We start from the raw sequence: 42,802 nt of genomic DNA, 5'->3' as shown, positions 1-42,802 counted from the left end.
AAGCATTTTTAACAGATGGGGCTTTTTAACAAGAGTGACCCCATCTTTTTTTACCGCAACTTGGCTTCAGGAGCGCTTGCACTAGGCTTTTGACGGGGTTGTCACCCCGTGAGATCTATGAGCCTGATGGCTCTCAATTATTCCTTAACTGAACTAAATAGAAGAAGTTATTTGTGACTATGGCAACGCGATCGCACGACCCCCAAAAAGCTCCACAAAATTCTACTTTCGTACCCGTCAACAACCAGTTTCAGCCGCGCCCTTTCCCAGTTCAGGAGCCACCCCAAACTCACGAAACACCAAACCTACAAGCACAACTGGAAAGTGCCCAGCGCTTTAGTCACAATTTCGCCAATATTTCAATCCAGAGTCCTGACATCCCAATCCCAACACCGCCACCGATTCAACCGAAACTCACGATTGGAGAGCCAGGAGATAAATACGAACAGGAAGCAGACAAGACAGCAGCAGAAGTGGTGCAACGGCTTCATGCACCCATGCCGAGTTATGGAAGGGATCTTAGCCAGCCCGAAAGTAAGTTGGCTCAAACCATAAAAGCTGGCATGGTGCAAAGCTCTAACTCGATGCATCAACAGGGAATCCCGAATCATCAAAACAAATTGATGAGAATGTTGGATGTACCCATCCTGCAACGCGAGGTGATGCCAGAAGAGGAAGAAGAAAAAGAACTCCAGATGAAGCCGATGATACAGTGTCAGTCTAGTGAGGATGGGAAACCCGCCTCACCGGATCTCGAAGCAACCATCCAACAGGCACGAGGAAGCGGACAGCCACTGGCGCAGAGTATTCGCGAACCGATGGAGCAGGCGTTTGGGGCTGATTTCAGCGGGGTAAAGATTCATACGGATGCTCAATCTAATCAGTTGAATCGCTCAATCCAGGCGAAGGCATTTACGACAGGGCAGGATATTTTCTTCCGGGAGGGAGCGTATGAGCCGGGAAGCCGGGGTGGGCAGGAGTTGATTGCCCATGAACTGACTCATGTTGTTCAGCAGAATGATAGTCAAGATGGCTGTTACCAGATAAACCGAACTGTTTATATTGGGAGTAGGGCAAAGTCAGTTCGCGATCAGGATATAAATGCCGAGGTTCAACAGCGCGGTCAAACATATGGTTGGAGCAAGGAAGAAACAAAGAAAGTAGCATCCGCATTAAAGTCGGAAAATGGAAACAAACAAAAAGTATATCAGTACGACACATGGCTCGATGCCATAGAAGACAAACAATGGAAAGGAGATAAGAACGCAGAAGGCAGCGAAATGCGTGAGCATACATTCCATTTTGGAAATACTTTGAAGAATGTTTTAAAAAGAATAAAGGATATTGTAGAGAACGGTTTTAATTCAGCATTTGCAGCTATGGAAGGTGGTTTCCTAACGTCTGCATGGAATACCTTGAGTGGAATAGGGGAGAACCTATCAGAAATTGCTCTGGGTCTTGCTCCAGGAGTGTACAGCATCCTTGCAGGACTAAAGAAGTTATTTGACTTAAAGAAAATTGGAAGGCTTTATAACGCATTAAAGGTTGCAGGCGCGCAAGAATTAGCAGGAAAGGTAGATCAAAAGGTAAATCGACGTTGGTGGGATACTCTGGTAGCTGGTATTCAAAAGATTACTAAGGGTGCGCTCAAAATAGCAGCATTGTTTACTGGCCCGCTTGCAGGTGGATTTATTGCCGCAGCAGATATTGGCGATGCCATCATGCAAATTGGGAAATACTTATACAGAGGAGGCAAGGCGATATATAAGAAGCTAAAAGGCACAAAGGGACAAAACCGAACTTTCAATGCACGCCGGTTACTCTTGCAGGGGTTAGCTGGAAAAGCCTGGACTCTCGATGTTTTGATTGCAATGGATTGGAGAGGCAGCGGAGTGGTTGGGCGATTATCTGGATGGTATGAGAAACTTAATCCACTAACATCCAAAAATATGGCTAAAAATCCAGAATTACTAGCGTTCAATAACGCAATGAAATCTGCGGCTGAAAATGCGACAAGTAGTGCAAACAATCCAGAAGCGTTTAACTCGGCACGAATCGACTTTCAGTTAAGGCTAGATCAGTTATATGGAAAATCTGACGATAGTAATTTTAGAGCCGCAATTATAGAAAATGTTGCTTATCAACTTCGTTCATTTGCATAGCGCGATCGCCCATTTCAGTAAATTGGTTTAATAGTGTAGCAAGCTCAGTTTGGTTGAAAGCGATCAGGCATGAAAACAGGAGATAGTGCCGTTTAGGAAAAGGCGTAGAAAAAAGAGGGAGAGACAATAGAGAAGTAGATGTGCTTGACTCGATTTCACTAATAGAGTTCTTGCGGAAAAGAGGAAAGTGTTTTAAATAAAACAGGAGAAGCTAATATTATGAACATTTTAAATGTTGTACAAAAAAGCAATAGAGCTTTCTCGCTCTCACTCCAAACGGCTATACAGGTATCAAACCCGATACATTCTGGAAAATCGTAGAAGTGGTGCGAAACGCTAAGGATGGAAGCCGTGGAAGCCGTGCTACGTTATCAATACCCGGCAAAATTCTGGTGACTTTACAGGATTGGCGAGAGTACAGAACGTATTTTTACATAGCTATTGATGGGATAATTCATGAAGCGACAGCCTATCGGACAGTGAAGCGAATTGAAGATATTTTAAGCAAAGCGGAAGAATTTCATTTACCTGGCTCTTCGCCAGTTGCAACAATCATCTTCAGAAATTGAAGTAATTATTGTGGATGTAACGGAAACAGAAGTTGAACAACCCCAAAAAACCAGAAAAGCTACTATAGCGGGAAACAAAAGTGCCATACATTGAAAACGCAATTAATAATTAATCAAACCAATAAATCCGTGATTTGTACGAAGTTTGCCAAAGGAAGTCAGCATGATTTCAGAATATTTAATAACAGTAGAGTCACGGTAATCGAAAGAATACAGGTTTTAGGCGACAAGGGATATCAGGGTATTGGGCTTTACCATACCAATAGCTATATTCCCCATAAAAAGTCGAAAAATAGTCAATTAACGAAGCAACAAAAGCACCAAAATAAAGAACAATATCGGCTAAGAGTTCGAGTGAAAAATGTGATTCTGCATCTCAAGGTTTTCCGAATTTTATCAAGTCGGTACCGGGACAGAAGAAAGCGGTTTGGCTTACGAGTCAACCTAATAGCTGGTCTCTATAATTATGAGTTGAAATTCGCTGCATCATCCTAATTCCGCAAGAGGTCTATTAGCCCTGAGTTATTCGCCCTGAGTCCATCTATGGCTCTTGACACATAACTCTTAACCGAATAAAAAAAAGGCGATCGCGCTTCACGCGATCGCCTTTTTTTTATCCCTTGCTTACTAAACTTTCCCTGACTATAGAAAAAGCCTCTAGCGTCCAATCAAACGTGTACAGCCATAATCGAGAGTTGCAGGGTTACTTCCTGTTCGGATGATACTCAAACTCCAATGAGAACTAATCAATAATTTGTGGACTGGGAGTTTGGGCGTTGACATCGGCCTGAGACAAGTTAGGAATCGTCCAATTTGTGTCACCTGCTTTGAACACATGAGCAGGAACCACATTCAATTCAATTGCACCCGTTGCACGATTTGTTCTCACAATTGATTGAGTTCCGTCCACAAACTTGGCTGCAACGGGTTCGGTTAATGCTTGTGCTTGAGCATTGGGACCGAGAACCACCTGAGTTCCCGCAGGTAGAAAATATCCATCGCAATCCCAATCATCATCCGTTTCCTCACCCGCAGCTAGGTAATAGAGTTGTGTCGGAGACTTCTTCGGCTTGTTGGCATAGACAGCCACTGTGCCAGGGGTTTCGTTATGGCACTGTGCCCGCTTTCGAGCCGTTTCCATCACGTACTTCTGCTGTTGCAACTGGCTGAGCGTTTGCTGATAGGTTTCGGGCGTGTAACCCGCTTGATCTGGATTATCCTTGGCTTGTAGTAATTGATTGATGGCTTGCGTTACTTCCGCGTAATCCGTTCCTTTCGTGAAGTCTTTACCTGCCCATGAGGGAGGAGCAATCATGAGGTTGACCAGAAGCACGAGCGCGACGAGAGCAATTTTGATAAATTTCATGGAATTCTCCTTACTTTGAGATAACTGAACATTCCAACTAAAAATGTGATTCAAAAGTTGGAAACTATCTTAAGCCAGGTGTGCAAGAAAGAAATATCAGTTTAAAACCGCACACCGTTTGTCTACTTCAGAACTTTCAAAACTGGTGCTTGGGCTTGTAGCGTTTGATTAATTGTGGTTCCTAGTTTTAACAGGTAAAGACCACTTATTACGAGCGTCAGTACTGCCAATCCTGGATTTTCTAAAGTGCCGCTATCAAATAGAATTAACACCCCTAAGCTAATCAGGACAAAAGGGACTAGATGGTTGCCGTAACGAGTCAGATTATCTGCGATCGCCGGAATTTGGGTTAACTTGTAAGCGGCAAGACACCACACACCCACCAGCGAGAAAAATACTCCTAGAATGATGACTAGATTTTCCCAGGTGCAGCTTGCAAACAGCGGCATATAGATTCCAATGTTATCGCCGCCATTCGCAAAAGTTACCGCTGCTACGCTATACGCCTGGGGTGAGATGAAACTGCTAAACCAGGCTGGTTGAGCTGGCGTTTCGTCTGAGTCAGCATCATCTTCTGTATTAGAATTCACTAAGCGGCTGATGCCGATCGCAATCGGAACCAATCCTAACATTCCAATACAGGGACGCGGCAACAACAAACTGCCAAAGAAACTGGGAAGGCTGGCGAGAACGAGGGCGGCAAAGCCAAGATACTGTCCGGCAACAATGTGGCGTTTGCGAAAGAGGGTATTAACCTGGGAAAAGAACAGCATCAGAATCAAAATGTCATCCAGGTTAGTTGCTGTGAAGGCGGTAAAGCCGGTTGAAATTGCCGCGAAAAGTCCGTTCATGTTCAGTTCATGCTCCAAATTCTGTTGTGTCTATCCGAACTTTTGGCGCGACGCTGTAGCAATCCTGTTGGGATTGTGAGAGATGTTTTGAAGAGAATACGTCTCACAACGAAGCTCAAAACCTACGAATGACGAAAGGATTAATAAATAAGCCACGAGAATCGTAAAGGCATCATTTTTAGCATTTCTAGCTAGTCGTTGACCGTTAGTTCAAGCTAAATTATTGAAAATGTTTAGGAAGCCTGTTTTCTGGAGTGGCTATTGAGAACAGCCACCGTTGCAATCTTGTTGGAGTGATGCTCCAACTCATTCAAGTCTTGAGCCGGTACGAACACAACCTTGACTTCGCTCGCTGCTTGGTGTTGTTGCTTGATTAATACAGTTAGCTCGTCTAGTTTCTTGGCATAGTCAGCATCCAGCTTTTCGTGGATCAGTTCGAGGTTTTGAGCGGCTTGTAACGTGATCTGGTAGTTGTGATTCGCACTTTCCCGATCTTCTTCTGATTGGCGGTTCTGGCTCATCAAGACGACGGGAGCGGTATAAGCAGAGGCAAAGGAGAATACCAGGTTCAACATCATGAAGGGAGACTCATCCCAGTGAGGCAGTCCCGGTATCAGGTTGCAACCTACCCATCCAGCAAGAACGGTTGATTGTCCAATCAGAAACGCCCAGGAACCCACTTTAGTTGCCATTTTGTCTGCCACCTTTTGCCCAAACGTTAAGGGCTTCTTCTCAGGTGGTTTAATTTTTGAAAATTGTGGTTGTGTCAGAACGACAGGGGCTTGTTGCGATTCGTTGATACCGGGTTGACTGGATTGAGTGGAGTTCATGCTGTTACCTCTTGCAACTTCAAATTCGTTTAATGCTTTGATGAGTGCGCTTAGGGGTTTTTTGTATTTGTGCTGCACTTGCTATAGTTTCACTGTATGGCGCTTAAAGTATAAGAGCAAATACTCTTTCTTGTTGAATTAATAAATTGAAGTGATTGACTTAGGCTAAGCGTTATGAATTCGACTTTTCCAACCCTGGTTGTTACCCAGAACAGCGTTGGTGCAAATTGCTGGTAATTTCAGTAATGCCAGTTCCTCAATCAATTGAGTTTATCGATTCAACAAAAAAGAGTGTTTGCTTTTATAAATTGTGATTACGTAGGATGAATTTATGCTTCTGCAATAGATTCTTGCCAAACTGGATCGCCAGTCTGGATAGCCAGTCTGGACAAAAGACACAAGAACATTGAGAAAGCCTTTCTGGTTGTCACAAGAGAAAAACATGAAGAATCTTTTCAAAATTGCGCTCGCCCTAGTGATATTTGTGGTGAACCTAGCGATCGCCCAACCCTCTCTGGCAGATCGACCCAAAGTATCCAAAAATCCTGACTATATTCAGGTGACAAAAACGCTGAACGGTTTATCAGCACTCCAGGAAAGCCAGGATATCCCTCCAGAAGTGCAACAGCGAATTGACGAGTTGACCTTGCAAAAAGCCGCAATCGAGTCGGGTGTCACCTGGGGACAATGCAGGAACGAAACCGGGAACACCATCGGCATCTTTGGTCCCGCCTCTGAGGAATCGAAGACTGGCGATAACAATCTCTACTTTCTAGCAGACGGTGAGACAACTCCTGAAGGCTGGGATTGCCAGGGAATTTATTTACCGAGTGGTATTAACGTTGCAGGCATTGAGTCAACACCTGCCACTTATACAATTCTGGATGGTACCCGTTTAATCGCCCGCCGAAATCCTGATACCTCTGCGCTTGAGTTTAACGTTCCACCACTCAAGTCTTCCCAAGAGAATAAGCTGGCAGTTCCTAACGTATCGCAGGAATTTATTGAATCTCGCATTCCTAGTACGTTCACAGCCGTAGAAATTGACGATTAATGGGATGCGTACAAGTGGGTTGACGCAATGATTTAACAAATTGGCTTGCAAGCTCATTGAGTCAACTCACCGTACAAAAGAATGGAAAGTTATTGTTACTCACTCATTAGCATTTTGGATTATGGATTCTTTAATTGGGTCAGTAGATTCGCAGATTGTATTAGTAGTTGCAGCGATCGCCGTGTCCCTCTTGCTGGTTACGCTGCTGATTAGAATCTTAAAAGCTGGTTTCGGGTTGATTTTGACGATTTTGGTGCTGGTGGCGGGATTGCAGTACGTTTTTGGCATTACCCCCGGACAGTTGTGGGGTGAGATCGGGAATTTGCCCCAAGATGCGATCCAACTGGTGAAAAACCTCGATTGGAATTCTCTGATATCAAGCTTTAATAGCTGAAGGCAGCATTCAATCACTTCTAATTATTCATCTGACAAGAAAGTTTATTTGTTTTTATGAGGCAATCCTCATAAAGTGAAATTAACTTATTCGCCGTAAATCCCCCACGAAGTTGGAAGCGCCACCATACCGCTTGCGGTTGGTGGTGGGTAGTTCACGCATCAAAGGCTCGTGATATTGACGAAGATACCTATGAACCGTCCGATCGCTGGGTAATGCTCTTCAGTTTGGCTGTCTTACTCTTGGGGACAGGTATCATCTACTACGTTTTTACGGATCCTGTGCAACTGATAGCCGGTGCTATGTTTGAGTAATGTTTTACTACGGCAATGATTTGCCAAGCGGATAGGAGAGGATGTCCTTTTCGAGTGTCTCTTCAGATTACTAAGCTGTCGTGCATTCAGACTGCGAGCAGAGCCTCCGGGACGCAGTCCCCTGAGAGCGAGAAAGCGTCGCCAATCGAGTTTATCCGCTCATGCAGCAACCTGATTGTGTACTACGTCAACAGATTAGCAACGTTTGTTCAATGGGATCTTACACGGCTTAACGCGAGTGCCATTTAAGCTAGGGATGATAGTTAGCGATTGCGCTTAACTAAGTATCATTCACCATTGACTAATGACTAATAACTGGCTGCTACTTTTAGTGTGGATAGGAGTTGGGACTGGCTTGCGCTTGCTGAATTTGGCTGGCAAGTCGCCTTGGACGGATGAATTTTCGACGCTGGTTTTCAGCCTGGGCAATAGTTTTCGCGGCGTTCCCCTAGATCGAGCGATCGCACTCGATACTCTTCTGCAACCCCTGCAACCAAACTCAGCAGCAGGAATCAACGATGTCATTCATCACTTAGTCACTGAGAGCAACCATCCCCCGCTCTACTTTGTGCTAACTCACCTGTGGCTGAAACTATTTCCGCTAGATGGGGGATTGGTTTCGCTATGGGGGGCGCGATCGCTTGCTGCCCTTTTCGGCGTCGCCTCTATCCCTGCAATGTACGCATTCGGCTGGTTTGCGTTTCGTTCTCGGTTGGTAGGGCACTTGGCAGCAGCAATGATGGCGGTTTCGCCCTACGGCATCTTTCTAGCGCAGGAAGCCCGTCATTACACTTTGGCAATTTTGTGGGCGATCGCTTCCCTTACCTGTCTGGTGGTTGCCGCACGACACCTGCAACGTCAGGCACCTCTGCCCGTTTGGCTGGTACTACTCTGGGTAGGGATTAATACATTAGGAATTTCCAGTCATTATTTTTTCGTTCTAACTTTAGGTGCCCAAGCGCTGGCGTTGATTGTCCTTCTATGGCAACAAAGACGGACTCAGAAGAATTTTAAATTTCCCAGTGTCAAGTCCTCGATCCCATTGCTGGCGGTTGCGGCTGGGACGCTGGCGGGGGGATTAGTGTGGGTGCCAGTATTCTTGCAGAACAGTTATGGGGGCAAGCTAACCGAATGGATTCAAGGCGATCGCGTCGGTTTGGCATGGCTTAGCCCAATCTTTCAAGCGATCGCGGCTTGGATTACGATGATCGCCCTACTGCCGGTAGAGTCACCCGATTTAGTCGTGGTGATTCTTTCTGGGGCTGTGATGATTGTTTTCTTTCTTTGGGCGCTACCCATCCTCTATCGAAGCTTGAAATTTCAGCGGCAAGAGGCGGGTTTGACAACCCAACTATTTGAGGGTTTCATTTGGAGTGCGATCGCGCTATTTTTTGTTTTTACCTACATCCTCGGAATTGATTTAACTCGCGGGGCAAGGTATAACTTCGTCTATTTTCCGGCTGTAATTGTTATCGTAGGAGCCAGTTTTGCCGTCTGCTGGAACGCTGTGAAGGTTGAAGAAACTACTTTAAAAGAGTCAAGTCCAGTCAGCATCGATCCCGGCTCAAAAGCCAAAGGTAAAATAAACCCTTTTATTAAAATATCTGGTCAAAAAGCTGTGGCGCTCATTTGGCTCATGGGACTTTTGAGCGGGCTAACAGTCGCCTGCAATTTGGGTTATCAGAAATACTATCGCCCCGATCTCTTAGTACCACCGATTATAGAGTTGCAAGATTCCCCATCTTCATCTGTGCAAGTGCCAATTCTAATTGCCACAACTCACAAAACCCATGTACAAAATGGGGAAATGATGGGAATCGCGTGGGAACTCAAACAGCAAGCGGTACAGCCAAGGGAAATCCAATTTCTCCTAGCGCATCAAGACCAAAATCCTCAAACTTCAACAGCGGCGTTGCAAAAAACTTTGGCGACTTTACCGCGCCCTCTAGATGTTTTGCTGGTAAATTTCCACGCACCCATAGAGTTAGATAAATGTGTTACGAATGCCAATTTCCCTTCAGTGGATGGCTACGAAACCAAACTTTATTACTGTCGAGATCGCTAAAGCTTAACTGCTTTTTTTGACGCTTTCTGGAACGCTCAGCGATGACAAACCCGCGATCGCTCTTAAATTTTGAGAGCGAATTAACTCTGTAAAATTTAAACTAGAGCGACCTTCGATTTTACCGACGGCTTCAATTGCGGATAACAATTGCTGGGCAGCTTCAGCTTCCGTGTAGCCCCGCCGAATTGCTACCTTAATTGCCGATTCATCCGCATCCAGTTCAGACTGAGAACTGCGAGTATTTCGCCAAATTTGAGTTGCTGCCAGTCCGCTTAATCCGCTAGCCACGACAACACCCACGGCATCTCCTTGGACAAGCTGCACAATTGCTCCGATTGCTCCAGCCGCCACCACGCCTTGATAAAGGTCAGGTTTAAACCACTTGATCCCAGTCAGCCAAGCAACTGTGCGTAAAATCAGCAAATCTCGCTGCGGCTGAGACAAGCGACGCCATAAATCAAAATTGATATAAATCGGTCGATCTTGTGCCCAAGGCAGCGGAAATGGGCTATTAATCACCTGCGGTTGCTCCGGTTTGCTAACCACTTTTGTCAGCATTCGACCAGATGCAGGCATGACATCTAATAAGCGGCGAATTTCAGGCTCTGGATTCATCTTGGATGACTTGGGGCAACTATGGTAAAGACGCGATCGCTCCCCTCTACTCACTGAAAACTATTCTAAGGAATGTGGATGAAATAACTGGTAAAAGTAGGGATATGCCCCTACCCAGGAAGTTGAAATAAATCCACAATCCTCAGTTTTAGGGGGAGGGAGACGGAACGGCTGAAGCCGTAGGCTTGGGTTTAGGAGCTTGCTGAGTGGGCGGAGTGGTAGCTCTAGGCGTCGCCTTGGGTGTTGTTGTCGCTCTGGGTGTCGCCGGAGGTTTTGTGGCGGGGGCTTGCAGCCGAGTTGCGGGTGAGGGCGCTAGGGCTGGGCTAACAGGTGTTGACGTTGGTTCGGGTGAAATCGTTGTAGCCGGTAAGGGCGTTATCGCTGGGTTAACGGGTGTTGACGTTGGTACAGGGGAAACTGTCGTACCGGGAGCAGGAGACACCGTTGGGCTAGCAGCCGGAGCGGTGATAGAAGCAGGAGCGCCCTGTACACCCAAAATACTGGGATCTCCAGTGTCAAATATGCCAGCTAGACAGGCAATCATCATTGTCGCCAGCGTGCCAGCAAATAGCGCTTTCCAACCGAGTTCGGAGATATCTTTGCGTCGCGAGGGAATGAGGGCAATGGTGCCACCCACAAAAATGCCGACTGAAGCTAGATGGGCAAATCCGGAGAGGGCATAACTGACGATTAACACCGTGCGATCGCTTACAGTTCCCGCTTGGGCAGCTTCTGCTAACGCTTGATAGGGAGGAATTGCGGTTTCTAAGAGTCGTCGCCCAATAATCACAGACGCTGTCCAAGATTCGCTAAAGGGGACGCCGGTTAAGATTGTTAGGGGATAAAACAAGACTCCTTGAATATTTGCTAAAGTGACAACTTTAAATAAATCACCCACTGCTCCGGGTAAACCGCCCAACCAACCAAAAAATTGATTAACTAAAGAAACTAGACCCAAGATTAAGATCAGCACGGCAGCGATCGCTACTGCCATCTTCACCCCATCTAAAGAGCCGACAATCGCCGCATCTAAGGGGCTAACTCGCTCGATGGGTTCTCCAGCTACGGTTTCCTGTTTGTACGTCCCTTCCTTCTCGACTTCCTCAAACTCATTTTGCTCAAATTCTTTGGCTGTTTTCTCGCTAGGAATGCCGCCCAGCGTCAGCGGTGTTCCGGTTTCTGGCACTAAAATTTTTGAGATCACAAAACAGGCGGGGATAGCCATAATCGACGCCGATACTAAGTGTCCCAGAATGTTCGGAAAGACAGGTCTGAGGAAACTGACGTAAATAGCTAGGGTTGAGGAGGCAGCCGTACCAAAACAACACGCTAGAATCGCGCACAGTTCCGAACGGGTCATTTTTGGCAGATAAGGCTTGACGACAATCGCCGCCTCAATGCCCACAAAAATATTCGCGGCACCGCTGAGCGCTTCCGCTCCGCTCAGGCGCATCGTCCAATAAAATAATTTGGCAAATAGCTCGGTGATGACTTGAATGACGCCGATGTTGTAGAGGAGCGCCATCAGTCCGGAGAAAAAGATTACTGTTGGTAAGGCGCGAAAAGCAAAAATATAGCCAAGATTGATTGGTGGATCTTGACCGGGGATGGGGACAATATTTCTCCCAAAGACAAACCGCGCCCCAGTGTCAGCAGCGACAAACACCGCGTCTAGTAAGGTCGTAAACCGCTCCAGTGCGATTCGCGTGGGGGGAAACTTGAACACCAAAAAAGCCAAGACTAATTGCAACCCGATGCCCCAGATAATGACGCGCCAAGGGATGATTCGCTTGTGTTCGGAAAAGAGCCATGCGATCGCGCATAAACCAAAAAGGCCGAAAAAGGAGATAAGGTTGAGATAAAAAGGATGAGACATGGGCTGAATCCTTATTTCTTGAGAGAGTGCTTCCCAGTTTGCCGTCCCCTACAAATCAGCGCGTTTTTCGGCTTTATCCCCGCCTGGAGAAGGATGACACGGGACACCCAAGACAATACCTGAAAATGAGGCGCTTCAGTACTACTACAGCTTTAAAATAAGCACAGAAGCCTGTATCTTATTCAAACTTAAGAATTCCTAAACACAAGGAAACAACTTAGCTAGAGCAGTCCCAGCTTGAAGAATGCTGCTCTTGGGCAGTTAACTACCCGCAAATTCAATACATGGAAGCTTTTGACTCAGTTCCTCCCAAATGGATCGAATCTGCTACTCACGCCCGCGAGTTTTGCTGTCCTAACTGTCGGGCTTCCTCCAGGGAAGCTCAACAGGTTTGGCTCAATCGACGCTCGCCCGTAATGACAGAAGACTATCGCCGAAAATGGCAGGAGTTTTATCAGTGCCAGTGTGGTTGTGTTTGGTGGGCGTGGAGTAACGATCGCCCTCCCTCTGATTTATTAAAGCGCGAGCCTCCAGCGATTGACGAGTGATGCTTTATAGAAGTAAAGCGCGACTCCCGACGGGATAGCTACTCTACCCTTCGGGAACCCCTTCGAGGAACGAGAACGCTACGCGAACGTTTCACGCATTTCCTCTGGTTGAGCGTCTTAGCGAAGCGAAGCCGTTAGGCTGATCGCACGATTGTGTCAGCCGTAGACAAAAGAGCGATTGCGCTACCGCGCAGCCTTCGGATCGCATATCGGAAATTTAGAAATTACATCTTTTACAAGGCGTTCACAACAACTGCCATGACTCTATCAATGTTTGCAAAAACCCTGCCTGCTGCTGTGTTAACGATTGCCTTTGCCTCTTTGAGCGGCAATAGCTTAGCCCAAAACGCCTCATTTCAAGTAGTAAGTGCTAGAGATGGAGATGATGTTACGGTAAACCAAGGCAGCAAACAGTTCAGAATTCGGCTAGCTTGTATTGATGCGCCTGAAAGAGAGCAGAAACCGTGGGGTGATCGATCGGCTAATCGCCTCAAGCAGCTTCTCGTCCCTGGTCAGAGTGTGCGGCTAAGGGTGGTGAATACAGACCAGTCTGGGCGAACTGTGGCGGAAGTTTACCGAGGCAATCAGTCGGTAAACCTTCAAATGGTGAAAGAAGGTCAAGCCGTTGTCTACCCGCAACATTTGAACAATTGCGCTGCTACCAAAAACCAATATCTACAAGCACAGGCAGCAGCTAAAAAGCAACGTTTGGGTTTTTGGAAACAAGCTCAACCGATGATGCCGTGGGATTTCCGCCGCACTCAGGGTAGTCGCGGTTAGTGAGCGGGAACGAAGACAAGGAATATACTTTGGGTCTTAGCAAAAAGCGCTGGGCAAACAAAGGCGATCGCATTCTCTTTTTGTCAGCGCGTTAGCGAAGCGAAGCTGTTCAGCTTATCGCTCCCCACCTCCGGCAAGCAAGCTTTAAGATGAAGAAGTATTAACAACGCGAATATCGCTTCATGGACTGGAAAGAAATATCCGGTAATTGGGTGTTAATTCCCCAACATCCTGTAGGAATTGTGCATTTTCTTGGGGGCGCATTTGTGGCGGCTGCACCCCACGTCACTTATCGCTGGTTGTTAGAACAACTGGGGAATCAAGGCTATGCGGTGATTGCGACGCCGTTTGTGAATACGCTGGATCATAGCGCGATCGCAGGCAACGTCCTCCTCAGCTTCGATAGCGCCATCGAACAATTACGGGCAAAAGCGTTATTGCGGCGGCGATATCTCCCAATCTACGGACTTGGGCACAGCATGGGTTGCAAACTGCATTTACTCATTGGTAGTCTTTTTTCAGTGGAACGTGCTGGGAATATCCTGATTTCCTTTAATAACTACACCGCCAGCGAAGCCATCCCATTTGTGCAGCAGTTTAATTTCAGCCCAGCTTTTAATGTCGAGTTTACACCTTCGCCGGTAGAAACTAACAAGTTGATCGCTGATAAATACAGTATTCCGCGAAATTTACTGATTAAATTTTCTAACGATACGCTTGACCAATCAACTGGCTTAACTGAGGTTTTGCAAAAGCGATTTTCGGGGATGGTAGCAATGCAAATGTTACCAGGAAGTCATATTACACCGCTTGGTCAAGATGTCAATTGGCAAGCGGGAAAGGACTTCACACCGTTTGATGCTGTTGGTCAATGGGTGAAGCAAGAAATTTTATACAAAGAGCTGAATTTGTTGAAAAGAGAAATTCTCCGCTGGTTACAGCCTTTCTCTCCTACTTAACAATTACTTGAATATTTAGTAGCAGCAATGGTGTAACTGCTGCGTGTAGGCTGAACAAGGCAAGAAAGAAAGCTCGTGTTATAGCAGTCCTAAAGGATTCCTAAAGGCAAGATCCCCTGCTTCGAGAGAGAATTAGGGTATCTGACATTGCTGGCATCTCATCACTCAAATAGGATTGCTATTAGCAAAGCACAATAATAGATTGTGCTTTTCTTTCTTGATGAGCATCAACTAGCTGCGAAAGTCCTACTAATTTTATTGTTTACTTCAGCAACGCGGCGGCCCATCATCGTAAGAAATTAAATTATCTCCTGACTCAAGAATAAACTTAACTTGGTGGTCTGTAGCAACATGAAACCACCAACTGTGTTTAAGTTCCCCTCTTTTATACGGGCTGTCCCACTTACAAACAAATATTATGTTTTCCCCTCCCACAGGTAAGTGAACGGAGGAATTGCTTTTTTGGGAAAAAATTCTATTCTTTAATTTTTGAACTAGAGTGACCGAATCGTTTTGTTGTTTAGCAGCTTCGCCTTCAAAGGTAATAGTGAGCAGCGTTATCTTAGGGTAGCACTCAGTTGGAATGCAAACACCGCCTACATACTGTAAAGTTAAAATATTTTCCGAACCAGGGGAATCAGGCCATTCTTGAACACACCCATTCTGATTCTGATAAATTCGTGGTGGTGATGGTAGCAAATTAGCTACTTGTTTAGCTAATTTAATTGCTTCAGTAGGACCCAGTTCTGGCTGCATAAAAAAACTTGAGGAGGTAGAACTTAATCTACCTCCTCAGTGTCTACTTTTCCGAATGAATTACTTCATGTTGACGGGAACTTTCAAACCTTCTGCTGAGAGTCTGCCGTCTGGCTGAATGGATTCACCTTCGATGAAGGAACGCAACATCCAAGCCATTTGCTCATGTTGTTCCATCAAGCCGGTGAGGAAATCAGCGGTACCTTGATCGTGGAAGTTATCACCGCACTGATCGATGTGTTCGCGCAGGTTGCGGATAACCAGTTCGTGATCTGACACGAGGTTTTCTACCATGTGAAATGCGTTGGGAAGAGTACCCGGATCTTCTTTAATAGAAGCGTACTTCAGGAAGCCTTCCGCAGTTCCTACGGGATAACCACCCAAGGCGCGAACTCGCTCAGCGATCGCATCAATGCTTTCCGTCAACGCGGTGTAGTGTTCTTCCCACAGTTGGTGCAGGGAACGGAACTGAGGACCAACTACATCCCAGTGGTACTTTTTGGTTTTGATCAATAGCAGGTAGGCATCCGACAGATCTTTATTTAATAAATCCGTCACGCCTTGACGCTGCTCTTCTGTTAAACCTATGTTTAAAGGACGCATAATTGTTATGTTCTCCAGCGATAATCACTGTTACTAGTGCAACAAATCTATACAGGGGATTCATCAGCCAAAGGGGAGATTAGTCGAGCGCTTGATATTGCGTGGGTTTGAACGTAGTCAGATGGGTAGGCTCAAGCTTTGGATATAGCACTGACTTTGACGCGGTGCAGCAGTTTCTCTCCTTGGCGGTAGCCGAGATTACTGACTTTCACAATTTCTCCAGGTTGAGCAGTTCCTTTAATGAGTTGATGGAACTGCGGATCGTAAGGGAGTTCTGCACCGACAGATGCGATCGCTTCCACTCCCCATTGAGAAAGCATCTGTTGCACAGGTCGGACTAATGGCAGCAATTTCACCGCTTCCATCTGGGGATTCTCTAAAGCTCTGGCGGCTGCGGTAGGCCAATACAACAAAAAAGATTCTAAAACTTGCAGGCTTGACATCTGGAATTCCTGCATTAAAGTCTCTCGCTGCTGTTCTAAGAGCGATCGCAGCCGCTGATACTCTTGCTGTAAAGACGCCAACTCAGGCTCCCGATTTATCTGCTCTCCCAGCGCTGGCGGTTTCCTATCCCCAAAGGTGGTCAGTAACTCATTCACTGGCACTTTCAAAGCTTGGGAGAGCTTGATCAGAGTTTCTACTCGCATCTGCGAAACTTGTCCCAGTCGCAGTCGCTTGACTTGTCGTTCCGAAACTCCAGCTTGCCGACTCAAAGCTTTATAACTAGAAATCCCCAGCAGTTGCATCCGTTGCTGCAACTGCTGGGCAAAATCTTGCTGTACAGAATCTGGTTCGTTTACCACGTTTGCTTTTTCAGTTCACCCCGCAGGTGCGTTTTAATTATTGAAAGCTCCTAGGGGCACACAACTCGCTGTGCGCCCCTACTGTCAGTAATTAATGTTTACTGGCAACTGCTTGTCTTGTGCCAACAGAGGTTAGGGTTCCAGTTTGCAGATGCGCTTCTAAGAACCACAACCGCTTATCGATCGCGCGAGACACTTCTGTGTAAAGGTCTGCGGTATCAGCATCGCCTAAATCGGCTGAAGCATCAATATTTTGGCGCAGCGACTTGGCATAAGGTGCAAAGCGTTCCGCCAAAGCGATAATGTGGTCTTTGCCGTCGATGATATCGATCGGATACTCTGGCAAAATAGAGGCAGCTACCGCCATCCGAGCCGTTCCCATCGCCATCCCTCCTAGAGCGGTGACTCTTTCGGCAAACAGATCGGTGAATTCTTCCAACTCAGTAGCAACCTCATCAAAAAGTTGGTGTAACTGGTAGAAGTCCATCCCTTTAACATTCCAGTGCGCTTGCTTTACCTGAGTTTTTAGGTCAAGGGTGGTTGCTACGGTTTGGTTCAGAAGCTCGATTACCTTAGAGCGAGTTTCTGCGGCGATGTCAATGCTAGTCGGGTAGAGACGTTGATGATGATTGATACTACTCATATGCCTTGATCCTTTTAGATGGAAGTGTATAGAAAAGCACAGACTTTTGTAGATTATCTTTGCACGCTTAGGACAAGATAAACTGCGCTCGAGGATACTAATTCGCAGTACAGGCTGAATTTTGAGCTGGAAAGCTTGTTTTTGAATACTCAAGCTAAATGCATTCTCAGAACAGAGCGCGGTGCGCGGCGAATCCGGCAAGAAATTGTTTCTTGACCTAGGCGCTGACAAGCTTCAAATCGATGACAGCCGGAAAAACCATAGTATTCTCCATCTACTTCCAGCACGTCGATGGGTTCTTGCTGACCGATTTCTTGAATGGATTCCATCAAAGCCGCTACTTTGGCTTGGTCAGTTTGTCGCGGCAGAGGACGATGAATCTTTTGCAGGGGTATTTCTTGCACCCTTACCATAGGACGAGTAGCTGTCTCCATCTGTTGTTTCTTTCTAAATCATACTCGGAATGACTTCGACTTGACAACTGGATACTTTAAATTAAGCTGAAGATTGTCGTTCATCCCCGATCTATTCGTCCTGGCGTCTATCACAATAGATGGAACAACTAGGTGCGTAGGTTGAGACGAAATATAGAGTCAGCTTTGAAGAAAAATCTTCTATCCTCAGATAGTCCATGCAAAAAAAGGGATGTACCTTGAGGCAGAATTTGGTAAAAACCAAATCGCAAAGTCGGAAATTCACTCGTCCGGCTGGGATGGGAAAACGTTTAGGTCACTGGTCCCGCACCATTTTGACGGTGTTTGGGCTGATAGGACTCACAGCGGCGTCTGGACCGGCACCCAGTAGCAATGATGTGGAACTGAAAGTGGGGGTTGTGCAGCGATTTGGTGAGGAACCCGACCAAATGACGTTGCAGGCAACATCGGGCGATCGCTTGATGTTGCGCTTTAATACAGGCGATCGCCAGCAAACCCTGCAAACCACCAGTGCCAAGCTAGAAGTGACCATGCAACCTCTACCAGCACCTGCGTTAGAGGAACGGCTTGTCCTGGGCATTTATCGGAGTTTTGAGATGGCGGAAGACAGTGCCAAAGCGTGGCAAGCCAAGGGAATTGAGGTTGAGGTAGCGCAGCCGGAACGCTGGCAGGTGTGGGCAAAACGCGATGTTTACAAAACGCCTTTAGTGCGCCGCTGGCTGTTGCAGAACCTCCAAGCTCAAGGCGATCGCGCTGCGTATTTGGAGACGGAAGTGGTGCAGAAAGTGCCCAAAGCGTCTCTCGTGGTGAATGGTTTTCGGTACGATCGCGACCAGATAGAGATTATCCCTGGCAAAAACCCGATCCAGGTGACAAAAGGCAAAAACTCGAAAAATAGCGTTCTCTACGCTGGCTCGTTGCGGCTGCAACCCAACGCTTACGGCACTTACACCCTCGTCAATCAAGTACCCTTAGAAATTTATCTGCGGGGCGTCGTACCGCACGAACTGGATGGCGGTGCCCCCTATGCGGCGGCGGAAGCGCAGGCAATCATTGCTCGGACTTATGCACTGCGGAACTTACGGCGGTTTACAGTGGATGGGTACGAACTGTGTGCAGACACCCACTGCCAAGTTTACAAGGGTCTCACCGGCACTGTACCGACGACAGACAAAGCGATCGCGGCGACGAAAGGTCAAGTGCTAACTTACCAGAATGAACTGGTGGATGCCCTTTATTCCAGTACCAGCGGTGGCATCAGTGCGCCCTTTAATGATGTCTGGAATGGCCCAGATCGCCCGTATCTCCAAGCCGTGGTAGATTCATCTGGGACAATTTGGAACCCGCAGTTGTCTTTGGCTCAAGAACAAAATTTCCAGCGGTTTATCAGCCTGAAACAAGGATTTCACGAAACTGGCGGCAATTGGTTTCGCTGGAGTAAAGCCAGCAGTATCGCTCAGATTACCCAAGATTTGCAGCTTTATCTCAAGCGGACAAAGACTCCCCATACTCCCTTTAAAGCAATTAAGCAATTGCGGGTAGCAGAGCGATCGCCCTCCGGACGGATTATCCGACTGGCGGTGCAAACCGACACCGGCGTGGTTGAGATCCATAAGGATGATATCCGCAGTGCCTTCCGACCACCCCGCAGCACCCTTTTCTATCTACAGCCTATCTATGGCGCAGACAAAACCGTAAAAGGTTATGCCTTTACTGGGGGCGGATTGGGGCATGGCGTCGGCATGAGCCAAACCGGCGCATTCAATTTAGCGAAAGCGGGTTGGTCAAGTCAGCAGATTCTCAACTTCTACTATCCTGGTGCCCAAATTCAGCCTCTTAACCAGTCCATTACCTTCGGCCCGGATCAAAATACAAAAGCGTTGCCCAACTCCTGAAAACAATCAAGCAGGGACGCTTGAGAGTGTCCCTGCTAAAAAGCTTAGAAGTTGTCAGTTATTTGGCGGCAGGTTTCATCCAGATATCTGTAAATAGTCAATCCTATCGATCAACCCGCCCATACAAGTCAGTTGCTGGTTTGAAAAGACGCCAATAATAGCGCGTCTTTTACTGATATCCGTTGTACGTTGTTTTTTCTTGTCTGCGATCGCTGACAACCAACCACTGACTGGTTTTCTTAATAGAGTTCTTCTTCTTGGTGGGTCATGATGGTGCAATCCGACTTGGGATAAGCCACGCAAGTCAGGACATAGCCAGCTTCAATCTGATCGTCATCCAGGAAAGACTGGTCAGATTGATCGATATCACCCTCAGTCACTTTGCCAGCGCAGGTTGAACAAGCACCAGCGCGACAGGAGTAGGGCAGATCGAGACCTTGATCTTCTGCGGCGTCAAGAATATAGACGTCGCCTTCAACTTCAATCGTGGTGTCCAGCCCTTCGGCTTCGTTAATTAACCTTACTTTATAAGCCATGTAGCGTTCCTCTCAAGTAGTCGAAATGGCAGTAGTAATTCAGAGTAGAGCGACCTTCCTCGCTAGACTAAGCTCAGGTAAAGGTTTGCTTACTAGGTTCACTTCCTCTTTAGATACTACGGGAAAAACCAGAGCCTTCAACACGAGATCAATAGATGGTGTGAATGGTATTCGTAATAAACTTTTAAGATTCAATCCTAATTACTTATACTTATCAATGGAATGGTAGACCAGTGATACGATGTTCAGCTGACAATTCCTCGAGAACATCGAGATACCTTCTTCGGGGTAAATATATTAGCTGTAATTATAGAAAGAATTAATAACAACAATTAATCTTTAAATTCAGACAGATGAACTGAAAAATTTAGAGATTAATCACCGGATGATTTTTTACTGTTAGCAACAACACATTTTTAAAATGCCAACATCAGTGTCTCATCCTGCGTGGTCTGGCAAGCTCCCAATCGGTGTCGGGCTGGTGGGAACTGGATATGCAGCTAAACTCCGGGCGCAAACATTTCAATCCCAAGATAGAACCCAGCTAGTAGCCGTTGCCGGACATACCCCAGACAGCATAAAGGAATTTAGTCAAACCTACTCTTGCCAAGCCGTTTCATCTTGGGAAGATTTAGTGGGGCGCGAGGATATCGATTTGCTCGTCATCTGCACGGTGAACCAGCAGCATGGAGCGATCGCGCGTGCCGCACTTGAAGCTGGAAAACACGTTATTGTCGAATATCCCCTGTGCTTGGACGTTGCCGAGGCAGAAGCACTCATTGCCTTAGCACGCGATCGCAACCAACTCCTGCACGTTGAGCATATAGAAATTCTGGGCGGTTTGCATCAAGCACTGCAGCAATCCTTACCCGAAATTGGAGAAGTCTTTTACGCCCGTTACAGCACCATCAATCCCCAGCACCCAGCACCCCAGCGCTGGACTTATCACCCAGAATTGTTTGGTTTTCCTCTGTGCGGTGCCCTCTCTCGCATCCATCGCCTCACTGATTTGTTTGGAACTGTTGCTACCGTTAGCTGTCAAGCACGGTATTGGGGCGAGGGGGCGTTCTACCAATCCTGTTTTTGCACAGCCCAGCTAAAGTTTACTAGCGGCGTGGTTGCAGAGGTGATTTATGGAAAAGGGGAAAATCTCTGGCAACCATCCCGAAGTTTTGAGGTTCACGGAGAACACGGGGGATTAATTTTCGATGGAGATGAAGGCAAGCTAATCAAAGAGAACGAGACAACACCAATTGAAGTGGGAGGGCGTCGGGGTTTATTTGCAAAAGATACCAGCATGGTTTTAGACCACTTGATTGAAGGCACAACCCTGTATGTCACTCCAGAGGCTAGCTTGTACGCCCTCAAAGTTGCCGATGCCGCCCGTCGCTCCGCAGAAACTGGGCAAACAGTTGTAGTTTAAACGCTTTCAGGATAATCAATTAACTTGGTGTTAACCCACTTGGCAACGCCAGCTCAACTTGAAGCGGATCTCTGCCAGATTTCATGAAAATATTGATGTTATTAGCTTTAAAAAAGTTTCTAATTTCTACTTGCGACTCGCTACATTTTTGAAACCGGCGACTTCCGCTAAAGTGTACAGGGGTCTGCCTTTAACTTCTTCATAGATGCGCCCGATATATTCTCCTAGGATACCGATACTTACCAGCTGCACGGCACCGAGAAAGAAAATTGCTACCAGAATCAGGGTAAACCCGGTTAAAGGAGAATTGGGGACAAAAATGCGCCAATACAGAACTAATATCGCCATCACCAGAGCGATCGCTGCCGCGAATAAGCCGACATAAGTAGATAGCCGCAGCGGTACTTTTGAGAAGGAGACTAATCCATTCACTGCCAATGACAAAGATTTACTGAAAGTGTACTGCACCTCGCCAGCAAAGCGGGGGTGACGCTCGAAGTAGACGGCGGTTTGGGGAAAGCCTACCCAAGAACGCAGTCCCCGGATATAACGATTGCGCTCAGGCATCGAATTAAGGATATCTGCGACTTGTCGATCCATTAGACAGAAATCGCCTGTATCGGTAGGAATGTCTACATTTGCCAGACGCTTGAGAAGACGATAAAACACGTAGGCGGTGAAGCGCTTGAACCAGCGTTCTTTGTGGCGTTTGATGCGCTGAGCATAGACGACTTGATAGCCTTGTTGCCATTTTTCCACCATGTCGGGAATTAATTCTGGCGGATCTTGTAAGTCGGCATCAAGGATAACAATTGCTTCACCCCGAACAAAATTAAGACCAGCGGTGACAGCAATTTGATGACCGAAATTACGGGCAAGGCTCAGATAGCAAACTCGTGGATCTTTTTCATGCAATTCGCGCAGCATTTGTAAAGAGCGATCGCGACTGCCGTCGTTGACTAAAATTAGTTCTGTTGGGGCATTTAGCTGCTCCATCACCGCACTCATCCGCCGATAAAGTTCGGGGATGCTTTTCTCTTCGTTGTAGATGGGAATGATGAAGGAATATTTGGGGTTCATAATTAGCTGTTAGCGATTCGCTAATAACTTTTAGCAAATTGCCATCATTGGTCAGGTGTCATTACTTATCTACCCTTAGTCAAGAGCAAACTACTGATAACTAAGAGCAGATAGCTGAATTAAACCTTGTCATTTCGTCGTTTGGGTTGAGATACAAAACCTTACATTGATAAGGTTTTGATGGGTAATGCTTAGTCGCTCTACCCATCTTACAAATAAGTCTCTCTATTTAATGGCTAATCGCTAACAGCTACGAATTATCGTTCCAATTTGTTAGGAATGCCTTCGCAACCACCGGGAATTGTCGCTCTGGTTTTTTCGCCACCCCAAGCACAACAGTATTGGCGCTGTTCTTCCGAGAGTCCCTCAACATTGGTGAAATCGGCATTTTCCACTACAGCGCCCGTGTAAGCACCTGTTTTGTAGTTGGCGTAGGGGGGTTGCGTGTGAGTGCGAGGGGTCGCAGTTTCCCCCGAACCGTAGAACAAACGGGTGGCTTTGAAATCGGCACCGGCGAGATTTGCTTCATACAAGATGGTGCGAGAGAGGTTCGCCTTGACTAAATCGCAACTGCTTAAGTTAGCACCGACGAGATTGGCTTCGCTTAAGTCTGTGCGGCGCAAGTCGGTTCCAGACAAATCTGCCTTCGCCAACATGACTCCTAAGTCGATAACGCGCACGCCGTTGACGCGGTCTTCTGCATAGCCTCCCAGTCCGTCAAAGATAGCTCGACCTAGGCGGCGATCGCGTTCTAGGGGTGTTAGCAATTTAGAACTGGACAAGAACCGCAGAATTTTGGCTTTCCCGCTGGCGTCTACACTGCTCAAGATGGCGGCGGTGCGTCCTTCGGCTAGTAACCGCTCTTGAGGCCAATCTTCGAGCAGTCCTTCTTCATCTAATACTAGGTCGGAGATGCCCTGAAAATAAGTATCGATCGTCTGCTGCTGGGTAATCAGGTTTTGCTGAATCGTCAGGGAGTTCTGCTGAATCGTCAAGTCTCTGGAAATAATGTACTGTCGCCACGCTACGTATACGGCGATGACGGCAATGAAAATTTGCCCCACGGCTCCTGTCCATTCTGCCAGGGAACCGAGTTCGTCCCATTTTTGCTGGTTCAACCACTTGCCGATGTTTTGGTTGATCCCAAAGAACTTGAACAAGCTGATGAGCGATAAAATTGTTCCGACGATGGCGACGATGACGGCTCGCTGTTTTGGCGGCAGCATCTCATCCAGCACGGGTTCCAAACCAACCCATAGCATCCGCAGCGATACGACCAGCCCGACGATTGCTCCTGATATCCCGATCCAGAAGTTATTAATCGCTAACCCTAGGATGACTAAGGCGATCGCGATCAGGACGATGGGCGTTCCCTGCGGAACCGTAGGAGTCTTTTTGGACAGCACCAGCGATCGCGGCATGGTAGCCAAATGTTGCTCGTATTGGTTCCGTCCGGACGGTGTCAGCGATTGCATCTGCGACGGGCTGTTCACAGCAGGTCTGTTACCATTGCCACTATCTTGAGCGTTTGACGGTGAATTGGACTGGGAAGGATTAGGCTCTGTCGTCATTGTGTTAATTCGTCAAGCAGGCGCAGTAAACCCATGCTTTATGGTAGCGGCTGCGGCAGTCAACAAGATTTTATCTAATAGAGCAGGCAAGTGTTAAGGGCAAATGGCGCTGAATGCGATCGCTCTGTTTCCTCTTTTCCCTGTAGTTCGAGAAAGACGCGATCGCTATCATAAAACAAGCAACTCAACAGAAACCAGGAGAATAATCCATGAATACCCAATTAGTTGAATCCCTAGTCCAAGTTATTTTATCTCTGCCACCGGATGAGCGATCGCTACTTGAAGAAAAACTATTTAGCAATATACCCTACCCTTCAACCCTTGAATTAGCGCACCTTGCACAAAGCGGAGGAGCTTTTGATTTTCTCCACAATGAACCTGATATTTACACCCTCGAGGATGGAGAAGCAATCTAGTGAGACTTAAAAAAGGAGATATTGTCCTCGTTAATTTTCCCTTTACAGACTTAAGTACAACAAAATTACGTCCTGCGTTAGTGCTGACGGCAAGTTCTGCAATAGATGAAGTGACTCTTTGCTTCATTTCCTCTCAAAATGCCACCAGCTTAAGTCTTGAAAAATTTGCTCTCAATATTTCAGACGCAGAATTTTCCAGCACGGGATTGCGAGTTTCTTCTAAAGTTAGGGTAACTCGAATTGCTACCCTTGAACGTAGATTAATCATCAGACGCTTAGGAGAGTTGGGTATTCTGCAAATGCAACAATTGAACGAAGTGATGATTCGGGCATTTCAAATAATGTAACTTGTGCAATCAGCAGCCAGAAATCCGCTGTTTTCTTTCCTCTGCGCCCTAAGGAGTCGTCTGGGGTTCGATAAAACCCTTACAACCCCAAATCTACTGCCACGCGATGAGCGCAGGCAAACCCAGAAAATGCCACTGCATTTAAACCCTGTCCTGGAAACGTACTATCTCCCACGCAATAAAGTCCTGGAATCGCAGTTCGATTGAATGGCATTCCCAGCAGTCCTAATAGCTTGTTTCTAGGAATTGGGCCATACGTCCCATCTGCACGACCTAAAAAGCGCCGATGCGTGCGGGGTGTCCCGACTTCCAGATAATCCAACCCCGCATCTAAACCGGGGAAAATCTTCTCTAGCCGCTCAATGATTCGTCCTGCTGCCTCTTCCTTTTTCTGTTCATATTCGCTAGAAGAAAGTCCCTGCCAATTTTCAATCCAATCAGGGGTAAAGGCGTGCAGAATATGATGACCTTCTGGTGCTAAATCCGGATCGAGTAACGTAGGAATTGACAAAAAGATCGTGCCTTGCGCCGCTTCCATCTTCTGCCAATCTTCTAGCAAAATGTGGTGACAGTCCGTACCCAGCGGCAGCACATCTGCCTTAACGCCTAAGTGCAAACTTAAGAAACCCGGCGATTTTTGATAACGATTTTGCCACTTCTTCTCAGCCGCTGGTATTTCTTCCGCTGGCAGTAACTTCTCGAAAGTATCCCAGCGCGTTGCATTGGAAATAATCCGCTTGGCTTCATAGACTTTCCCATTTGCCAACTCGACGCCTACCGCTCGACCTTCTTGGGTAATAATTTTTGTCACCTTGGCTTTGTACTGAATCTGTCCCCCAGCTTTTTCCAGTCCCTCCACCAGTTTTTGGGCGATTTGTCCTACACCCCCTTTAGGATAGTTAATGCCGCCGTAGTGCCGGTCTGAGAACACCATCCCTGCATTAATCATCGGTGTCCGGTCAGCGGGGACAACTGACCAGCAGTAGCACTCCATGTCGATAAACTTCAGTAGCTGCGGGTCTTTGATGTATCGCCTTGCAATATCACCAGCATTTTGAGGCAAATACTTTACCAAGCCGAGACACGCTAAGGGATGCTGAAAAAATGCCCGTGTCAGATACCGGGGTTCTTCCAACGACAGCAATTCCATCGCATTCAGGCAGTTGAAAACTTTCCAGCATTCGTCGTAGAAGCGTCGAATCCCTTCCCGTTCGTGGGGGAAGTAGGCAGTGAGTTCTTGCAAAAACTTCTCATAATTGCGATGAACTTTTGGATCCAAACCGGCGGGAAGATGGTAGTGAATCTGGACGGAATCGGGGATGGTTTCCAGACTGACATTCACAGCATCTAGAGCGCGGGTGAGCAGATTGGTGGTGCCCTGAGTCCCAAACCCAAAAATCATCGACGCCCCTACGTCAAACCGATATCCCTGCCGCTCAAAATATCCGGCACTGCCACCTGGAATTAAGTAGCTTTCCAGTACGAGAACTTGAGCGCCTTTCGCTGCCAGTTGGGTGGCTGTCACCAGCCCTCCAATTCCAGAGCCAATCACGATGGCATCAAACGTTTGTGCAGTTGGAGATTTAACGGTAGTTGAAGGCATGAGGCAGCAGTAAGGGAAAATTTTACTCATTTCAATCCCTATTAGGGATTAACACAAAAATGCCCCGCTGCCAACAACTCAACCAATAACTCAATCCTTTGGGGTCGCATGTATCCCACTAGGCTGCATGAGTTAAAGAGTACTTTTACTGGGCTTGTGTCTTGCCTCTAAAAAAAAATGGGACTAGCCTGCTACTGCTAACCAGCCCCACCTGCCGATCCTTAATGAGAGGAGAACACTGAAAATAAATATAGCCTTGTTGCAAATAGATGTCAATACTATTGCAAGTAATTTTCAATAGAAAAAACTAAGTTGCTTGGAAGCTGGTTGGAGCTATGCGCTTTTCGCTACCCGATCGATGCTTTTGGGGTTGGGTTTGGTGACAAAGAAACCCAACCCAGAATCATTCTGGGTTTCCAGACATCCCAGGAGGTTCTATGATAGGTCAGGTCTTTGAGCTGGCATCTGACTGCCAAAATCGCAATTATGACTCTCCAACTGCGTGTCTATGTTCCTCCGCATCCACTGATTAAACATTGGCTGGCTGTTGCTCGTGATGCTGCGACGCCATCGGTGCTGTTTAAAAGCGCGATGACGGAACTGGGGCGCTGGCTGACTTATGAGGCAACTAGAGAATGGTTGCCGACGATAGAAACAACCGTACAGACACCCCTGGCTGAATGTCCTGCTACATTTATCAATCCAGAGGTGCCACTGGTTGTGGTGCCGATTTTACGGGCAGGATTGGGGTTATTAGACGGGGCGCAGACGTTGCTGCCTTTGGCATCGATTTACCATATCGGTTTGGTGCGGGATGAGACAACCCTGGAAGTTAGCTGTTATCTGAATAAATTGCCGGAACGGCTTGACCCTCAAACGCGGGTTTTAATTTGCGATCCGATGCTGGCGACGGGTGGAACCATGATGAGGGCGATCGCAGAACTAACCCAGCGAGGCGTTGACCCAGCTTTAATGCGGATTATTTCGGTTGTGGCAGCGCCACCCGCTCTGCAACAGCTTTCTGTTGCGTATCCGGGTTTGGTTGTCTATACGGCAATGATTGATGAGGGTTTGAACAGCCACGGATATATTGTACCGGGGCTGGGAGATGCAGGCGATCGCACGTTTGGCACCTGATGCGGTGTCCAAAGCGGTATCCAACGCACGATCCAAAAGATGAGCAATCAAAGATGAAATCTGTGTTCAGATTTCTTACTTAGGACGACTGACAACTGAACAGATGACTCCTTAGACTGGTAGGCATCGAGGTCAGCAAAAAGTTAACCTGAAAACAGTTGCAACAAGAAAAAAAACAACGGTAATTTTAAGATGAGTCAGCGCGATAGTTTTGGCAGTGGATTTCTGGCTGGAACGATAGTTGGCGGTCTAGTCGGTGGAATTGTCGGAGCGCTGGTTGCTTCTGGACGCGCGTCCGAAACTGACACAACTGACGCCTCTCTGCTCAATCCTGGCTCGTCAGAAGCGAAGTTGAGCAAGGGGAAAAAGCGTCAGCTAAAGGATTCAGAAAGTATTGAATTTGCACGGCGAGGCTTAGAGGATAAAATTGCTCAGTTAAATGCAGCAATTGATGAAGTCCGGACACAGCTAGGCACTGTAAATGGCAAAAGTACAGAACTAGAGCGGGAGCGATTTTCTTCCTCAGATACAGCACGAATTTCTGAAAGGGGTCGTTCCCTAGGAACATCGCTTAATCAAGATTCCTAAGTTTCAATCCGGTAAATCCGTTAAACTGTCTTCAAGTTTCAAGCGTTCACCAATTTTAACAAGGAACCTTCAACACCGATGAATTCTTCAGCTGAATTACTGATCAATACGATCTCCACCTTTCTGAACATGTATATGTTCATATTGATTGTACGGATTCTTTTAACTTGGTTTCCGACAGTCAATTGGATGAACCAGATAGCTTCTACCTTGAGTCCAATTACAGACCCTTACCTCAACCTTTTTCGCTCGATTATTCCGCCGTTGGGTGGTCTGGATATCTCCCCGATTTTAGCGATTTTTGTGCTGCAAATTCTGGCTGGATTGTTCTCCAGCATTCAATTCACTCCGGGTTTTTAGGGTCAAAGGATTTTAGATTTGGATTTTGGAGTGAATCTATAATCTAAAATCCTTGCAATCAGATGTTAACGGCGGGCTTGTTAACGGCGGACTGTACCGTTAAATCCAGCGGCTTTGAATTGCTTGAGCTGTAAGGGTGTCGGCTGGTTTGCAGCAACCGAGATCCTGAGTTCAAAATCGCTGACTCCAGGCGGTACTTCTTCGATCGAACCGAGGCGCGTTCGGTTTTGCATTACCGAGTCGCCATTCGCGTCGTAAATGCGACCAAAAATATCGGCGTTGTAGACATATTTATCAGAGTCATTTTGAGCTTTGCCGGTAACAATGTAGCAACTCGCAGCTCTGGAAGCGCCGGTACTCATAACCGCCCCATCTGCTAACTCAGATGGGCAGTCATGGTAGGAAAGTTCAGACAGTTTAATCTGTGTCAATGCCAAAGCGGGAGGAGTAAACAGCAAGTTCACAACTCCGATAAGGCAAGAGATGAAAAAAATAGACACAGCTCGAAATCGCATAAACCGTACCTATGACTTCAGGTTTTTTGGGAACTTCACCCCTCAGCTTAGCGCGAATCTAGTCAAACAGGAGCTTCGGGATATCTTGACAATTCTGCGATAATAGGGGATCGCCCTTAATGAGCGCTCTAAGTCTGGGCATTCCCACTCAGAATCACCGAGATAGCTCTGCTGTGTGGCGATCCATTCCAAAGTAAGGAATTGATTGTGACCCGATCTGAGATTGAAGCGGCACTGCAAGCAGCATTTAGTCTATGTGAGGAGGCTGTATATCCTCTCAGCGATATGCAGAAGCAAATTCTGCTGCAAGTTCTTGTCAAGGAACTGCTGGGTGCCCAAGGGGAGAACCCGGCGAGTGGTGATGAAAATGCCGATGGTGCGAATCCATTGGAGGAACTTACAGCAGAACAAGTCAAAGCTTTACTGCAATTTGTCAAGGAACAAGAAAGACAAAATCGCTCTTGGAAGATTACTTTACTGAATGACTGGTTAAATAATCAGGATTCGGGAGCGATGCAATTTTTACGCGATCGCTATGGCTTTGGGTGGCTCTATCGCATTCAGCCGGTTCATCTGGCTGAGTATTATGAGCGGGAGGGCAAGCAAGGGTTAAAGCTGAAAGTAGGCGATCGCATTGAGGTTTCTAATGGTCTGTGGGAGTGGGTGCAAGAAAACGGCCCCTGTAGTCGCGAATGGTTTCCCTGCACGGTGGTTGGGGTTTACGAGACCGCAGAGAGCGGGGTCTCTCATACTAACTGCATTATCCGGTTTGAGAATGGCAGCGAGTATGAGATTCAAGGCATTTACGAATGGAATCGTTTTAACTGGCAATGGCCCAAAAATTAGAGATTCCGATTCTTGTAAAGATTAACTGCAAACTCATCCAGAATCGTGGTTCCCGATAGCTGCTGCGTTTGCGCCAACTGGTAACGAGATTTCAAAACTCGCTGGATTTCCTGCTGAATTTGCTGTTTTTCTGCCTCCGTTTTGGGAGCCTTATTCACAGGACGAGCGCTCTCTAACCAGAGAATCCGAGGATATTGCGTTGCTTGTCCGCTTGTCAGAACTTTTTCTAAAGCAGGTGCAAGGTCGGCAGGATGCTGTGCTAATAGCTGAACCGGGGCAGTGGGAGGAAGATAATAAGCCAAACGCAGAATGTGACCCCAAGCGCGGGAGTTCATCACGATTAAAGTTGGCGTTGTAGGTTCCTGTTGAATCAAATCTGCTATCTGATGGAACATCGAGCGGTTTCTCGTGCTGAAGTCCCCGATGCTGATGCCCAGATACAACAGCAGCAAACCTGCTACCGCTACTCCGCGCCAGCGTCCCGCCGCCCGTTCCAGCCATAAAGCAATTAATAGCAAGCATCCAGGCAAAACAAAAATCAGTGCCCTTCCACCGCCAAAGCCAATCGTGTATTTGCCAGCGAGAATATCCACTGCAAATGCAATGCACAGGGGCAAAATTCCCAGTGACAAAGCCATGAATAAGGTACGACGCTTTGCTTGCCGCCAGAGGCTAAAGGTACACCCGGCTAGCAACAAAATTATCAGGCACCCTGCCACAATCGCGAGGGTCGCTTCTGCGGGAGTTTTGACGACATCTCCCACCCAGTCTCCCAGTAACAAGTGACTGCTCAAGGTTTGGGTAACATCTGCGAAATGATTTCCCTTGGAAAACTGATTGCCCACTTCACCCAGACGCCCCTGCTTCCGAGTTCCCCAAACAAACCAAGGCATCCACAGCAATACACTCGCCCCCAAACGCAATCCGTGCTGCCACCACCGCCGCCGGTCAAAGATGAGGACAAAGATGCTTAGGGTCATCACCCAGTAGACAAAAAGATACTGCGTCAGCAGTCCAGCAGCGACTGAAACAATCAGAATCGCACTCCAGAGAATCGATGAGCGGTTGCTGGGATGATGGGATGATGGCGTGGCGTCTGGTTCAATTTCCCACTCGGAGGCTCGGACACTCTCTGTTGCTCCTTTTGTGTCAACCAGATGCAGCATTGCCCAGGTGCTGAGAATCGTCCATAAAATCAGCGGGCCATACATCCGGGCATTTAAAGAGTGGAATAAATAGAAAGGATTTGTACCGAGTAAGGCAGCAAAAATCAGTCCGCCGCGATGTCCCATCACAAAACGTCCTAATCCGTAAGCACCGCCAATTGCACCTACACTCAGCAATGCGCCTAGACCTCGTAAGGCAGCTTCGCTATTGCCAAATAGCTGTAGCCAGAAGTACAGGCTGAAATAAGAAAGGGGCGGATGGACATCGCCCAAGATACCTTTATAGACATCTTTGATCGTTCCTACGACATCACCGGCTCGTGGGATCAATAAAGCGCTGTAGTCCCGCAGGTTGACGGGTTGCGCTCCCGGAGCTTGATAGTCAACGCCGTGACCGCTGGCGAGGATCAGGGATAGAACTTCGTCGTACCAAAATTCTCGGCTGCCTAGATAGATAATTCTTAACAAAACAGCGATCGCGATCGCGCCTAGGAGCAACATCTCCAGCGACAACCAGCGCCGCGATGATTTAGGAACTGTGAAGCTTCGGCTCATAATATTGACGAAATTAGAATTTAGGTTAAAGTGCAGTCAAGTTAGGTGAAACTTGACATATATTAGCTTGTCTTTGTTTTTTTATGTCCTTAGATATTGACCCAGTAGAACTCTCTGTGGTAGTACCGCTTTACAACGAGGAGGACAATATTGACTACTTGTTTGAGCGGCTGCTATCGGTACTAGAAACCGTAAATACAACCTACGAGATTGTTTGCGTGAATGATGGCAGTAAGGACAATACCCTGAAGTGTCTAATTGAGCATCATTATCGTAACCCAGCGATTAAAGTCGTCAACTTGTCCCGCAACTTTGGCAAAGAAGTCGCCCTCAGTGCCGGACTTGACTATGCTGCGGGTGCTGCGGTAATCCCAATTGATGCCGACTTGCAAGATCCGCCAGAGTTAATTAAGGAACTGGTAGACAAATGGCGCGAAGGCTATGATGTCGTTTATGCAACTAGGCGATCGCGTGATGAAGGTTGGCTAAAAAACTCTACAGCCAAAGCTTTCTATCAGATAATTGGCAAGATGAGTCGCGTCCCCATCCCCCGCAATACCGGGGACTTTCGGTTGCTCGATCGGCGTGTAGTGGAAGCTATCAAGCTACTGCCAGAACGAACCCGGTTTATGAAAGGACTCTTTGCTTGGGTGGGTTTCAAGCAAACCTCTGTTTTATTCGATCGTCCCCCACGTTATAAGGGAACCACGACTTGGAACTATTGGCGTCTGTGGAACTTTGCCCTAGATGGGATTACTTCCTTTAGTTTTCTCCCTTTAAAAGTATGGAGTTACGTGGGCGTTACGATATCTTTTTTGTCATTTATTTACGCTAGCTTTTTATTCTTCCGCACTTTAATTTATGGGATCGATCTTCCTGGTTATGCTTCCATCATGGTGGCGGTGTTATTTCTGGGAGGTATCCAGTTAATAACACTGGGAATCATTGGCGAGTATCTTGGTCGTGTTTACGAAGAAGTCAAAGGACGTCCGCTTTATTTAGTGCGCGAAGCTTATGGTTTCAAAAGTCAGGAACCAACCGAAAAGCGTCACAAGTCAGAAATCAGCACTCAAGAGTCTTTAGTAATATCCGAAGAACGAGTGAGCAAAGACTAATCAAGAACAACTCCGGACTTACACGCTGAAAGCTTGAAATATAGATCCCCCTAATCTCCATTAAAAAGGGGGAGAACTGGAAAAGTCCCTCAATTTATCGAGGGATTTAGGGAAATCTCTGCGTAAGTCCTATTACTAATGACAAATGATTAATGGCTAAAAATAAAGGAGTTTTTGTTGAACGCTAAAAGTGGCATTTTCCTATTGACTGTCGTCTGCATTGTAGTAACGGGACTCGCAGTATATTTTTTAGGAGGAATCGATCCAGCTCAACTCCAAACATGGCTGAACAAAGCTGGCATCTGGGCACCAATTATTTATATCGTTTTCTATACCTTGGCGACACTGTTAATCTTGCCTTCTACAGCACTAAATCTTACCAGTGGCGCAATTTTTGGTCCTTGGTTGGGGACGCTTTGGACGAGTATTGCCGCCGTGATTGCAGCTGTAGTGGCTTTTGCCTTTACGCGCACGGTGGGGCGTGAATTTGTCGTTCAAAAGTTAGGCGGACGCTTGCAAGCGATTGATGCGGAGATGATTCAGGGTGGCTTATTCTATATGTTTGCCATCCGCCTACAGCCAATTATTCCCTACGGCTTAGTTAATTTTGCCGCTGGTTTGACTTCAATTCGCTTTCGGGATTATCTACTAGGAACCATTCTGGGAACCATCCCTGGAGTGTTGCCATTTGTAATGTTAGGAAGTTACGGCTTACGGGCGCTAAAAACGGGTGATTTCTTGCCCTTAATTGGTGCCTTGCTATTAATTGCGATGTTGGTTGGGGGCGCGACTTGGTATCGTCGTCGCCGTACCGATCCTCGAAAAGCTTTAGAAGAGAGCGAACGGAAGCGCCTTCAAAATCTTTTAGATAAAGCAGACGAGTAGCGATCGCATTCAGATTAACCCTGTCTATATACCAATCCTTGCATCAGTTGTGAAATTCTCTTCTTACTCTTCTTACTCTTCCTTCGCGACCTTTGCGTCTTTACGGTTCGTAAAAAAATCTCTTACAATCAAAAACCTTCTAATTCGTACGGTGCCCTAAAAGGGCTGTAGGGGCACGAGGCACAATATCTGGATTAAATCCCCCCACTTGGTTAGTCCGGATTACCCACAAAGTCGCACCATTGTTCAACAAAATCGTAGCAATTTCATCATGCGCCCGTCGCGGTAACATCGTGCGCCAAGTGGTTGCTGCCTTAAGGACAGTGGTAAGGGTGCCGTCCGCGGTCCGGGTACCTGCCAAATTTTCCGCGTTTTCTTGCCAATCCGAACGAATAATCCCTAGGGGTGCTAATTGCTTTTCAAGCGATCGCCCTAGTTTCACGAGTTGCTGAAATCGTAAGGTTTGGGTGTCGCTGGGATGACGCCGCAACCACTCTTGAATGCGAGGATTCGACGCCACCTGTTTCTCTACCTGCTTAATTGTCACAAAAAGCGCTTGGTTAGCATCTTGTACGCAAGAAGTTGAGGGTGTCACTACTGAACTACCCGTTCCATCTCCAATCCGGTAGCGTGCCATCATGATATCCAACTGGCGCATAAATTCTTTCATGGGTGACAGTTGGATGCCATCAAAATCATAATCTTGCGTCACAGCATCTAGCTTGACGAGCGCATCGGATACAGGTCGATTTCCCACCCAACCCCGCTGTAAATCTCCCATGTAAGTAGACCATTTCATTGTCCCAGCAATAATGCCATCAGGGTTATGGGCGTAAACTTGCCGATACTCGATGTCAAAGCGTAACTCATCCGTGAAGCGATCGCGCACGACTGTCGCAATGCCATAAGCAAAATGTCCCGTAACTACGCCCAGCGGTTCGGGTTCGGGTTTTTTACCCCCAATTCCACCGTATGTATGAAGGACAATTGCTCGATCTCCCTCGCGCCATTTCGATACCGCCTCGTTAAATTGTTGACTTTTTGGATCGAGTAAAACTATCTTGGCGGTTCCTTTTTGACCTTCAGTACCTTTCCAAAGTTCTTTTTTCAGATAGGAATTAGCAGATTTCCGATTTACCCGCACTTCATCCGGTTGCAAACGCATCAGGGCGCGGGGTTCAATTGCCTGGGTGACAAATATTCCCTCGGCATCTTTTGTCCCATAAATGTACCAGCCTGCGGAATTGAGGGGAGACTTTTCAATTCCTCGATTTGTTGACCGAGTAATCCCGTTGCGGTCAGATGGCACTTGAGGAATCCGAATGGTTTCTAAAGGTCCATCAAATTGTTTTGTTTTTTTATTAAAGTGACGTACAACAAAACGATCCGAAGAAGACGTTGCGCTAACGCTATCTGCTTCCTCTCTTTTAATAATTGTCACTAAAGCATAAATCCGACCCGTGACTTGTACGGGTTCTTGAGGAATCCTCAGCGAGGGGCGTTCTTTTTGGTTACTGGTGACAACAACTGGGTTTTTGAGTTCCACGACGACATCATCTTGAGGTCGCGCTCCAGCCAAGGATTCTAAGGGATCGACATTTTGCCAATTGTTTAATCGGTCAGGATGCAAATTCCCCGTTTTTTTACTATCTTCAGTTGCCTGAATAAATTTGACATCTTGCGTTACAGCCTGGACAAATCTTTGCACTTCTGCGTCCCGGCTCCATTCTAAATTTACAATTTTTCCTACTAGATTCTGATGCGCGGAATCAGCATTATAAACTTCAAAAAGCACCGATTTTCTAAGCTGTCTCTGCTCTTTCGGTAGTAATATTAGGCGTCCTGTCCACACGCTGACGGGTTGATAAACACTCGATGAGATAGGATAATTAACCGGATAAGAATTTAGTTGATTTAATTGATTTTTGAGGTAAATTTCATAATTTGATATATTGTTTTTGTTAGCAGAATTTTTTAATGTATAATAAATAAAAAAGCCGGAACCCAAAAGCAAAAAAGTCAGGCTAACGAGAACTCTTAAAAAGACTCGTTTAAATCCTTTAGACTTAATCAAAGATTTAATCAAAATTTAATTTAAAAATATATAAATATTTGCAGCTATAAGCTAGATTCATCAGAAAAAAAGAAGGATGAAGTTTGAAATTCCGGCTGACAGTATGAGTAAAAAACTTTTTTTGTCACCTTCAATCTTTTTCATCCTTCATCCTTGATTTTGTTCCTTTAGAAATGAGCCTGTGGCCCTGCCCAAGAATGGGTAATCGTCTGACCAAAAATGAGGGGTTGATCCTCAATTGCGGCTACGGTTTGACCCTTCAAATCAACAGCCCATAGAGGCCACTCTTCCTCGCCCAATTCGCCTGCTCGAAACAGAACTTGGTCGGGATTAGTTTGACTCCAGCCTAACAACACCGCGTTGGTGTAATCATCGCGGTCAGGAGAGAGAGTCGTAGTACGATTCTGCTGACGATCCCAAACAACGGCATAGTCAGAAGCATCGGACGTACTAAATAAACCTTCAAATTGCCGTGCTAAGACGCGATCGCCTTTCGCCGACCACGAAATGGGGATCAAGATGGCGATGATCCCCGGCATATCCGCTTCTTCGTTACTGACAAAGGGATTGTCAGCCAAAGGAGAAGACGCCGAGATCGTTCGTAAATCCCCTGTCCTCAAATTTTCTACAAACATGACGCTGGAAATGCGGCATTGGTACAACTCCGGTTGCACCTGCAACTGAATCCGGCTGTAAGCAGCATACTGACCATCAGGAGACACTAAAGAGGGACTGCGATAGTAACGTACCCCAGTGCCGCCGTTGGCGGTAACTTCTGCATGAGTAGTCATTACCCAATTCCACGGGACGGGATGAGGGCTATCGAGGGGGTCGATTTGCACTACTGCTTGAGTCATGTCGGGAGCAGCTTCAGATAATTCCTTTCGGGCTTGCGGATATTGCATGGTAGAGGGACCTGCGATTGTAGACGCAGCCGTGCCAGCTAAGGCAAATGAGCTAGGAGCCATCAGCAGCGCAGCCGCAATAAGCGGAAGGTATGGTTGATTAGAGCACCATCCTGAGCGGAAGAGGCGAATGAACATTGATTGGGGGTGGGGTTGCTAAACGGCGTTTCTTGTGTGAGGAGCAACGCCCAAGGAACAGTGCAGCGTCCCTATATCTATATGTATATCCACAAAACCTGTCAAAAAAAACAAAAGATGTAAAAAAATTTATCATATCTCAATGAATCCGGCTTGATGGGTGAAACACCTTATCGCTCTTGTTATGATATTTTTCCACAAGACGGTCGAAAAGCGATTAAAAATTAATCTAAGGCAAGAAATTTTCTTGGGGGCAGGTTGACTGATTTCTACATACTTGCCTAGACAGTGACTGAGGGCTACCTAATAACATCACAACGGCACTCCAGGGTTATATCCCAAAAGTATTCCCAAATGTCTCTTCGCGCAAGTTAATAATGCGATCGCCCATTTTTATTGCCTCGGACAACGAAAAAAGCTTAATCGCATTATCGAGTGTTAATCTGTTGTCTGGATAAAAATAGGAAAACGGGTGACAAAACAAGAAGCACCATTTGCCGATAACACTTCTCCTCGCCAATCTACAGGCATTGGGAGGTTTTTACTGGTTTTACTCTGGCGAGTGCTGTTGCTGGGGGTGGGAAGTGGCTTGGCGTGGCTGTTCGGTCTCGTCCTCGCGGGAGTCTTTCCCGACCTGACGCCAGAGGTGCCCCTAGTTGTGAAAGTGCTGCGCCGCGCCAAACTAGAGACATCCACCGCCTCCTCTACTTTTAAGCCGTCCCCTGCTGTCACTAGCGCCAGTCCGCCAGTAGAACTGAGTGCGGAACAAAGACGGCAACTGCAAGCAGAGCTGCAACAGTTACAGGCGCAATTGCAAGCACTGCGCGATCGCACGACTAAACTGGAAACCCAAGTCGGTCGCCAGAGTTCCAGCGAACCTCTAGCGGCACGTCTACAAGAAATCTCCCAGCAACTTCAAGGCGATCGCGTTCCCAATTCCAATCAAGTCACTACCGCTTCTAGGGTTTCTCTACCATCGGATGCTTTGAAAGCCACCCTACCTAGCGACTTGTTATTTAAAGACAGCGATAGCGTTCTGCTACCACAGGCACCCGTAATTTTAGACAATGTCATCGCCGATTTACGGAACTACCCAGGTGCCACAATTCAAATTGCTGCTCACACCGATGACGTTGGTGAATCTACAGACAATCAAGCGCTATCGTTTCGACGCGCCCAAGCTGCTGAGCAGTATTTATTCACTGCTTTGGAGAAAAAATATCGCATGATTGTTGTTGGTTACGGCGAAACTTTTTCCTTAGTAGAAAATAATAGCGATACCAACCGACAACGAAACCGCCGCATCGAAATTGCGATTATTAACCCTTAGTTTTTACTTTTTTGCTAATGGTTAAGGGAAAAATTGCTTTTCAACCAAGACCAATTACCAATTACCGTTCCCTAAGGAAATGAAAGTCATATTTTTTGGCACCCCACAATTTGCCGTCCCTACTTTAGAACGGTTACTCGCTAATCCAGAATTTGAAGTTTTAGGCGTTGTTACGCAGCCGGATAAACGTCGGGGACGGGGCAACCAAATGATGCCTTCTCCAGTAAAATCAGTCGCCTTGACCCATCAGCTACCTGTTTGGCAACCGCAGCGGATTAAAAAAGACGAGGAAACGCTCGCTCAACTAAAACAGACAAATGCAGATGTTTTTGTCGTGGTGGCATACGGACAAATTTTGTCCCAACAAATTCTAGATATGCCCAAATTGGGTTGCATCAACGTACACGGCTCGATCTTGCCCAAGTATCGGGGTGCTGCTCCCATCCAGTGGTGCCTCTATCATGGCGAGACAGAAACGGGGATCGCAACGATGCTGATGGATGCGGGGATGGATACGGGTGCAGTGCTGCTAAAAGCTTATACGCCGATTGGACTGTTGGATAATGCTCAAGATTTGGCGCAAAAGCTTTCCGAGATTGGGGCAGATTTATTAGTAGAAACCCTCCTGAAGCTGGAACGCAAGGAAATTGAACCAATCCCCCAAGATGAATCGCAGGCGACTTATGCGCCGCTGATTAAAAAGCCAGATTATTGTCTTGATTGGTCGAAAAGCGCGATCGCATTACATAACCAAGTCAGAGGATTTTTCCCGGATTGTGTGGCAACATTTCGGGGGAATCCGCTCAAAATCAGAGCCACTGCTCCTCTAGGAGCGGCTTACTGGCAAATCGCCCCAGAATTAAAGGTGCTATCGGATTGGTCTTCCTTGTCCTCTGGTTCGGCACATCCAGGTGAGGTGGTGAGCATTGCCAAAGGATTTGGCCCAATTGTTCAAACTGGCGATGGACTGTTGCTATTGCGAGAAATACAGATGGCTGGAAAACGCCCTCAGTCTGGTTGGGACTTTGCGAATGGAACTCGCTTAACAGTGGGGGAGAGATTGGATTTTGAGGTTTGAGTTGGAGAAGACTGGCAGCGATAGCGAAGCGCTGACTTGTCAGTTCGCATCTAAATTTTGAATTCCTCGTAGTCCATCTTCGTTGATGTAGCGCTGCAACTGATCGCTGGTAATCCCGCTTCGCTCAAACTCATCAAGCTAAACTGATGGTCCCCGTCGCCGCAGCGATCGCAACCAATTCATTTCATCTTATGGAATGGGATACAACCATTTGCGAAATAGTTGTGTTAGACGCGGCATGACCAGGTAGGTAAGCAAAACATGACATCTTTTTAAAGGTCAAGAGGGTGGAAAGCTTTTTTCCTCGATCTCTTGAGCGCCTTGTCACCTCTTGAGGAGTTCCCCTCTACAATTAATTCTCAAACCCTTGGGGAGTGACTTCTATGCTGGGTACTTCGGAACGAAGGGGATAGGTGTTTTCAGCGAGAGTAGTGATAGTATCGCTCTCTGCTGTTTTGAGTTCTTCTAACACCTGAATAGCCCCAGCGATTCGGAGAAGAGTTTCTCTCACACTGGTTTGTTTGGCATCTAACTCAGCGAGTACTTTTTGCCCAGATTCAAATTCGGCTTTAAGTTGTTGCAGGCGTTGTTGGAGTTGCTCTTTCATGGATTGTTAGAGATATAAAAATACCAATTACAAGCTGAGCTTTGAATGAGAATTTTTAACTCATAGCTTCATAATAAAAGCAAGTGCATAATAAGGTGGCATATTTTCGTGAGATTCATTACCACCTACCGATACCGATCTAGCAGTTTCCCATTCTGGTTTATATTGTCCAGCCCAAAAATCATCTTCTCTTCCGATCTTCCATTCCATGCGTCCTTTAGGAACTCTATCGTATTCATGAGAATGCGCCGGAATTTGTCTTTCAGATAATGTAACTTGCTCTGCACCACCTGTGCTACCAACTGCGTATTTTTGTCCAGCACCAACGATAAATCTATCTGCTAAATCTGGTGTTCCATTTTGACCATCACAAAGTGCCCAGCCATTAGGAATTTGATTAGCTTGTCCCGACCACATCATAATCATGCCTCTGACAACAGCACTCTGACTTTCAGTGTCTACAGAGTGTTTTACAGCCGTGTCTAAATATGATATGACTGCTGCAATTGTTGGGAGGGACGTTTCGTTTTCTTGATCGTTCTCCAGGATTTCATCTTTGATCGCCTTAACCGCCTTATTGTTTATTGTTAACTGCGTTGCGGTGAGCTGTGCTGCTGTGAAATTTTCGTTGCTGTCACCATTTTTCTTTGCTTTTGTGTCCGCATAGTCTACCGCTGCTTTCACTGGGCAATGCCTTATCCGCATTATCTTGTGTTCCTTCACTAATTTCATTAACAATGTTGTTAACCCTAATGACGGGTTCCTTGTTCTCTACATTACCAAGCTGAAGAGGACCAACTATATGTACGTCGTGAAAATATCCTTTATTTTCAATCACCAACCCCCCGGTTATCTTTAAACTCCCATCCAGAAGGGCTTTATCTGGAGTTTCTCCGTCCCGCGATCTTAACGTCACTCCATTGTTTATTGTTAACTGCGTTGCGGTGAGCTGTGCGGCTGTGAAATTTTCGTTGCTGTCACCATTTTTCTTTGCTTTTGTGTCCGCATAGTCTACCGCTGCTTTCACGGTAGGCAATGCCTTATCCGCATTATCTTGTGTTCCTTCACTAATTTCATTAACAATGTTGTTAACCCTAATGACGGGTTTAATGTTATGTACATTACCAAGCTGAAAAGGACCAACTATATGTACGTCGTGAAAATATCCTTTCCCTCCAATCACCAACCTCTCGGTTATCTTTAAACTCCCTTCGAGAATGGCTTCATTTGGAAATTCGACACCACGCGCTCGCAACGTCACTCCTTTCCCATCTTCCGCAGGTAAATATATTCCTGAATACTGACGGACATCTGGAGCGATTTCTGTGACATTTTTTTCCTTAATTGTCAGCTTTGCCAATGCTATAGTGTCATCAGGTGTTGATGAGGACGAACTTAACACGAAGACTGGCTTTTCTTGCACGCGCGTATTCGTGAACTTCTCATCTCCCTGTAAATCGGTTAGCTCCTCGCTATATCTAATCGAAAAAGTATAATCTCCATCTTCGATGGTATTGTTATTGTTTGCCTCTTGCACCAAGTCTACGGCTTTCTCGTCTAGAAGGATAATTTGCCTTCCTTGGGAATCGAACGCGGTTCTTGCTGAAACCTTAACGGTTAAATCTTGATGTTTACTTACAGTCAACCCCTCAGCAATACCCGAAACATTAAGCAGGCGGTTGTGGCGGCGCTGGCGATCTATGTGGTAGTTTTGTTCTGACTTAAAGTCATCTTCTAGTAGATACTGACCAGCAAAATAGTTAGGTCTTTTGACAATTCCTTCTTCGGTTTTTTTTGGGGTTTGTGCGTCTGGCATCCTGCTTTTCCTCTCTGTTGTATCTATGTCTATTGGGCAAAAAATCAGTAGATTTTAGAGATTATTATGAAAACAGGGTTTTTAATATTTTGTTCTCACAATTGTTTTATTTCCGCCGTTGTCTTCTTTATTCTGGCAAATCCTTAATCCGGGTTCTAATTTTTCTTTTTGGGATTGAGCGCTATCATTAAAAGTAAGGTTTAATAGGATTTGTTGAGCGCTCAAATTTTCCATGATTATATACCAATCCTTGTTAGAATTGAACTCCTGTTGTGTCACTTCATAAGAGACTTTTAACCGCTCATCGCTGCCTATTTTTTGAACATTAGGGTTCGCCTGTTCTAAATTAGCTTTGATACTGAGTCTCACACGGCTTATAGATTCTTTTCTCTGCTCAACAGTAGCGGTAATCGTACCAGGTTGCTTCAATAGGATACAATAAACATTGCCCGTGAGCCGCGTCGTTCGCACCACGCCTGGTTTGCGCCATTGTTTGCGCAAGAATAAAAACAATAAAAATAATAAAAATAATAAAACCAACTGTATAAAAAAGTGGTCTGTTTTCATGTGATTGATTTCCACTAAACTGTTTTATTCCAATCAACCGTAAATAAATCTGGCTCATGTGGAGACAAATCTGAACTAGCACGGTAAGTAGCTGGGACTAATTAAATATAAGAAGGCATAAAGCCCCTAAACGAAGTTTTCCATTATTTATGCCTGCTCCTATTCGGATTATCTTAAGCGAAGCAGAGGACTCAATGTTAAGCGAGTTGCGAGTTGCTCAAACCGTGCCGCAACGGACGCGCGACCGCGCCCACATGATCCGCTTAAATGCACAGGGGTGGAATGTCCCTGCAATCGCTGAGATTTATGAGTGCCATGAGCATACCGTCAGAGCAACTTTACGACGCTGGCAGACAAGAGGATTGAGCGGGTTATGGGAAGCGCCAGGGCGAGGAGCGAAAGCCAGTTGGAGTGAAGCCGACAAGCAACTACTCGAAACTTGGGTTGAGGACGAGCCTCGAACCTACACCAGCACTCAACTCGCCCGTAAACTGCAACAACTTCGGCAAATCACGCTCTCACCCGATTGGATTCGACGGGTGATGAAAAAAAGGGCTTCCGCTGGAAACGCACCCGTCATAGCCAGCGAAACAAGCAGGACTTGCGTAAGAAGCAATTAAAGCAAGC

Annotated in this window: 42 protein-coding genes; 20 read left to right on the top strand and 22 right to left on the bottom strand. The window is 46.6% G+C overall.

Features of this window, described 5'->3' with window-relative positions:
- The first annotated feature begins 179 nt into the window (after positions 1 to 179).
- Positions 180 to 2,162 carry a DUF4157 domain-containing protein gene (locus NDI33_RS24580; protein WP_190674785.1) on the top strand — a complete coding sequence of 661 codons (1,983 nt, stop codon included), beginning with the start codon at positions 180 to 182 and terminating at the stop codon, positions 2,160 to 2,162.
- 1,311 nt (positions 2,163 to 3,473) lie between these two features.
- Here NDI33_RS24580 and NDI33_RS24575 read toward each other — a convergent pair.
- From NDI33_RS24575 to NDI33_RS24565, 3 genes are all read right to left on the bottom strand, one after another.
- Positions 3,474 to 4,097: a hypothetical protein gene (locus NDI33_RS24575; protein WP_190674774.1), complete on the bottom strand. Its 624-nt coding sequence runs from the start codon at positions 4,095 to 4,097 to the stop codon at positions 3,474 to 3,476.
- A gap of 122 nt (positions 4,098 to 4,219) precedes the next feature.
- On the bottom strand, positions 4,220 to 4,948 hold the full coding sequence (locus NDI33_RS24570) for a cadmium resistance transporter (protein ID WP_190674771.1): 729 nt from the start codon (positions 4,946 to 4,948) through the stop codon (positions 4,220 to 4,222).
- A gap of 233 nt (positions 4,949 to 5,181) precedes the next feature.
- Positions 5,182 to 5,778 carry a DUF1003 domain-containing protein gene (locus tag NDI33_RS24565; protein ID WP_190674768.1) on the bottom strand — a complete coding sequence of 199 codons (597 nt, stop codon included), beginning with the start codon at positions 5,776 to 5,778 and terminating at the stop codon, positions 5,182 to 5,184.
- A 442-nt stretch (positions 5,779 to 6,220) separates the two neighbouring features.
- Here NDI33_RS24565 and NDI33_RS24560 point away from each other — a divergent pair, with 442 nt between their 5' ends.
- The 3 genes from NDI33_RS24560 to NDI33_RS24550 all read left to right on the top strand — a co-directional run bounded on the left by NDI33_RS24560 (position 6,221) and on the right by NDI33_RS24550 (position 9,605).
- Entirely contained in the window at positions 6,221 to 6,832 is a 612-nt protein-coding gene (locus NDI33_RS24560; RefSeq protein WP_190431697.1) for a hypothetical protein, read from the top strand.
- Between the two features lie 121 nt (positions 6,833 to 6,953).
- Positions 6,954 to 7,226, top strand: a complete 273-nt coding sequence (locus tag NDI33_RS24555) for a hypothetical protein (protein ID WP_190410448.1) — start codon at positions 6,954 to 6,956, stop codon at positions 7,224 to 7,226.
- A gap of 618 nt (positions 7,227 to 7,844) precedes the next feature.
- Positions 7,845 to 9,605 carry a phospholipid carrier-dependent glycosyltransferase gene (locus tag NDI33_RS24550; RefSeq protein WP_190674765.1) on the top strand — a complete coding sequence of 587 codons (1,761 nt, stop codon included), beginning with the start codon at positions 7,845 to 7,847 and terminating at the stop codon, positions 9,603 to 9,605.
- A gap of 3 nt (positions 9,606 to 9,608) precedes the next feature.
- Here the strand turns inward: NDI33_RS24550 and NDI33_RS24545 are convergent, their stop codons facing one another.
- Positions 9,609 to 10,220, bottom strand: a complete 612-nt coding sequence (locus NDI33_RS24545) for a DUF3318 domain-containing protein (protein ID WP_190535076.1) — start codon at positions 10,218 to 10,220, stop codon at positions 9,609 to 9,611.
- 148 nt (positions 10,221 to 10,368) lie between these two features.
- Positions 10,369 to 12,096 carry a nucleoside transporter C-terminal domain-containing protein gene (locus NDI33_RS24540; protein WP_190410451.1) on the bottom strand — a complete coding sequence of 576 codons (1,728 nt, stop codon included), beginning with the start codon at positions 12,094 to 12,096 and terminating at the stop codon, positions 10,369 to 10,371.
- A gap of 284 nt (positions 12,097 to 12,380) precedes the next feature.
- On the opposite strand from NDI33_RS24540, the gene NDI33_RS24535 reads away from it, so the two are divergent.
- The 3 genes from NDI33_RS24535 to NDI33_RS24525 all read left to right on the top strand — a co-directional run bounded on the left by NDI33_RS24535 (position 12,381) and on the right by NDI33_RS24525 (position 14,383).
- A complete protein-coding gene (locus tag NDI33_RS24535; protein WP_190410452.1) occupies positions 12,381 to 12,644 on the top strand; it encodes a hypothetical protein in 264 nt (87 codons plus the stop codon).
- Positions 12,645 to 12,902: 258 nt separating this feature from the next.
- A complete protein-coding gene (locus tag NDI33_RS24530) occupies positions 12,903 to 13,424 on the top strand; it encodes a thermonuclease family protein (protein WP_199302378.1) in 522 nt (173 codons plus the stop codon).
- 182 nt (positions 13,425 to 13,606) lie between these two features.
- Positions 13,607 to 14,383, top strand: a complete 777-nt coding sequence (locus NDI33_RS24525) for a DUF1350 family protein (RefSeq protein WP_190428694.1) — start codon at positions 13,607 to 13,609, stop codon at positions 14,381 to 14,383.
- 267 nt (positions 14,384 to 14,650) lie between these two features.
- On the opposite strand, the gene NDI33_RS24520 is transcribed toward NDI33_RS24525, so the two are convergent.
- From NDI33_RS24520 to NDI33_RS24500, 5 genes are all read right to left on the bottom strand, one after another.
- A complete protein-coding gene (locus tag NDI33_RS24520) occupies positions 14,651 to 15,139 on the bottom strand; it encodes a hypothetical protein (protein ID WP_190674762.1) in 489 nt (162 codons plus the stop codon).
- Between the two features lie 60 nt (positions 15,140 to 15,199).
- Positions 15,200 to 15,742, bottom strand: coding sequence for a Dps family protein (locus NDI33_RS24515; protein ID WP_190410457.1), 543 nt, complete (start codon positions 15,740 to 15,742; stop codon positions 15,200 to 15,202).
- A 131-nt stretch (positions 15,743 to 15,873) separates the two neighbouring features.
- Positions 15,874 to 16,545: a nucleotide exchange factor GrpE gene (gene grpE / locus NDI33_RS24510; RefSeq protein WP_347275872.1), complete on the bottom strand. Its 672-nt coding sequence runs from the start codon at positions 16,543 to 16,545 to the stop codon at positions 15,874 to 15,876.
- Between the two features lie 91 nt (positions 16,546 to 16,636).
- Positions 16,637 to 17,188: a DNA starvation/stationary phase protection protein Dps gene (dps, locus tag NDI33_RS24505; RefSeq protein ID WP_190410458.1), complete on the bottom strand. Its 552-nt coding sequence runs from the start codon at positions 17,186 to 17,188 to the stop codon at positions 16,637 to 16,639.
- Between the two features lie 149 nt (positions 17,189 to 17,337).
- Positions 17,338 to 17,601 carry a sulfiredoxin gene (locus NDI33_RS24500; protein ID WP_190410890.1) on the bottom strand — a complete coding sequence of 88 codons (264 nt, stop codon included), beginning with the start codon at positions 17,599 to 17,601 and terminating at the stop codon, positions 17,338 to 17,340.
- A 299-nt stretch (positions 17,602 to 17,900) separates the two neighbouring features.
- Here NDI33_RS24500 and NDI33_RS24495 point away from each other — a divergent pair, with 299 nt between their 5' ends.
- Positions 17,901 to 19,517, top strand: a complete 1,617-nt coding sequence (locus tag NDI33_RS24495; RefSeq protein WP_242033086.1) for a SpoIID/LytB domain-containing protein — start codon at positions 17,901 to 17,903, stop codon at positions 19,515 to 19,517.
- Between the two features lie 239 nt (positions 19,518 to 19,756).
- On the opposite strand, the gene NDI33_RS24490 is transcribed toward NDI33_RS24495, so the two are convergent.
- The gene (locus NDI33_RS24490; protein ID WP_190410460.1) at positions 19,757 to 20,053 is read right to left on the bottom strand and encodes a ferredoxin; all 297 of its coding nucleotides are present in this window, start codon (positions 20,051 to 20,053) and stop codon (positions 19,757 to 19,759) included.
- 421 nt (positions 20,054 to 20,474) lie between these two features.
- On the opposite strand from NDI33_RS24490, the gene NDI33_RS24485 reads away from it, so the two are divergent.
- A complete protein-coding gene (locus tag NDI33_RS24485) occupies positions 20,475 to 21,476 on the top strand; it encodes a Gfo/Idh/MocA family oxidoreductase (protein WP_190674759.1) in 1,002 nt (333 codons plus the stop codon).
- A 126-nt stretch (positions 21,477 to 21,602) separates the two neighbouring features.
- Here the strand turns inward: NDI33_RS24485 and NDI33_RS24480 are convergent, their stop codons facing one another.
- Complete coding sequence (locus tag NDI33_RS24480) at positions 21,603 to 22,556, bottom strand: glycosyltransferase family 2 protein (RefSeq protein ID WP_190674757.1); 954 nt, start codon at positions 22,554 to 22,556, stop codon at positions 21,603 to 21,605.
- A 257-nt stretch (positions 22,557 to 22,813) separates the two neighbouring features.
- Positions 22,814 to 24,127, bottom strand: coding sequence for a pentapeptide repeat-containing protein (locus NDI33_RS24475; RefSeq protein WP_190674754.1), 1,314 nt, complete (start codon positions 24,125 to 24,127; stop codon positions 22,814 to 22,816).
- A gap of 209 nt (positions 24,128 to 24,336) precedes the next feature.
- On the opposite strand from NDI33_RS24475, the gene NDI33_RS24470 reads away from it, so the two are divergent.
- Positions 24,337 to 24,543 (top strand): hypothetical protein, encoded by a 207-nt coding sequence (locus tag NDI33_RS24470; RefSeq protein ID WP_190674751.1) that lies wholly within the window; start codon positions 24,337 to 24,339, stop codon positions 24,541 to 24,543.
- Positions 24,543 to 24,890, top strand: a complete 348-nt coding sequence (locus NDI33_RS24465) for a type II toxin-antitoxin system PemK/MazF family toxin (protein WP_190674748.1) — start codon at positions 24,543 to 24,545, stop codon at positions 24,888 to 24,890. The genes NDI33_RS24470 and NDI33_RS24465 overlap by 1 nt, the downstream gene beginning before the upstream one ends.
- A gap of 79 nt (positions 24,891 to 24,969) precedes the next feature.
- Here NDI33_RS24465 and crtH read toward each other — a convergent pair whose 3' ends face one another.
- On the bottom strand, positions 24,970 to 26,493 hold the full coding sequence (gene crtH, locus NDI33_RS24460) for a carotenoid isomerase (protein WP_190674779.1): 1,524 nt from the start codon (positions 26,491 to 26,493) through the stop codon (positions 24,970 to 24,972).
- 486 nt (positions 26,494 to 26,979) lie between these two features.
- Here crtH and upp point away from each other — a divergent pair, with 486 nt between their 5' ends.
- The 3 genes from upp to NDI33_RS24445 all read left to right on the top strand — a co-directional run bounded on the left by upp (position 26,980) and on the right by NDI33_RS24445 (position 28,578).
- Positions 26,980 to 27,630, top strand: coding sequence for a uracil phosphoribosyltransferase (gene upp, locus NDI33_RS24455; RefSeq protein ID WP_190430395.1), 651 nt, complete (start codon positions 26,980 to 26,982; stop codon positions 27,628 to 27,630).
- A gap of 192 nt (positions 27,631 to 27,822) precedes the next feature.
- Entirely contained in the window at positions 27,823 to 28,218 is a 396-nt protein-coding gene (locus tag NDI33_RS24450) for a hypothetical protein (RefSeq protein ID WP_190525255.1), read from the top strand.
- 78 nt (positions 28,219 to 28,296) lie between these two features.
- A complete protein-coding gene (locus NDI33_RS24445; protein ID WP_190410467.1) occupies positions 28,297 to 28,578 on the top strand; it encodes a YggT family protein in 282 nt (93 codons plus the stop codon).
- A gap of 80 nt (positions 28,579 to 28,658) precedes the next feature.
- Here the strand turns inward: NDI33_RS24445 and NDI33_RS24440 are convergent, their stop codons facing one another.
- Complete coding sequence (locus NDI33_RS24440; RefSeq protein WP_190410892.1) at positions 28,659 to 29,093, bottom strand: hypothetical protein; 435 nt, start codon at positions 29,091 to 29,093, stop codon at positions 28,659 to 28,661.
- Positions 29,094 to 29,300: 207 nt separating this feature from the next.
- Between NDI33_RS24440 and NDI33_RS24435 the strand changes: the two genes are divergently transcribed.
- Positions 29,301 to 29,939: a hypothetical protein gene (locus NDI33_RS24435; protein ID WP_190674746.1), complete on the top strand. Its 639-nt coding sequence runs from the start codon at positions 29,301 to 29,303 to the stop codon at positions 29,937 to 29,939.
- On the opposite strand, the gene NDI33_RS24430 is transcribed toward NDI33_RS24435, so the two are convergent.
- Positions 29,936 to 31,660, bottom strand: coding sequence for a glycosyltransferase family 39 protein (locus NDI33_RS24430; protein WP_190674743.1), 1,725 nt, complete (start codon positions 31,658 to 31,660; stop codon positions 29,936 to 29,938). The genes NDI33_RS24435 and NDI33_RS24430 overlap by 4 nt on opposite strands.
- Positions 31,661 to 31,743: 83 nt before the next feature.
- Between NDI33_RS24430 and NDI33_RS24425 the strand changes: the two genes are divergently transcribed.
- Positions 31,744 to 32,775: a glycosyltransferase family 2 protein gene (locus tag NDI33_RS24425; protein ID WP_190674739.1), complete on the top strand. Its 1,032-nt coding sequence runs from the start codon at positions 31,744 to 31,746 to the stop codon at positions 32,773 to 32,775.
- Between the two features lie 174 nt (positions 32,776 to 32,949).
- Positions 32,950 to 33,660: a TVP38/TMEM64 family protein gene (locus NDI33_RS24420; protein ID WP_190674736.1), complete on the top strand. Its 711-nt coding sequence runs from the start codon at positions 32,950 to 32,952 to the stop codon at positions 33,658 to 33,660.
- Positions 33,661 to 33,799: 139 nt separating this feature from the next.
- On the opposite strand, the gene NDI33_RS24415 is transcribed toward NDI33_RS24420, so the two are convergent.
- Positions 33,800 to 35,368, bottom strand: coding sequence for an abortive infection protein (locus NDI33_RS24415; RefSeq protein WP_347275871.1), 1,569 nt, complete (start codon positions 35,366 to 35,368; stop codon positions 33,800 to 33,802).
- Positions 35,369 to 35,901: 533 nt separating this feature from the next.
- On the bottom strand, positions 35,902 to 36,591 hold the full coding sequence (locus NDI33_RS24410) for a hypothetical protein (protein WP_190410893.1): 690 nt from the start codon (positions 36,589 to 36,591) through the stop codon (positions 35,902 to 35,904).
- A 658-nt stretch (positions 36,592 to 37,249) separates the two neighbouring features.
- Here NDI33_RS24410 and NDI33_RS24405 point away from each other — a divergent pair.
- Both NDI33_RS24405 and fmt read left to right on the top strand, forming a co-directional pair.
- Entirely contained in the window at positions 37,250 to 38,107 is an 858-nt protein-coding gene (locus tag NDI33_RS24405; protein ID WP_190674733.1) for an OmpA family protein, read from the top strand.
- 79 nt (positions 38,108 to 38,186) lie between these two features.
- Positions 38,187 to 39,185 carry a methionyl-tRNA formyltransferase gene (fmt, locus tag NDI33_RS24400; RefSeq protein WP_190674730.1) on the top strand — a complete coding sequence of 333 codons (999 nt, stop codon included), beginning with the start codon at positions 38,187 to 38,189 and terminating at the stop codon, positions 39,183 to 39,185.
- 352 nt (positions 39,186 to 39,537) lie between these two features.
- On the opposite strand, the gene NDI33_RS24395 is transcribed toward fmt, so the two are convergent.
- The 4 genes from NDI33_RS24395 to NDI33_RS24380 form a co-directional block, all read right to left on the bottom strand.
- A complete protein-coding gene (locus NDI33_RS24395) occupies positions 39,538 to 39,792 on the bottom strand; it encodes a hypothetical protein (RefSeq protein WP_190674787.1) in 255 nt (84 codons plus the stop codon).
- Positions 39,793 to 39,852: 60 nt separating this feature from the next.
- The gene (locus NDI33_RS24390) at positions 39,853 to 40,476 is read right to left on the bottom strand and encodes a tail fiber protein (RefSeq protein ID WP_199302375.1); all 624 of its coding nucleotides are present in this window, start codon (positions 40,474 to 40,476) and stop codon (positions 39,853 to 39,855) included.
- Positions 40,427 to 41,608 (bottom strand): hypothetical protein, encoded by a 1,182-nt coding sequence (locus NDI33_RS24385; RefSeq protein WP_190674724.1) that lies wholly within the window; start codon positions 41,606 to 41,608, stop codon positions 40,427 to 40,429. Before NDI33_RS24385 ends, NDI33_RS24390 begins: the two co-directional genes overlap by 50 nt.
- A gap of 81 nt (positions 41,609 to 41,689) precedes the next feature.
- The gene (locus NDI33_RS24380; RefSeq protein ID WP_190430390.1) at positions 41,690 to 42,175 is read right to left on the bottom strand and encodes a hypothetical protein; all 486 of its coding nucleotides are present in this window, start codon (positions 42,173 to 42,175) and stop codon (positions 41,690 to 41,692) included.
- Between the two features lie 149 nt (positions 42,176 to 42,324).
- Between NDI33_RS24380 and NDI33_RS24375 the strand changes: the two genes are divergently transcribed.
- The gene (locus tag NDI33_RS24375; protein ID WP_190674721.1) at positions 42,325 to 42,795 is read left to right on the top strand and encodes a helix-turn-helix domain-containing protein; all 471 of its coding nucleotides are present in this window, start codon (positions 42,325 to 42,327) and stop codon (positions 42,793 to 42,795) included.
- Positions 42,796 to 42,802: the final 7 nt, after the last annotated feature.

Source organism: Trichocoleus sp. DQ-A1, assembly GCF_039961955.1.
Taxonomy (GTDB): Bacteria; Cyanobacteriota; Cyanobacteriia; order Cyanobacteriales; family FACHB-T130; genus FACHB-T130.
This window is presented reverse-complemented; position numbering and strand designations above follow the sequence as displayed.

Excerpts from the sequence above, each read along its gene's own strand:
- NDI33_RS24440 (WP_190410892.1), bottom strand. The coding sequence starts at position 29,093 with ATGCGATTTCGAGCTGTGTCTATTTTTTTCATCTCTTGCCTTATCGGA.
- NDI33_RS24515 (WP_190410457.1), bottom strand. The coding sequence starts at position 15,742 with ATGCGTCCTTTAAACATAGGTTTAACAGAAGAGCAGCGTCAAGGCGTG.
- NDI33_RS24525 (WP_190428694.1), top strand. The coding sequence starts at position 13,607 with ATGGACTGGAAAGAAATATCCGGTAATTGGGTGTTAATTCCCCAACAT.
- NDI33_RS24550 (WP_190674765.1), top strand. The coding sequence starts at position 7,845 with ATGACTAATAACTGGCTGCTACTTTTAGTGTGGATAGGAGTTGGGACT.
- NDI33_RS24555 (WP_190410448.1), top strand. The coding sequence starts at position 6,954 with ATGGATTCTTTAATTGGGTCAGTAGATTCGCAGATTGTATTAGTAGTT.
- NDI33_RS24520 (WP_190674762.1), bottom strand. The coding sequence starts at position 15,139 with ATGCAGCCAGAACTGGGTCCTACTGAAGCAATTAAATTAGCTAAACAA.
- NDI33_RS24470 (WP_190674751.1), top strand. The coding sequence starts at position 24,337 with ATGAATACCCAATTAGTTGAATCCCTAGTCCAAGTTATTTTATCTCTG.
- NDI33_RS24450 (WP_190525255.1), top strand. The coding sequence starts at position 27,823 with ATGAGTCAGCGCGATAGTTTTGGCAGTGGATTTCTGGCTGGAACGATA.
- NDI33_RS24475 (WP_190674754.1), bottom strand. The coding sequence starts at position 24,127 with ATGACGACAGAGCCTAATCCTTCCCAGTCCAATTCACCGTCAAACGCT.
- NDI33_RS24495 (WP_242033086.1), top strand. The coding sequence starts at position 17,901 with ATGGGAAAACGTTTAGGTCACTGGTCCCGCACCATTTTGACGGTGTTT.
- NDI33_RS24380 (WP_190430390.1), bottom strand. The coding sequence starts at position 42,175 with ATGAAAACAGACCACTTTTTTATACAGTTGGTTTTATTATTTTTATTA.
- upp (WP_190430395.1), top strand. The coding sequence starts at position 26,980 with ATGACTCTCCAACTGCGTGTCTATGTTCCTCCGCATCCACTGATTAAA.
- NDI33_RS24560 (WP_190431697.1), top strand. The coding sequence starts at position 6,221 with ATGAAGAATCTTTTCAAAATTGCGCTCGCCCTAGTGATATTTGTGGTG.
- NDI33_RS24580 (WP_190674785.1), top strand. The coding sequence starts at position 180 with ATGGCAACGCGATCGCACGACCCCCAAAAAGCTCCACAAAATTCTACT.
- NDI33_RS24530 (WP_199302378.1), top strand. The coding sequence starts at position 12,903 with ATGACTCTATCAATGTTTGCAAAAACCCTGCCTGCTGCTGTGTTAACG.
- NDI33_RS24575 (WP_190674774.1), bottom strand. The coding sequence starts at position 4,097 with ATGAAATTTATCAAAATTGCTCTCGTCGCGCTCGTGCTTCTGGTCAAC.
- NDI33_RS24565 (WP_190674768.1), bottom strand. The coding sequence starts at position 5,778 with ATGAACTCCACTCAATCCAGTCAACCCGGTATCAACGAATCGCAACAA.
- NDI33_RS24425 (WP_190674739.1), top strand. The coding sequence starts at position 31,744 with ATGTCCTTAGATATTGACCCAGTAGAACTCTCTGTGGTAGTACCGCTT.
- NDI33_RS24570 (WP_190674771.1), bottom strand. The coding sequence starts at position 4,948 with ATGAACGGACTTTTCGCGGCAATTTCAACCGGCTTTACCGCCTTCACA.
- NDI33_RS24385 (WP_190674724.1), bottom strand. The coding sequence starts at position 41,608 with ATGCCAGACGCACAAACCCCAAAAAAAACCGAAGAAGGAATTGTCAAA.
- NDI33_RS24540 (WP_190410451.1), bottom strand. The coding sequence starts at position 12,096 with ATGTCTCATCCTTTTTATCTCAACCTTATCTCCTTTTTCGGCCTTTTT.
- NDI33_RS24490 (WP_190410460.1), bottom strand. The coding sequence starts at position 20,053 with ATGGCTTATAAAGTAAGGTTAATTAACGAAGCCGAAGGGCTGGACACC.
- NDI33_RS24480 (WP_190674757.1), bottom strand. The coding sequence starts at position 22,556 with ATGAACCCCAAATATTCCTTCATCATTCCCATCTACAACGAAGAGAAA.
- fmt (WP_190674730.1), top strand. The coding sequence starts at position 38,187 with ATGAAAGTCATATTTTTTGGCACCCCACAATTTGCCGTCCCTACTTTA.
- NDI33_RS24500 (WP_190410890.1), bottom strand. The coding sequence starts at position 17,601 with ATGGTAAGGGTGCAAGAAATACCCCTGCAAAAGATTCATCGTCCTCTG.
- NDI33_RS24545 (WP_190535076.1), bottom strand. The coding sequence starts at position 10,220 with ATGAATCCAGAGCCTGAAATTCGCCGCTTATTAGATGTCATGCCTGCA.
- NDI33_RS24375 (WP_190674721.1), top strand. The coding sequence starts at position 42,325 with ATGCCTGCTCCTATTCGGATTATCTTAAGCGAAGCAGAGGACTCAATG.
- NDI33_RS24430 (WP_190674743.1), bottom strand. The coding sequence starts at position 31,660 with ATGAGCCGAAGCTTCACAGTTCCTAAATCATCGCGGCGCTGGTTGTCG.
- NDI33_RS24445 (WP_190410467.1), top strand. The coding sequence starts at position 28,297 with ATGAATTCTTCAGCTGAATTACTGATCAATACGATCTCCACCTTTCTG.
- NDI33_RS24535 (WP_190410452.1), top strand. The coding sequence starts at position 12,381 with ATGGAAGCTTTTGACTCAGTTCCTCCCAAATGGATCGAATCTGCTACT.
- NDI33_RS24485 (WP_190674759.1), top strand. The coding sequence starts at position 20,475 with ATGCCAACATCAGTGTCTCATCCTGCGTGGTCTGGCAAGCTCCCAATC.
- crtH (WP_190674779.1), bottom strand. The coding sequence starts at position 26,493 with ATGCCTTCAACTACCGTTAAATCTCCAACTGCACAAACGTTTGATGCC.
- dps (WP_190410458.1), bottom strand. The coding sequence starts at position 17,188 with ATGAGTAGTATCAATCATCATCAACGTCTCTACCCGACTAGCATTGAC.
- NDI33_RS24395 (WP_190674787.1), bottom strand. The coding sequence starts at position 39,792 with ATGAAAGAGCAACTCCAACAACGCCTGCAACAACTTAAAGCCGAATTT.
- NDI33_RS24410 (WP_190410893.1), bottom strand. The coding sequence starts at position 36,591 with ATGACTCAAGCAGTAGTGCAAATCGACCCCCTCGATAGCCCTCATCCC.